At 64.1% G+C, this 57,671-nt stretch carries 48 protein-coding genes (1 of these 48 cut by a window edge); 19 read left to right on the top strand and 29 right to left on the bottom strand.

The features are described 5' to 3' along the window. The 5 genes from AB0O52_RS01595 to AB0O52_RS01575 all read left to right on the top strand — a co-directional run. Positions 1-437: the 3' portion of a cysteine desulfurase gene (locus AB0O52_RS01595; protein WP_364532374.1), read on the top strand. 895 nt of this gene lie to the left of the window's left edge; the window shows 437 of its 1,332 coding nt (coding positions 896-1,332); its start codon lies off the left edge, out of view; its stop codon occupies positions 435-437. After that, positions 434-961, top strand: coding sequence for a Fe-S cluster assembly sulfur transfer protein SufU (sufU, locus tag AB0O52_RS01590; RefSeq protein ID WP_364532371.1), 528 nt, complete (start codon positions 434-436; stop codon positions 959-961). The genes AB0O52_RS01595 and sufU overlap by 4 nt, the downstream gene beginning before the upstream one ends. Positions 962-1,029: 68 nt before the next feature. After that, entirely contained in the window at positions 1,030-1,167 is a 138-nt protein-coding gene (locus tag AB0O52_RS01585; RefSeq protein ID WP_364532368.1) for a hypothetical protein, read from the top strand. A 534-nt stretch (positions 1,168-1,701) separates the two neighbouring features. After that, positions 1,702-3,213 (top strand): polysaccharide pyruvyl transferase family protein, encoded by a 1,512-nt coding sequence (locus AB0O52_RS01580; RefSeq protein WP_364532366.1) that lies wholly within the window; start codon positions 1,702-1,704, stop codon positions 3,211-3,213. Next, positions 3,210-4,199, top strand: a complete 990-nt coding sequence (locus tag AB0O52_RS01575) for a glycosyltransferase family 2 protein (protein ID WP_364532363.1) — start codon at positions 3,210-3,212, stop codon at positions 4,197-4,199. Before AB0O52_RS01580 ends, AB0O52_RS01575 begins: the two co-directional genes overlap by 4 nt. 51 nt (positions 4,200-4,250) lie before the next feature. Here AB0O52_RS01575 and nhaA read toward each other — a convergent pair whose 3' ends face one another. The 3 genes from nhaA to AB0O52_RS01560 all read right to left on the bottom strand — a co-directional run bounded on the left by nhaA (position 4,251) and on the right by AB0O52_RS01560 (position 6,382). Then, positions 4,251-5,558 carry a Na+/H+ antiporter NhaA gene (gene nhaA, locus AB0O52_RS01570; RefSeq protein ID WP_364532360.1) on the bottom strand — a complete coding sequence of 436 codons (1,308 nt, stop codon included), beginning with the start codon at positions 5,556-5,558 and terminating at the stop codon, positions 4,251-4,253. Between the two features lie 103 nt (positions 5,559-5,661). Further along, positions 5,662-5,883 (bottom strand): hypothetical protein, encoded by a 222-nt coding sequence (locus AB0O52_RS01565; RefSeq protein WP_364532357.1) that lies wholly within the window; start codon positions 5,881-5,883, stop codon positions 5,662-5,664. Position 5,884: 1 nt separating this feature from the next. Next, positions 5,885-6,382, bottom strand: coding sequence for a DUF2505 domain-containing protein (locus tag AB0O52_RS01560; RefSeq protein ID WP_364532354.1), 498 nt, complete (start codon positions 6,380-6,382; stop codon positions 5,885-5,887). Between the two features lie 158 nt (positions 6,383-6,540). Between AB0O52_RS01560 and mfd the strand changes: the two genes are divergently transcribed. Together mfd and AB0O52_RS01550 are read left to right on the top strand one after the other, a co-directional pair. Next, positions 6,541-10,266, top strand: a complete 3,726-nt coding sequence (mfd, locus tag AB0O52_RS01555) for a transcription-repair coupling factor (RefSeq protein WP_364532351.1) — start codon at positions 6,541-6,543, stop codon at positions 10,264-10,266. A 3-nt stretch (positions 10,267-10,269) separates the two neighbouring features. Continuing rightward, positions 10,270-11,076 (top strand): metal-dependent hydrolase, encoded by an 807-nt coding sequence (locus AB0O52_RS01550; RefSeq protein ID WP_364532348.1) that lies wholly within the window; start codon positions 10,270-10,272, stop codon positions 11,074-11,076. A 9-nt stretch (positions 11,077-11,085) separates the two neighbouring features. Here the strand turns inward: AB0O52_RS01550 and AB0O52_RS01545 are convergent, their stop codons facing one another. From AB0O52_RS01545 to AB0O52_RS01515, 7 genes are all read right to left on the bottom strand, one after another. Next, a complete protein-coding gene (locus AB0O52_RS01545) occupies positions 11,086-12,591 on the bottom strand; it encodes a hypothetical protein (protein ID WP_364532345.1) in 1,506 nt (501 codons plus the stop codon). Beyond that, entirely contained in the window at positions 12,588-13,097 is a 510-nt protein-coding gene (locus tag AB0O52_RS01540) for a hypothetical protein (RefSeq protein WP_364532342.1), read from the bottom strand. Before AB0O52_RS01540 ends, AB0O52_RS01545 begins: the two co-directional genes overlap by 4 nt. 1 nt (position 13,098) lies before the next feature. Further along, a complete protein-coding gene (locus AB0O52_RS01535; RefSeq protein ID WP_364532339.1) occupies positions 13,099-13,938 on the bottom strand; it encodes a hypothetical protein in 840 nt (279 codons plus the stop codon). 85 nt (positions 13,939-14,023) lie between these two features. Beyond that, the gene (locus tag AB0O52_RS01530; RefSeq protein WP_364532336.1) at positions 14,024-14,479 is read right to left on the bottom strand and encodes a hypothetical protein; all 456 of its coding nucleotides are present in this window, start codon (positions 14,477-14,479) and stop codon (positions 14,024-14,026) included. Positions 14,480-14,834: 355 nt separating this feature from the next. After that, entirely contained in the window at positions 14,835-15,059 is a 225-nt protein-coding gene (locus AB0O52_RS01525) for a hypothetical protein (RefSeq protein ID WP_364532333.1), read from the bottom strand. A gap of 53 nt (positions 15,060-15,112) precedes the next feature. Further along, complete coding sequence (gene deoC, locus AB0O52_RS01520) at positions 15,113-15,817, bottom strand: deoxyribose-phosphate aldolase (RefSeq protein ID WP_234750836.1); 705 nt, start codon at positions 15,815-15,817, stop codon at positions 15,113-15,115. 205 nt (positions 15,818-16,022) lie between these two features. Next, positions 16,023-16,931, bottom strand: a complete 909-nt coding sequence (locus AB0O52_RS01515; protein WP_364532330.1) for an FAD-dependent oxidoreductase — start codon at positions 16,929-16,931, stop codon at positions 16,023-16,025. Positions 16,932-17,266: 335 nt separating this feature from the next. Between AB0O52_RS01515 and AB0O52_RS01510 the strand changes: the two genes are divergently transcribed. The 3 genes from AB0O52_RS01510 (at position 17,267) to AB0O52_RS01500 (ending at position 22,190) form a co-directional block, all read left to right on the top strand. Then, the gene (locus AB0O52_RS01510; protein ID WP_364532327.1) at positions 17,267-18,736 is read left to right on the top strand and encodes a sugar porter family MFS transporter; all 1,470 of its coding nucleotides are present in this window, start codon (positions 17,267-17,269) and stop codon (positions 18,734-18,736) included. A gap of 264 nt (positions 18,737-19,000) precedes the next feature. Continuing rightward, on the top strand, positions 19,001-21,400 hold the full coding sequence (locus AB0O52_RS01505) for a GH92 family glycosyl hydrolase (RefSeq protein WP_364532324.1): 2,400 nt from the start codon (positions 19,001-19,003) through the stop codon (positions 21,398-21,400). Further along, complete coding sequence (locus tag AB0O52_RS01500) at positions 21,303-22,190, top strand: hypothetical protein (RefSeq protein WP_364532718.1); 888 nt, start codon at positions 21,303-21,305, stop codon at positions 22,188-22,190. Before AB0O52_RS01505 ends, AB0O52_RS01500 begins: the two co-directional genes overlap by 98 nt. 73 nt (positions 22,191-22,263) lie before the next feature. Here the strand turns inward: AB0O52_RS01500 and AB0O52_RS01495 are convergent, their stop codons facing one another. Genes AB0O52_RS01495 through nirB form a run of 3 tightly spaced genes read right to left on the bottom strand, consistent with a single transcriptional unit; the run spans position 22,264 to position 27,110 of the window. Beyond that, positions 22,264-23,424, bottom strand: coding sequence for a uroporphyrinogen-III synthase (locus AB0O52_RS01495; RefSeq protein WP_364532321.1), 1,161 nt, complete (start codon positions 23,422-23,424; stop codon positions 22,264-22,266). A 10-nt stretch (positions 23,425-23,434) separates the two neighbouring features. Further along, complete coding sequence (gene cobA / locus AB0O52_RS01490) at positions 23,435-24,469, bottom strand: uroporphyrinogen-III C-methyltransferase (protein WP_364532318.1); 1,035 nt, start codon at positions 24,467-24,469, stop codon at positions 23,435-23,437. 13 nt (positions 24,470-24,482) lie between these two features. After that, positions 24,483-27,110, bottom strand: a complete 2,628-nt coding sequence (gene nirB / locus AB0O52_RS01485; RefSeq protein ID WP_364532315.1) for a nitrite reductase large subunit NirB — start codon at positions 27,108-27,110, stop codon at positions 24,483-24,485. 280 nt (positions 27,111-27,390) lie between these two features. Between nirB and nirD the strand changes: the two genes are divergently transcribed. Continuing rightward, the gene (nirD, locus tag AB0O52_RS01480; RefSeq protein ID WP_364532313.1) at positions 27,391-27,762 is read left to right on the top strand and encodes a nitrite reductase small subunit NirD; all 372 of its coding nucleotides are present in this window, start codon (positions 27,391-27,393) and stop codon (positions 27,760-27,762) included. A 1-nt stretch (position 27,763) separates the two neighbouring features. Here nirD and AB0O52_RS01475 read toward each other — a convergent pair whose 3' ends face one another. From AB0O52_RS01475 to AB0O52_RS01455, 5 genes are all read right to left on the bottom strand, one after another. Further along, positions 27,764-29,512 (bottom strand): phospho-sugar mutase, encoded by a 1,749-nt coding sequence (locus AB0O52_RS01475; RefSeq protein ID WP_364532310.1) that lies wholly within the window; start codon positions 29,510-29,512, stop codon positions 27,764-27,766. A gap of 210 nt (positions 29,513-29,722) precedes the next feature. After that, entirely contained in the window at positions 29,723-31,354 is a 1,632-nt protein-coding gene (locus AB0O52_RS01470; RefSeq protein ID WP_364532307.1) for a glycoside hydrolase family 32 protein, read from the bottom strand. Positions 31,355-31,460: 106 nt separating this feature from the next. After that, positions 31,461-33,065, bottom strand: a complete 1,605-nt coding sequence (locus AB0O52_RS01465; RefSeq protein ID WP_364532305.1) for a glycoside hydrolase family 68 protein — start codon at positions 33,063-33,065, stop codon at positions 31,461-31,463. 545 nt (positions 33,066-33,610) lie between these two features. Continuing rightward, positions 33,611-34,345 (bottom strand): YcnI family protein, encoded by a 735-nt coding sequence (locus tag AB0O52_RS01460; protein ID WP_364532302.1) that lies wholly within the window; start codon positions 34,343-34,345, stop codon positions 33,611-33,613. Between the two features lie 117 nt (positions 34,346-34,462). After that, a complete protein-coding gene (locus AB0O52_RS01455; RefSeq protein WP_364532299.1) occupies positions 34,463-35,068 on the bottom strand; it encodes a hypothetical protein in 606 nt (201 codons plus the stop codon). A 176-nt stretch (positions 35,069-35,244) separates the two neighbouring features. Here AB0O52_RS01455 and AB0O52_RS01450 point away from each other — a divergent pair, with 176 nt between their 5' ends. The 3 genes from AB0O52_RS01450 to AB0O52_RS01440 are packed head-to-tail and all read left to right on the top strand — an operon-like array spanning position 35,245 to position 38,713. Continuing rightward, positions 35,245-35,772, top strand: a complete 528-nt coding sequence (locus AB0O52_RS01450; protein WP_364532297.1) for a PadR family transcriptional regulator — start codon at positions 35,245-35,247, stop codon at positions 35,770-35,772. After that, entirely contained in the window at positions 35,769-36,485 is a 717-nt protein-coding gene (locus tag AB0O52_RS01445; RefSeq protein WP_364532294.1) for an ABC transporter ATP-binding protein, read from the top strand. Before AB0O52_RS01450 ends, AB0O52_RS01445 begins: the two co-directional genes overlap by 4 nt. Positions 36,486-36,541: 56 nt before the next feature. Then, positions 36,542-38,713 carry an FtsX-like permease family protein gene (locus tag AB0O52_RS01440; RefSeq protein ID WP_364532291.1) on the top strand — a complete coding sequence of 724 codons (2,172 nt, stop codon included), beginning with the start codon at positions 36,542-36,544 and terminating at the stop codon, positions 38,711-38,713. 93 nt (positions 38,714-38,806) lie between these two features. On the opposite strand, the gene AB0O52_RS01435 is transcribed toward AB0O52_RS01440, so the two are convergent. Then, positions 38,807-39,607, bottom strand: coding sequence for a purine-nucleoside phosphorylase (locus AB0O52_RS01435; protein ID WP_364532288.1), 801 nt, complete (start codon positions 39,605-39,607; stop codon positions 38,807-38,809). 145 nt (positions 39,608-39,752) lie between these two features. On the opposite strand from AB0O52_RS01435, the gene AB0O52_RS01430 reads away from it, so the two are divergent. Next, positions 39,753-41,168: an NAD(P)H-quinone dehydrogenase gene (locus AB0O52_RS01430; protein WP_364532285.1), complete on the top strand. Its 1,416-nt coding sequence runs from the start codon at positions 39,753-39,755 to the stop codon at positions 41,166-41,168. 17 nt (positions 41,169-41,185) lie between these two features. On the opposite strand, the gene AB0O52_RS01425 is transcribed toward AB0O52_RS01430, so the two are convergent. Beyond that, positions 41,186-41,722, bottom strand: coding sequence for a hypothetical protein (locus AB0O52_RS01425; protein ID WP_364532282.1), 537 nt, complete (start codon positions 41,720-41,722; stop codon positions 41,186-41,188). A gap of 98 nt (positions 41,723-41,820) precedes the next feature. Here AB0O52_RS01425 and AB0O52_RS01420 point away from each other — a divergent pair, with 98 nt between their 5' ends. Continuing rightward, positions 41,821-41,943 carry a hypothetical protein gene (locus tag AB0O52_RS01420; RefSeq protein WP_364532279.1) on the top strand — a complete coding sequence of 41 codons (123 nt, stop codon included), beginning with the start codon at positions 41,821-41,823 and terminating at the stop codon, positions 41,941-41,943. A gap of 41 nt (positions 41,944-41,984) precedes the next feature. On the opposite strand, the gene AB0O52_RS01415 is transcribed toward AB0O52_RS01420, so the two are convergent. After that, positions 41,985-42,242, bottom strand: coding sequence for a type II toxin-antitoxin system RelE/ParE family toxin (locus AB0O52_RS01415; protein ID WP_364532276.1), 258 nt, complete (start codon positions 42,240-42,242; stop codon positions 41,985-41,987). Next, entirely contained in the window at positions 42,239-42,505 is a 267-nt protein-coding gene (locus AB0O52_RS01410; protein WP_364532273.1) for a type II toxin-antitoxin system Phd/YefM family antitoxin, read from the bottom strand. Before AB0O52_RS01410 ends, AB0O52_RS01415 begins: the two co-directional genes overlap by 4 nt. 120 nt (positions 42,506-42,625) lie before the next feature. Between AB0O52_RS01410 and AB0O52_RS01405 the strand changes: the two genes are divergently transcribed. Continuing rightward, on the top strand, positions 42,626-44,434 hold the full coding sequence (locus AB0O52_RS01405) for a DUF222 domain-containing protein (protein WP_364532270.1): 1,809 nt from the start codon (positions 42,626-42,628) through the stop codon (positions 44,432-44,434). Here the strand turns inward: AB0O52_RS01405 and AB0O52_RS01400 are convergent. Next, a complete protein-coding gene (locus AB0O52_RS01400) occupies positions 44,413-44,673 on the bottom strand; it encodes a hypothetical protein (protein WP_364532688.1) in 261 nt (86 codons plus the stop codon). The two genes, AB0O52_RS01405 and AB0O52_RS01400, sit on opposite strands and share 22 nt — an antisense overlap. A 488-nt stretch (positions 44,674-45,161) precedes the next feature. Between AB0O52_RS01400 and AB0O52_RS01395 the strand changes: the two genes are divergently transcribed. Further along, positions 45,162-45,920, top strand: a complete 759-nt coding sequence (locus AB0O52_RS01395; protein ID WP_364532267.1) for an Ltp family lipoprotein — start codon at positions 45,162-45,164, stop codon at positions 45,918-45,920. A gap of 412 nt (positions 45,921-46,332) precedes the next feature. Here AB0O52_RS01395 and AB0O52_RS01390 read toward each other — a convergent pair whose 3' ends face one another. The 4 genes from AB0O52_RS01390 to AB0O52_RS01375 form a co-directional block, all read right to left on the bottom strand. Then, positions 46,333-47,628, bottom strand: coding sequence for a hypothetical protein (locus AB0O52_RS01390; protein ID WP_364532264.1), 1,296 nt, complete (start codon positions 47,626-47,628; stop codon positions 46,333-46,335). Positions 47,629-47,712: 84 nt separating this feature from the next. Continuing rightward, the gene (locus tag AB0O52_RS01385; protein ID WP_364532261.1) at positions 47,713-49,275 is read right to left on the bottom strand and encodes an FAD-dependent oxidoreductase; all 1,563 of its coding nucleotides are present in this window, start codon (positions 49,273-49,275) and stop codon (positions 47,713-47,715) included. Further along, positions 49,272-51,536 (bottom strand): molybdopterin oxidoreductase family protein, encoded by a 2,265-nt coding sequence (locus tag AB0O52_RS01380; RefSeq protein WP_364532258.1) that lies wholly within the window; start codon positions 51,534-51,536, stop codon positions 49,272-49,274. The genes AB0O52_RS01385 and AB0O52_RS01380 overlap by 4 nt, the downstream gene beginning before the upstream one ends. Position 51,537: 1 nt before the next feature. Beyond that, positions 51,538-52,920, bottom strand: a complete 1,383-nt coding sequence (locus AB0O52_RS01375) for an MFS transporter (RefSeq protein ID WP_364532685.1) — start codon at positions 52,918-52,920, stop codon at positions 51,538-51,540. Between the two features lie 314 nt (positions 52,921-53,234). On the opposite strand from AB0O52_RS01375, the gene AB0O52_RS01370 reads away from it, so the two are divergent. Next, a complete protein-coding gene (locus AB0O52_RS01370; protein ID WP_364532255.1) occupies positions 53,235-54,644 on the top strand; it encodes an MFS transporter in 1,410 nt (469 codons plus the stop codon). Between the two features lie 90 nt (positions 54,645-54,734). On the opposite strand, the gene AB0O52_RS01365 is transcribed toward AB0O52_RS01370, so the two are convergent. Both AB0O52_RS01365 and AB0O52_RS01360 read right to left on the bottom strand, forming a co-directional pair. Then, the gene (locus AB0O52_RS01365) at positions 54,735-56,543 is read right to left on the bottom strand and encodes a biotin carboxylase N-terminal domain-containing protein (RefSeq protein ID WP_364532252.1); all 1,809 of its coding nucleotides are present in this window, start codon (positions 56,541-56,543) and stop codon (positions 54,735-54,737) included. A gap of 149 nt (positions 56,544-56,692) precedes the next feature. Continuing rightward, entirely contained in the window at positions 56,693-57,367 is a 675-nt protein-coding gene (locus AB0O52_RS01360) for a nucleoside triphosphate pyrophosphatase (RefSeq protein WP_364532249.1), read from the bottom strand. Between the last annotated feature and the right edge of the window lie 304 nt (positions 57,368-57,671).

Genomic DNA, 57,671 nt, shown 5'->3' with positions numbered 1-57,671 from the left:
AGCGCTTCGAGGCCGGAACCCAGCCTATTTCCCAGGCCGTGGCCTTCGGTGCCGCGGCAAACTACCTCAGCGAAACAGGAATGCACCGGATCGCTCTTCGTGAAGCGGAACTCGGCCAAAGGCTTGTCACGGGCCTCAGCGCCATCGAGGGCGTCCGTGTGCTGGGCCCCGGGCCGGGCGAAGAACGCACCGGGCTTGCCGCGTTCGACGTCGCCGGAGTCCACGCGCACGACGTCGGGCAGTACCTCGACGACCTGGGTATCGCCGTGCGGGTGGGCCACCATTGTGCCCAGCCCTTGCACCGCAGGCTGGGCCTGAGCGCCTCCACGCGGGCCAGTACATACCTGTACACCACGTTCGAGGAAGTCGACCTGTTGGTTGAGGCGGTTGCCCAGATCAGGCCCTACTTTGGCGTAACGGCCGGAGCCGCGTCGTGAGCGGCCTGGACTCCCTGTACCAGCAACTGATCCTGGAGCACTCCAAGGCCCGCAGCGGGGGAGACCTTGCCAAGCTTCCAGCTACCGCAACGGGCGCGCCTGCCGCAGGACAGAGCCATGCAGGAGAGAGCCATACAGGACAGAGCCACCAGCTCAATCCCATTTGCGGCGACGAAATCACCCTCCGTCTGAGTCTTGGCACCGCCGGAGACGGACAGGCCGTCACGGAGATCCATTGGGACGGTGACGGGTGTGCGATCTCGATGGCGTCGGCGTCCATACTCAGTGAAATGGCACCTGGCATGTCCCCGGTATCCCTCCGCCACACGATCGATCACTTCCGGGAATTGATGCGTTCGCGCGGCAAGCTGGAAGCGGATGAGGAACTCCTCGAGGACGCTGCCGCCTTGGCCGGGGTTGCCAAATATCCTGCCCGGGTAAAGTGCGCCATGCTCGCGTGGGTTGCCGCGGAGGACGCCCTGCGCCAGGCCGAGGCGGGCCAAGGGGTGTCCCGGCCTCTTTAGTGCTGGTAGGCAGAGGTCGAGTACCGTCCACTCTATTTCACGCAACGGTCCGGACTTAGCCTCGAAGCATGATCACCTTGGAGAGCAGGCGCGAATGGCGCCGGAGCCAACATCGAGTCCGCAGGGCGGAATTCGTGGTTGTGGGATTGTTGCTCGTCCTCGTTGCGGCGACAATTCTCGCCGCCGTCGCCGGACTGGTGCAGTAAGGGCCGAATGCTCCAACGCAGCCATGCTGCGGCATTCACGGCTGACTATTCATGGCTTGGAAAAGCGAACGGCAAAGAAAAGCTCGGACCCGTAAAAACCGGTCCGAGCTTTTTGTACCGTTGGCTTTGTCACCGCATCATTTGGGTACCGCTGCGATGAGTACCGAAATCGTCATAAGACCGAGAATTGCCCAAACAAAGAACAATGACCAGTTCTTCTCTTGGGCTCTCCTGTGGGCCCCATGCCACACTCGCTCCATACTATTCGCGTCCATAGCAGCAAGGTATTCCTGTCGATACCGCCCAAACAGCGTGCCAACCACCCTACTTGGAAGACTCATTACTCCATTTGAAATGTCGGCTACTCGTATCACTCCGATCATGGCATTCCCTGGGTGTCAGCGCTTAAAACCCGGAGAATCGTCAAGTTTCGGAGTCCCCGGCGAAGAACGATAGGCTGTTTCAGCGCATCCGGAAGTGGTTAGGCGCCTAGCCAGCTCAACCGCTGCGTGCACGTGAGGGAAGGACCGAGTGTTGAAGATTCTGGTACAAGGCGATCTGGGCCAAGTGGCTTACCACGTAGGTGACGAGGCGATGGCAATCGCGGCGGCCGATGAACTTCGGGCCCGGCTTGAGGCCAAGATCGTCCTCCTGACCCGTGACCCGGAACAAACCAAAGACCTCTATGGCATGGACGCGATGGACACCCTGGTGTTCCCTTGGCCTCCTGCGGAGCGCAGCAAGCACCTGGAACTTGTTCGCCGGGCGGCCAGCGGAGACCGCACCGCCCTACCGGCCGGGGATTCCGTGTGGCGGGTGATTGACGAGGTGAAGTCAGCGGACGGTGTGCTGATCGCCGGCGGCGGCAACATGAATTCCTTGTATGGATGGCTGCTCTACGAGCGTGCCGCGCTGGGCCTTATCGCGAAGGAACTGGGCAAGCCCTTGGTTGTCAGTGGCCAAACCTTTGGTCCTACGCTGTTGCCACAGGATCAGCAAACCCTCCACGAGCTCTTGGATTATGCGGGTTTGGTGGGTGCGCGGGAGCCATCCTCCTATGCGTTGGGCTTTCAGATGGGCCTCGGTTCCGAGAAACTGACCAGGGTTGTCGATGATGCCAGCTTCCTGCTCCCGCCCGGATCGGTAGACGCGAATCCAGCCGGGGAAGAGTTCGAGCTTCCGGAAGGCCCTTTCATAGCGGCGACCTTCGGTCCCGAATCCTGGCGGGACGGAACCCGCAGCCTTGCGAAGCTGGGAGAAGTGTTGGACCGGGCGGTGGAGCTGACAGGTCTCCCGGTCTATCTGATCCCGCACGTGGGCCCTCTCGGCCCAGAGGGCCGGGGCGGTGACCATGAGTCCCACGAAACGGTACAGGCACACTCCCGGAGCGGCCAGGTTCGCGTTTGCCCCGTTCTTCCGGCGCCCGCAGTCGCGGCATTCACCGCGGCAGCAGAACTAGTGCTGACAAACCGCTACCACCCTGTGGTCTTCGGCCTTGCGGCCGGGGTGCCGGTGGTTGCGCTTGCGAATGACTCCTACTCGGACGTGAGACTGCATGGAGCCATGGACAACTGGGGCGTGCAGGACTGGGCCTTGCCCCTCAGCAGCCTCGATATCGGTGGTTTCGACCTCGCCATCGCTGAGGCATGGGCGAGGCGCGCGGAAATCCGGGAGCACCTTGAATCGGTGCGTCCCCGGATACGCGCCGTTCATGAGAACTGGTGGGACGCCGTCGCAAGCATACTCTCAGGGAGAGATGCCGAGGCAGCAAAGGGGCTGGGGGACGTCGTGAGCCTTGAATCGGACTCAGAGTGGGCCAAGCAGGCCAGAGGGCAACGCAGCCAGTTCCGTGCCCTGAGCGGCGGAATCGCCACCCTCTGGACGGAGTGGGACGATGTCCGCTCGCAACGCGATCTACTGTTGCATGAACGAAATGAAGCGATGGAAGAAAAAGAGCGAATAGTTCGATCACGATCGTTCAAGGCCGCCACTCTGTTGCGCCGAGGCGCCAGCGTGTTGCGTCGTGTTTCCGGAGGCGGTCGATGAACGCCCAGGCCCGCGTCGCCGTCGTCGTACGCACAAAGAACCGGCCGGTCCTCCTGCGCCGGGCGCTGGCAGACATCTTCGACCAGTCCTTCGAGGATGTTGCAGTGGTCGTCGTGAACGACGGCGGGGATCCAGTTCCGGTGGACGCGCTAGCCAGGACCTGGGACCACCTTCCCGCCGGCAAGCTTACGATCCTCCACCACGAGGCCAGCAAAGGCATGGAGGCCGCGTCCAACGCAGGGATCCAAGCCACGGCCTCGGAGTTCATCTCCATTCATGACGACGACGATCGTTGGCATAAGGACTTCCTGAAGAAGACTGTGGGCTTCCTCGACGGGATGCCGCAGGCCCAGGGCGTGGCTGTCCGCACGGATATCGTCTATGAGGAGATCCGCGGAGGTGTCATCGAGCAGACCGGCTCCCAAGGGTTCGAGCAGGACCTTCGTGCGATTACCCTGTCCGATATGCTTCGCAGCAACCGGGTGGTGCCGATTTCCTTCCTCTACCGCCGTTCCATCCTTGAGCGGATCGGGAATTACAACGAAGCGCTGGACGCAGTGGGGGATTGGGAGTTCAACCTCCGTTTCCTTTCGGTGTCCCCGATCGAATTGCTGGACGGCGAGCCTCTGGCCTTTTGGTGCCATCGACCATCAGAGCGCGGCGACATGGGAAACAGCGTCATAGCCGGTGCCGATGACCACCAGAAGTTCGACCGCTATGTGCGTGATGTCTACCTTCGCGAAGAGGCCGGCAAGACGGGATACGGAACCTTGCTCTATCTGGCCCAGATGCACGGGCAGCAAGAAGGGGCTATCCATGAGTTGCGGGAGTTGGCGGAGCGGATAAGTTCAAGCGTGGACGAGCTTGGACGAAGGGTGGCGTCCTTGGAAGAAACCGTCCTGAACAGGACGAGTTTTTCCGATCTTGCCAGGCGGCCTGGCCGGCTGACCGGCAGGATCGTCCGGTTCTTGCGCGGCGATCGGTAACAACCGGATCATCGCGGGACGACTCCGCGGGAACGCACGAGACCCGGCACGTCAGGCGCGGGTAAAAACATCAGGCACGCCATCGCCGTCGTCGTCCCTTTGCTCCTCCAGCGCCACGCGGCGGTAGTGCCGGTTACGGGCTTTAAGCACGACGGCGGCAAGCACTGCTGCGGCGAGGGAACCGGCCAGAATGGCCACTTTCGCGTGGTCATCGTGCGGGGAACCGGTGCCGAAGCCCAGTTCGGCGATCAGGAGGGAGACGGTGAAACCGACGCCCGCAAGCATGGCCAGCCCAGCGACATCGATCCATGCCAATCCGTCATCCAGCCGCGCGCGGGTGGTCTTTGTGATGAGGAATGTGGTGCCGAACACCCCCGCGGTCTTGCCCACCACGAGGGCCAGCACGATGCCCACCGCTACCGGATCGCGCAGGGCGGCTCCCAGTCCCTCTGCCCCGCCCAAAGCCACCCCGGCGGAGAAGAACGCGAAAACAGGCACAGCAAAGCCTGCGGAGAAGGGACGCAAGCGGTGTTCGAAGCTTTCGGCGAGCCCGGCCGCAGGCTCGCCCTTCTTGCCCGAGGCCATGACAGGCACGGCGAAACCGAGCAGGACCCCTGCGACGGTTGCGTGGATTCCCGAGGCATGGACGAAAGCCCAGGTGGCTGCGGCGAGGGGGAGGAGCAGGTACCATGTGCGGACGCGTTTCTGGACCAGAAGGGTAAAGAGGGCCAGCGGCACGGCGGCGGCCAACAGCATGAGGGGCTCGAGGCCGCTCGAGTAGAAAAACGCGATGATGGCGATGGCAATCAAGTCGTCCACCACGGCCAGTGTCAGCAGGAACGTCCGCAACGCCGCAGGCAAATGCGTGTTGATGACCGCCAGGACGGCCAGGGCGAAGGCGATGTCAGTGGCGGTAGGGATGGCCCAGCCCTTGAGTGTTTCCGCGCCCGGGCCCAGGTTGATGACCACGTAGATGAGCGCGGGAAGGACCACGCCTCCCGCTGCCGCAGCGACCGGCACGATCGCTTTTGCGGGCTTCCGCAGTTCCCCTGCCACGAATTCACGCTTGAGTTCCAGTCCCGCGATGAAGAAGAAGACGGCTAGGAGACCGTCGGAGGCCCAGTGGCCCAGGCTCAATTCCAGATGCCAGGGAGCGTAGCCGATCTTGGCTTCGCGCAGTGCGAAGTAGCCATTGGCAAAAGGTGAGTTCGCCCAGACGAGCGCGGCAACTGTTGCCGCGAGCAAGAGTGCGCCACCAACGGTTTCAGTGCGCAGGATAGCCAGGATCCGTTGGTACTCGGGGAAGCTCGAGCGGCTGAAAACCGTGGACGGGGCAGCGGGGTGCGGGCGGTCCGCCATGTGGCTCCTTAGGGAGTTCGGGATCGACAAAACTGTTGCCGACCAGACTTCCCGGCGCACCTGTGTTCCACTTTACCCGAGGGCTCACCACCCCGCCGGAGCGTTAGGTGAGCAGCGCCGTGATCCCGATGACCGCCGTCGCGAGCCCGAGCACCATGGAAATGGTGACCAACACGACGTGGACCCTGAGGAACTTCGTGGCTTTCCCGTTGGCGTCGCGGGCGCGGGAGTCGGCCATGACGCGGCGCAGGAACTGCGGCCAGACGACCAGGGACCACGCCCCCGCGACGATCAGAACAACCGACAGCCCGGCTGCCAGCTTCACCCTAGTGGCTTTCGAGCCAGGCCTGGGCCTGCTGGGACTGGATGTTCAAGGCCTTGCCCACCATGGGTTCGGCTGCTTCGGCGATCTTGCCGCCGAGGAACGGAACCGACGACGTGACGGCACCTTCGAGCTCGACGCGGGTGTTGCCGCCGTCAGCCACGAGGCGCTGCACCGCGGTGACATCAAGCGGGGCGCCCGAGATCTTCAGGGAGATGTTGCTGGTCCGGGAGCCATCGGCCGTCGGGGCGTCCCACTTCTCGGTCTGGGTGACCGTGAGCTTCTCGCCCACGAACTTGCGGGCGATCTCCGGGAGGCGCGTGGTGGGCAGGGTGCGGACCGTGATGGTGGTGAAAGCGCCGGAAGGGTCGCCGTCGATCTGGAATGATTCCAAAGTGCCGCCGACATACTCGCTCGTGTGACGCAGGAAGTCTTCGTCGATGAAAGTAGCGGCTACGCGGTCGACGCCGTAGGGCAGGGTGGTGGATGCGTTCAGGGCCATGGGGGTCCTCCGTGAATATCTCGGTTGAAAGCTCTTGCGGCTCCCAAACATCCTACGGTGTGGTCGGGTAGGCTAGAAACGCCCCGGGATTCGAGAGAATTTCGGGTTTTCGTGCTGCCTTGCCCTATCCGACTTCCCTCTTCCGAGGAGTGCCATACATGAGCCCCAAAGGCCAACCGTCTGCGGTCAACTCCGGAATCAGCCCTGCCGGCACCGTCCCATCGCTTGATGGATTGCGGCGGGCCCTGGGCGAGGACCGGACGTTCGCGCGGGTCAGGCCCGAGGCATCGCGGGCCTTCACTGAACGCAGCAGCGACTACCAGATCAGCGCGCCCACGGGTTTGAGGGCGGCACTGCTGGCGGAGATAGCGGACGGCCTCGCGAGCCAGGATCTTGAAGACAGTGCTGTGGTGTTGGCTGTGACGGCCACGGGCCGCGAAGCCGAGGACCTCACCGCGGCCTTGGCTGCCTATCTTCCCGCGGACTCGGTGGCGGCCTTCCCCAGTTGGGAAACCCTGCCGCACGAACGGCTCTCCCCACGCTCGGATACGGTGGGGCGCAGGCTCTCAGTGCTTCGCCGCCTGGCCCACCCGGAGAGCTCGACGGCGGGTCCCCTGCGGGTGGTCGTGGCGCCGGTTCGCGCTGTGGTCCAGCCGGTCGTGGCAGGCTTGGGGGAACTGGTCCCGGTGACTTTGAAGGTGGGGCAGGAAATGCCCTTCAGCGACGTGGTACGCAGCCTTGCCGACGCCGCCTATTCGCGCGTGGACATGGTTACCCACCGCGGTGAATTCGCCGTCAGGGGCGGTATTTTGGACGTGTTTCCGCCCACCGAGGACCACCCGGTCAGGGTGGAATTCTTCGGCGACGAGGTGGACCAGATGCGCTGGTTTGCCGTGGCAGACCAGCGTTCTCTCTCCGGCCCGGCCGTGCACCACCCCGGCGAATTGCACGCCCCGCCTTGCCGGGAAATCCTCATCACGCCGTCGGTCATGTCCCGCGCCGCCAAGCTCAAGGCCGAGATGCCGGCCGCCGCGGACATGTTGGAAAAGATCGCGGGCGGCATCGCCGTCGAGGGAATGGAGTCCCTGGCCCCGGTCCTGGTAGACGCCATGGTGCCGTTCGTGGACCAGTTGCCGGCCGGTTCGATCGGTGTGGTCATCGAACCGGAGAAGGTCCGCACCCGCGCCCATGACCTCGCGGCCACCAACGAGGAGTTCCTCGAGGCGGCCTGGTCCACGGCCTCCGACGGCGGGACGGCGCCCCTGGACCTCGATTCGGTATTGGGCTCCCAAGCCGCGTCAGCTTTGCATGCGGCGAGCTTTCAATCCTTGACGGATACCCGGAGCGCGGCGCTGGCACATGGTGTCTCCTGGTGGTCCATCACGTCATTGGCGACGGACGAAGACCTGGTCCTCGACATCGACGTCCTGAACCTGCATGCCCGTGAACCGCGCGGCTACCAGGGTGACGTTGCGGAAATGCTCGAATTCATCGGCTCCCACGTGCGGGACCAATGGCGCATCGTGGTGGCGACGGATGGCCCCGGCCCTGCCCAGCGTCTCGCCGAGTTGTTCCATGATGCCGATATTCCGTGTTCCCGGGTCGACTCCCTGGCCCACGAGCCCCAGGCCGGAATCATCGAGGTGACCACTGCCGCCGTCGGACGCGGTTTTGTCCTGGACGGTCTCAAGCTGGGGCTGCTCACGGAAGCGGACCTCCTGGGCCGCACGTCGGCCGGGTCTACGAAGGACATGCGGCGAATGCCCTCCAAACGGCGCAATGCAGTGGACCCCCTCCAACTGCACGCCGGTGACTTCGTGGTCCACGAACAGCACGGGATCGGGAAGTTCGTGGAGCTGATCCAGCGCAAGGTGGCGGGCTCCTCTGCCGGTCCCTCGGGGGGAGACGCCGGTCTTCGCGAGTACCTCGTGCTCGAGTACGCGGCGTCCAAGCGCGGTGCGCCCGGCGACCGGCTGTTCGTGCCGACTGACCAGCTGGACCAGGTGACCCGCTACGTCGGGGGCGACACGCCGTCGTTGAGCAAGATGGGCGGAGCGGACTGGGCGAGCACCAAGTCCAAGGCCCGCAAGGCCGTCAAGGAAATCGCAGGCGAGCTCATCAGGCTGTACTCCGCCCGGATGGCCTCGCGCGGGCATGCCTTCGCTCCGGACACGCCGTGGCAGCGGGAGCTTGAGGAAGCCTTCCCGTATGTGGAGACGCCGGACCAGCTCACCACCATCAATGAGGTCAAGGCCGACATGGAACGCGAGATCCCGATGGACCGGCTGGTCTCCGGCGACGTCGGCTATGGGAAGACCGAAATCGCGGTGCGGGCTGCGTTCAAGGCGGTACAGGACGGCAAACAGGTTGCAGTTCTGGTTCCCACCACGCTGCTCGCCCAGCAGCATTACGAAACGTTCACCGAGCGCTTCTCCGGATTCCCTTTGCGCGTCAAGCCGCTGTCCCGGTTCCAAGGGGCGAAGGAAGCAAAGGAAACCATCGAGGGAGTCAAGAACGGCTCCGTGGATGTGGTCATAGGCACGCACCGCCTCCTGTCCAAGGACTTCGAGTTCAAGGATCTCGGCTTGGTGATCGTCGATGAGGAGCAGCGCTTCGGTGTGGAGCACAAGGAAGCGCTCAAGAAGATGCGCACCAACGTGGACGTCCTCGCCATGAGTGCCACCCCCATCCCGCGCACCTTGGAGATGTCCCTCACCGGCATCCGCGAAACCTCCACCTTGGCCACGCCGCCGGAGGAGCGGCACCCGGTGCTGACGTACGTCGGGCCGTTCACCAACAAGCAGACCTCCGCCGCGATCCGGCGTGAACTCATGCGCGAGGGCCAAGTGTTCTTCGTCCACAACCGGGTGTCCTCGATCGAGCGCATCGCCGCCCAGATCCGGGAACTTGTCCCCGAAGCCAGGGTTGAGGTGGCGCATGGACAGATGTCCGAGAGCCGTCTGGAAAAGATCATCGTGGACTTCTGGGAGAAGCGTTTTGACGTCCTGGTCTGCACCACCATCATTGAGACCGGCCTGGATATTTCCAATGCCAATACCCTGATTGTGGACGGCGCGGATAAATACGGCCTGTCCCAGCTCCACCAGCTGCGTGGCCGCGTGGGCCGTGGCCGCGAACGCGCCTACGCCTACTTCCTGTACCCCTCCGAGAAGCCACTGGGCGAAGTGGCGCTCGAACGGCTGAAAGCCGTCGCGGCCCACAATGAGCTCGGAGCGGGTATGCAGCTGGCTATGAAGGACCTCGAGATCCGCGGTGCCGGCAACCTGTTGGGCGGGGAACAGTCCGGACACATCCAAGGGGTCGGCTTCGATCTGTACATCCGGCTGGTGGGTGAAGCCGTGGCCGAATACCGTGGCGAGGCAGAAGAGAAGGCCGCCGACATGAAGATCGAGCTGCCCGTCAACGCCCACCTGCCGCACGACTATGTGCCGGGCGAACGACTGCGGCTGGAGGCCTACAGGAAACTGGCCGCGGCCGTCACCAACGAGGCCATCGACGAAGTATCGGCTGAACTCGTGGACCGTTACGGTGAGCCGCCGCTGCCCGCGAAGAACCTGATCGCCGTCGCCCGATTCAGGGTGGGTGCCCGCGAGGCCGGGCTGTCCGACGTCGCTCTCCAGGGCAACTTCATCCGTTTCTCGCCCGCCCAGCTGCCCGAATCCAAGGTCATGCGGCTCAACCGCATGTACCCGGGCTCGCAGATCAAGCCGGCCCTCGACGCCGTGCTGCTCCCCAAGCCCAAGACGGCGAGGATCGGCGGCCGCGACCTGCAGGATGCCGAGATCCTGGAGTGGGCCAACACCGTGATCGAAGCTATCTTCGCGGCTTCGCCAGCTGCGCCCGCTTCGCAGACCGCAGGCTAAGCGATGATGGGAGGACACCACGCCGCGTCCGGGGCCGCGGCGTGGATAGCTATCGCTTCAACCGGCCCGTACGCCTTGGGCTGGTACCCGCTGGATGCCACCGGGATCCTCATTGGAGCGATGACGACGGCGGGGACTGCCTTGGTGTGCGATTGGGACCACCGCTCGAGCACCATCGCCCACTCGCTGCCGCCGCTGTCCCACGTGATCGCCGTCGGGATCGAGAAGGCCAGCGGCGGGCACAGGCAGGGAACCCATTCATTGTTGGGCGCTTCGGCTTTCGTGGTGCTCGCCGCCATGGCTGCCCAATTTCAGCTGGATACTCCCGTGGGCCGTCTGTCCGTGGGTGCCGGGCTGTTGTGCATGTTCATGATCAACCTGGCCGCGAAAGCCCTCAAGTTGTTCCCGAATACCGGGTGGATCGCCAACTGGGTCTTCGCCCTTGCCATGGCCGGGCTGGTCACGTGGTTCGCCCCGCATCAGTGGAGCTGGCTGCCCTTGGCCATGCTCACCGGTGTCGTAGTACACATTGTGGGCGACATGATCACCACCGGGGGAGTGCCGCTGCTGTGGCCCATCGTCATCAAGCCGCCGAAGTTCTGGCGCAAGCTGCCCCTGGTGAGCGGGATCTGGCGGTCCAACGGTGCATTTTCCATCCCCTTGCTTGGCAAGGCCGGCTCGCGGCGGGAATGGCTCGTCCTGATCCCCGTGAGCGGCTACGCCATGGTTGGACTGGTCCTGGCGGCGTGGGCATTGGTCCGAAACCAGTGGCCAACCGTCCAGGCCCTCATGGTGGGCCTGGGCGGTTGACCGTGGAATTTAGAACTTCGATTGGCCGCCGGGCGTAATGGTTCCGACAGGGTTGCCTGCCTTGTCCGCGGCGCCCGGCGCCGGAGCGTAAACCGGTGTAGCCGGGGAGAGGCCGGTTCCCGCGGTACCACCTGAGCCGTTGGAGGTGAGGGTGATGACCAGGTTTCCGGTGGACTGGGTCCAGGCCATGGTTGCCGTGAAGGTCCGGGCTGAGGTGCCAGTGTTGTAGGCGGCGCCAAGGGAAACGCTCCCAAATGCGGGTGCCGTGCAGCTGGAGCTGACGAACGTCAGCACGTTCCCTGTACTGATGCTGGCGGTGCCGGTGGCGCTCTGGGTGGCGGACGTGGAGTCCCAGCCGCTGCACAAGGTGCGGGCGTCCATGTCCGTCGAAAAGACGATGGTGAGCGTGTCTCCGGAATCGGCTGTCTTCCCGGTGCCACCGTTGTTCATCGCGACGGAACTGACCGTGGGGGCAGTGGTGTCGATCGTGACCGTCTGGGTCTGGGGGTTGCTGGGGTTCCCTGCGACGTCCGTGGCGGAGTAGGACACCGTGTGGGTGCCGTCGCCGCCGCTGACATTCACCGCCGCTGTGGCTGCGTTCACGGTGACTTGGCTGCCGCCGTCGATGGCGTACTTGATGTTCGCGATGCCCGAGCCGCCGACGTCCGTCGCGCTGAGGTTCACTGTCACCGTGCTGGTCCTGTTGTAGCCCAGGGAGTTTGGCGTTGGCGAGATTGATGCAACTCCCACCACCGGGGCAGTGGTATCGATCTTGACCGTTTGGGTCTGGGTGGTGCTGGCGTTCCCTGCGGCGTCCGTGGCGGAGTAGGACACCGTGTGGGTGCCGTCGCCGCCGCTGACGTTGACTGCTGCCGTGGCGGCGCTGACCGTCACCGTACTGCCGCCGTCGACCGCGTATTTGATGTTCGCGACGCCGGAACCACCTGTATTGTCCACGGCGGCCAGGTTCACAGTGACCGTACCGCTGCGGTTGAAACCCGCGCCGTTCGGTGTCGGGGAAATTGAAGTGACGCTGATGGTGGGCGGAGTTGTGTCGATGGCTACGCCCGTGCTCCGGGCACTTTCCGCACCTGTCCACAAAGAGATGACCGGGGTGACTGTGTAGTACCAGGTTCCGCCGGGCAGGTTTTGTTCGATGCAGCTGAGGCCGGACACCGTACCCGCGCAGCCGCCTCCAGCGGCGATCTTGGTACCGCCAGTGGGAGCCGAGTAGCGGGCCACGGTGTAGCCGGCTACGGCGTGTCCGCCCGGTGTGGCGACGGCCGCCCAGTTGACCGTGGCGTTTGTACCGTTCAGCGAGGCCACCGGAGCGCCGCCCTGCGGCATGCTGTCTGCTTTGGCCGCGCCGAAATTGCTGCTGCTCAGTGATTGCCAGAATGCGTTGGCCGCTGGGCCGCCCCAGGAGATGAAGAGAACTGCCATGAGCGTCCACGTCACACGACGGTGGAGTGCGTGCCGGTATCCGCGGCCTGTAGAGTGCTTGGGCTTGTTCATTTGCGGACCGCCATCGTCACTGGAAGGTGGAATACGGCGCCTTGGCAGCTGGATTGCGAAGCCGTCGACATTGACGCAGCTGCGGGCAGGGTGATCAGAACGGAGGAGTTTGCCGGGATGGTCACCGTTGGAGTGAGTGGCGCGGCCGGGGCGTTGAACGTCACGCCCGTGGTAGTGCACAGCGGGTGGGATGAATCCGCGGTAGCGGCTCCGTTGGCGATGAAGCTGTACACCTGCACAGCGAAGGCATTTGGATTGCTGGCCCGCACGATGACCTCAGCGGTACCTCCCGGGACGAGGGTGGTTGCGGGACTGTCGCCGGCCACCAGGGCATCCACGGTCACCGTCTGCATGGTGCCGTTTGCGGCCGAGCCGCTGCCGATCCCGATGGTGGACCAATAGGCGTAGGCCGATCCGACTCCCAGCACCAGGCTGAGCACAGTAGCCGTCGCGACTGCTTTGGCTGCCGCCAGGGAGCCGGACTTAATCCACCTGTTCGCTTTCATGTCAGTTGCCCTGTCCCGTCCCGGAGTAGGAAAGCTGGAGGGTTGCGCCTTTGCAACCGTCTTGGTTGAGCGAGCTATTCAGCATTTTTATCTGCGGCCACTGGTTTGCCGAAAAACCGCTAGTCGAGAGCGAGGAATTCCCTGGCGGGGCAGAAATCGGATAACTGCCGCTGAATTGGGTGATGACGTAATCCGAAGGATTGCACGGCCGGTTGTTCGCCACGGCTTGTGCGGTCCGGGTGATTCCCGTGATGGATACGGTCAGGCCGGTGACGTTGATGTTGTTATTGCCCGGGTTTGCTAACTGAAGATCAACCGACACGCTGTAGCCCGGTGCGAGAACTCCCGCGGGGCCGCCTGAGATGGTGAACGGTTGGTGCTGGCCGGCGGTCACCGTCAAGGAAATGACGACGACGGCGGACTGTAGCGTCCCGCTGTTGCCCTTGAGGCTCAGGGAGTAGGTTCCCAAGGGCGTGGCGGACGTAGTGGACACGTTGAGGGTCGCTGACCCTGATCCTGGGCCGGCGGCGACGACTGCGGGCGAAAACGATGCAGTGGCACCTGGCGGCAGTCCAGTTGCCGATAACGAGACATTCCCGGAAAACCCGCCCGAAGGCTGGACCACCACGTTGTAGCTTGCCGATGTTCCCTGGGTGGCGGACCTGCTGGTGGGTGCGAGCTGCAGCGTGATGCCTTTTGGCGTGGTTTGGTTGCCATTACTATTGGCGGCGAGCACGACGCCCGATGTGAGTGTTACCAAGAGAAAGCCTGCCAGAAGCACTTTGGCTCCCGCACGGAAAATACGAAGCGGCGAGTGGAATGACTCCGGAATGTGCGGCACCTGTGCCTCCTCAAGGTTGTTCTGCGTGGATTCTGTGGGGACAGCCCAAGCTGGTGGGCCCGTGACGGGCCCACCAGCCGGATTGCTAGAGGCTGCCGACGTTGACCGTAACCGTGGCGCTCTTGCAGGCGTCCTGGTTGGCGGCGTCGTTGAGGAAGGTCAGCGTTCCGCTGCCTACGGACGTGCCGGATGAGTTGTGCGCCACCGGCGAATTCGAGGTCGACGCTGTGACCGTGAACCAGGAAGCGAGGCAATGCGTCGGGTCGCTCGTGGATACGGTTGCTGAGAGGGCTCCCACAACTGTGTCGGTGTTGCTCGCATTGTCGGCCGTGTAGGCGACAGAAGTCGAGTTGCCCGGTGCCAGGCCAGCCGCGAAGGTCGCGTGCAGGGTAACCGTGCCTCCGCCTGTCGAGTTGGCCGCTCCGCCCGAACCACTACCCGTGGTGGTCCAGTAGGCGTAGGCAGCTCCGCCGCTTGCCGCCACGAGGGTAACTGTTGCCGCAGCCGCGTAGATCTTCCCTTTTTTGCTCAATTTGCGCATGAGTGAGACTCCTTTTTGAATTGGTATTCCCCGGAACAGGCGACAGCGGCAATGAATTCGAAATTTCCGACCCTTGCTTCGATTGCCCATTCAATCGATGACCAAATGCTGGCATGGGCCGTCTTTAACTAACAACGGGTGGTGTTACCCGTTTTTCGCAGGCCAATACGAGTGGTACTACTTGGTTTCGTCGCCACTTCTGACCTGCTTTGGTGGGAGAACGACGGCGACACGCCCCTTTTTGGGGAGTGTCGCCGTCGTTCGGGTTCAAAAGAAGTCAGAAGTGGTGGAGCCACATTTAAAGTACTGTGGCCCCGGACTAAAAGTCCGGGGCCACAGCTTTTGCAGTTGGTTCTTAGCTTTCGCCGGCCGAGTTGGAGCGGCCAAGAATGGTCTGCGGGATCCAGAAGGCGAGGCCAAAGAGGAGCAGGCAGATGGCCATCGGCCACGTGTTCTCCAGCGTCAGGAAGGTCAGGGAGTAGATGGCGCCGAGGAACAGGACCATGCTGAACACAAAGAGCAGAATGCTCTGGCCCAGGGGGTTCTCTTTTTCGATGGGCTGGCTGGCGTTCTGGGACATGCTTTCCTCCTCGGCCCCGGGGGGCTCAAAAACTGTGGCGGCTGCCGGGAAAGTCAGTACGCGGATGAACCTTGTTCACCTTTGACGATGGCAATTCCGGAGCTCGCACCGATACGTGTTGCACCAGCAGCAATCATAGCCTGTGCGTCGGCCAGGGAACGTACTCCGCCGGAGGCCTTGACGCCGAGATCCGGGCCTACTGTCTTGCGCATGAGGGCCACGTCTTCCACCGTGGCGCCCCCACCGTTGAAACCGGTTGAGGTCTTGACGAAGTCCGCCCCGGCCTCCACCGATGCCTCGCAAGCCAGGACCTTCTGCTCGTCATTCAGCAGGGCAGTCTCGATGATGACCTTCAGGATGGCCCCGCCTGCGTGGACCGCCTCCGCTACGGTCGTGATGTCATCCACCAAGGCGCCTTTATCCCCGGCGCGGGCCGCGGCGATGTTGATCACCATGTCGATTTCATCCGCACCATCCAAGACGGCGCCGCGTGCTTCGAAGGCCTTGACATCGCTGGGAGTGGCGCCCAGCGGAAAGCCGACAACCGAGCAGGTGAGCACTCCGGAACCCTTGAGTGCCTTGGTGACGGTCTTGACCCAAATCGGATTGACGCACACCGACTTGAACTTGTACTCGGCCGCCTCGGCACAGACTTGGCGCACCTCGGCTTCGCTGGCTTCCGGCTTGAGAAGAGTGTGGTCGATGTATGAAGCGATGCTTGCACTGTTGTCCAATGCGCTGGAGGCTTCGTTGCTCATGGAGGTCCTTCCGTGGCGGGCCCGGTGTGCCGCAAGGGTCGCGGCTCGTCAAATGACCATCTTGCCACACTGCCCGGCCGCGGTGGAGGCTCCCTCAGAAGGGCCGGCGGGCCGGGTTTTGGGCCCTTGAGACAGGCTTCCCGGCCCGCCTCGGGCCGCCCGGCCAGCCTTAGGCCCCGTCCCGCCTCAGGCCCCGTGTCCCGCCTCAGGCCGCGACGGCGGAGCGTGAGGCACGCCGGGACCGTTTGGGACTGGAAGCGCGGAGCCTGGCGTCTTCCTCAAGCCGGGCGGCGCAGTGTGCCGCGGCGGCATTCGAGGAGAAGACGAGTCCGAGGCGCATGCCGTCCCGGGAGGCGGCGTCGCCGATCGCCCAGATGCCGGGCACGGATGTGGCGAAGTCGCGCCCCACCCTGATGCCGCCGTCGGGAGCTGTTTGCAGGCCTGCACTTTCAGCGAGCCCGTTGCGGGGGAGCCGTTCCTCCGCGAGCACCACGAGATCGCCGTTCATGCTGCTTCCGTCTTCGAAGACGATCCCGGTAGCCGGCAGGACCGAACCGGCGACGGAAGGCATGACGGCAGCTGGACGCAAGGTGGTGCGGACAGGCCGGACTCCGCGGGCACGCAGGACTGCCTCGGCCTGGCCGGCTGCCGGACCGGTGCCAACCAAGATCCCCAGCGGACGACGTCCCAGGACCTTGGTGATGTCCTGGACCGCGGTGCCGATCTGCTCGGCGTCGTCGATCGTCGAGTAGCTGAGGCTGCGTGCCGCGCCTTGGACCGGCGGGTACATGGGGGAGGAGCCGGTGGCAATCACCAGCTGATCGTAAGGGAACTCGAGGCCTTCGGTGGTCGTCACTGTGCCGGCCTGGACATCAATGAAACTCGCGGCCTGGCCGAAGCGCACGGAGACCTGGGGGAGGGCTGCTAGCTCCAGGAGCGCGTCGGGGCACTCGTCGCGGTTGCTCAGGACCGTGATGGTGCCGATGAACGCTGCCGTACCGGGCTGTCGCGAAGTAGTGCTGCTGCTTGTCAGTTGACGGACGAGGGCCTGGGCTGCGGGCCCGGCTCCTGCGATAACGAGGTGGATGGAGTCTGCGGACGGGGTGATGGACATGGTGGGTCCCTTCGCTGAACTGAGCTGTGGTGGATGTGCCTGTGCCCAGCCTAGGCGCGGGGTTTTTCGGTGGTGTTTCCCCGTTGTTGCCATTTGGCGGGGACGCGTTCCCTGATGGTTACCAGCCGGTAATGAGCTGGGTCACATGGGGGCGGGCGCCGTGGCGTTGCGGGCGAAAATGGCTATTGGACGGTCCACGGATGCCCTCGTCTTGCCATGGCGAAGAAGCCTCAATTAAGTCATTTGTTAGATTGACCTTACATTTGTGTCTTTCGCGCGTTAGTCTTGTGTTCAGAGCGGGCGTATGACCCGCACCACATGACAAAGGAGTCCTGATGTCTGCTACTCAAAGTCACGGCAGAGCCGGCAGCGTAGTCGCGCTTCCACCTTTGACCACCGGCCCGCATCGTAAGCGCCTGGGCCTGGTCGCCCTGATCGCGACGTTCGGTGGCCTGCTGTTCGGTTATGACACGGGTGTCATCAATGGTGCCCTGAGGCCAATGACGGCCGAACTCGGACTCACCCCGTTCACCGAGGGCATCGTTGCCAGTTCACTCGTCTTCGCCGCGGCGATCGGCGCGCTCTCCGGCGGCCGCGTCTCTGACGGGTGGGGGCGGCGTAAGACGATTATCCTGCTGGCCGTGCTGTTCTTCGCCGGAACCCTGGTGTGCGTGTTCACGCCGAGCTTCGGGGTGCTCGTCGTCGGCCGCATCCTGCTCGGTCTCGCCGTCGGTGGCGCCTCGGCTGTGGTCCCGGTGTTCCTGGCGGAGATGGCACCGTACGAGATCCGCGGCTCCCTGGCGGGCCGCAATGAGCTCATGATCGTCGTCGGGCAGCTGGCGGCCTTTGTCGTCAACGCCATCATCGGCGTCGTGTGGGGCGACGTCCCCGGCGTGTGGCGCATCATGCTTGCGGTATGTGCGTTGCCGGCGGTCGCGCTGTTCTTCGGCATGCTCCGAGTGCCCGAGTCCCCGCGCTGGCTCGTGGAGAGGGGCCGGCACGATGAGGCCCTCGCGGTGCTGAGGTCCGTCCGCTCCGAGGACCGGGCGCTTGCGGAGCTCGGCGAGGTCGAGAACGTCGCCAAAGAGGAGCGGGAAAGCCAACAGATCGGCTGGCGTGCGGTCTTCAGCAACAAGTACCTGTTCCGCATCCTGCTCGTGGGCATCGGCCTCGGCGTTGCCCAGCAGCTGACCGGCATCAACTCGATCATGTACTACGGACAGACGGTGCTCGTCGAGTCGGGCTTCAACGAGAGCGGCGCGCTCATCGCGAACATCGCGCCCGGCGTGATCGCCGTGGTCGGCGGCGTCATCGCCTTGTCGCTCATGGACCGGATCGACCGTCGCAAGACCTTCATCCTCGGTCTCACGCTGACCACCAGCTGCCACCTGCTCATCGGGTTCGCCTCAATGATGTTGCCCGTGGGCAATCCGATCCGCCCGTACGTGATCCTCTTCCTGGTGGTTGCCTTCGTCGGGTCCATGCAGACGTTCCTGAACGTGGCGGTCTGGGTCTACCTGTCGGAAGTCTTCCCGCTGCACATGCGCGGCTTCGGTACCGGGGTCTCGATCTTCTTCCTCTGGGTCGTGAACGGTTTCCTTTCGCTGTTCTTCCCGTCGCTTGTCGCGGGGGTCGGGATCACCGGCACCTTCTTCCTCTTCGCCGTCGTCGGGGCGCTGGCCCTGGTCTTTGTCGTCAAGCAGGTTCCCGAAACCCGCGGCCGCACCCTGGAAGCATTGGAGGAAGACGTCACCACCGGTGCCATCTACCTGGTCCACAAGAACCACGGACCGGTCGGTTCGTAGCCCAGCCGTGAGGGACCGGCGCGGCAGCTTGCGACGCCCCGGCCTCCGAGCAGGCTTCGAAGAAGCTGTTCGGAGGCCAGGACTGTCGTCAGCCGTTAATGATCGCGCCAACAACGCCTGTGTGCCGGTGCGGAGCGGATTCGACGGCGGGGGCCGTCAGACGGCCCGCGCGCGGAACATGATTGACGCTGCTTGGATACTGGGATAGGGTCTCTTGGAAACGTTTCCATGCGCTTTCTGGCTATGTCGAGGGGGACACAGCAAATGAAGATCCGTATCCTGGCGAGACGGGCCAGACGCATCAAGTCGCACGCCGCTGCATCCCTTGCGATCGCCCTCGTCGCGGGACTGATCGGCCCGGCCCTTGTGGCGCAGCCGGCCTCCGCCGCTGGGCCTATTGCGAACCCAGCGGCATCCGTCAACACCTTCATCGGCACCAAGGACGAGGGAAACACCTTCCCCGGTGCGTCGGCGCCGTTCGGCATGGCCCAGGTGAGTCCGACCGGCAAACATTTCGCGGGCTGGCAATACGATGACACGACGGTTCGGGGCTTCGGTCATTCCTACCTCTCGGGCGCCGGATGCTGGGAACAAGGCGGACTGCTTTCCGTGCTCCCCACGACCGGCGAGGTCGGCCCCGGCAAGTCGTTCGACACATCCAACGGGCGCACCTTCGATCACACCCGATATGCCGCGACCCTCACCCATGACGGGGAGATCGGTACCGCCGGCTACTACAGGACCAGGCTCACCTCCTCGGGTGGAATCGACGTCGAAGCCACCGCATCCACCCGCGTCGGGGTGCAGCGATACACCTTCCCCGCGACCGGAAACGCCAATGTGTTCCTCAACACCGGTCAGGCCAATCAAACTCTCAAGGTGAAGAACTCCTCGATCACGATCGTCGGTGACCGCACCGTCGTGAGCGAGATCCGCGTGCAGGGATTCTGCTCGGGGAAAGACTTCGAGTACACCACCTGGTTCGCTACGAGGTTCGACCGGCCCTTCGCGTCTTCGGGAACTTGGAATGAGACCGGCGGCATGCCAGGGTCGACCGCTCAGCCATCGGGCCCCGGGCAGAAGGGCGCCTGGGTGAGTTTCGACACTAGCGAGAACCGCACGGTCCAGCTCTCGACCGGACTCTCCTTCACGGGCATGGCCGGTGCGATCGCCAACCTCGTGGAGGAGGGACTCGATGACAACGGGACTATCATCCCTTTCGACGCCGTCAAGGATGCGACGGTCGCCGAGTGGAACACCGAACTTCGGAAAGCCACCACCTACGGAGGCGCCGCCAACGACAATGTCACCTTCTACACAGCGCTTTACCACGCTTTCCTCCAGCCCATCACCTCGACAGACGTGGATGGCCGTTACCGCGGCTTCGACGACAAGAACCACGTGGCGGACGGCTGGACCTACTACCAGTGGTTCTCGCTGTGGGACACCTACCGCTCACAGAACCAACTGCTCGCCATGCTGCAGCCGGAACGCGCACAGGATATGGCCAGAAGCGTTCTGACGATTCAGCAGCAAGGTGGCTGGCTGCCGCGCTGGGCGTACGCGAACTACGAGGCTAATGTCATGACGGGCGATCCGGCGTCCCCTTTCCTCGCCGACCTCTGGCGGTTCGGGGCGGTGCAGGGCGGGGTGACGCTGGGCGCTGAGGACACCCTGTCCGGCACGGCGGTCGAACTCGATGAGAAGCTCCTGCTCGCGGCGCTGCTGGAGAACATCGACACTGCGCCTCCCGCCGGGAGCCAGTTCGCCGGGCGTTCCGCCATTGCCGACTACATCGCGAAGGGGTATGTGCCCACCAACCGCTGGGCCCCGAAGAAAGGCATGGACACCGACGAACACCACGGGGGTTCGGCGACCATGGAGTACGCGGTCGGCGATTGCGCCGTTTCGCTCGTCGCGAAGGGATTAGGGGACAACGCCACGGCTGTGCGTCTTGCCTCTCGTGCGGGCAACTGGAAGAACGTGTGGAACCGGGCCGCGACCGAGACTGGATACGCAGGCTTCCCGCGCGAGAGAAACGCCGACGGCAGCTGGGGCGGCGCCACCGGGGGATTCCAGGAAGGAACCGCGTGGCAATACCAGTGGCTTGCCTGGCAGGACGCGGACGGACTCGCGGAGGCCATCGGCGGAGTCGCCCAGGCCATCAGCCGCCTCGACAAATTCTTCGACATTGGAGGAGTCTTCGCCGATCCGGCCGGTGCCGCGAGGGGATCCTGGGTCACCGGAGCGCTTGACTACAACCGGATCGAGTACAACCCGAACAACGAACCGAACCTGCACGCTGCGTGGATGTATAACTTCTACGGGGAACCCGCGAAGGCGTCAGCGGTGAACCGGGCGGCCCAAACACTCTTCACCAACAAGCCGAACGGTGTCACCGGAAACGACGATCTCGGCACCATGTCGGCCTGGTACGCATTCTCTGCGCTCGGCATGTATCCCTCGGTTCCCGGTTCGGGTGATCTGCTGTTGCACGCTCCACGCTTTCCGCGGCTGGACCTCGACATCGGTGACACGACTCTGACCATCAAGGCAGACGGCGCCGATGGATCGAAACTGCAATACATCGACGGAGTTCAACGGCACTCCACAAAGCGCGAGCTACATCAACTGGGATCGGTTGAAGAAGGGCGGAACGCTTGAGGTGACGCTCACCGCCGACGCATCCACAACCTGGGGAAAGGCTAGCGCCGACCGCCCGAAGGCTCCGTGCTCGTCGGTCGTCGACGAGGTCGCGCCAACGGTGCGGTTGAACACGGCGCCGGTGACTCCGGGATCCGGCTGGCATACCGGCGCGGTCACCGTTTCCGTCACCGCGGATGACAACGACTCCCGGACGCCGAGCATCCAGACTCGTCTCGACGGCGGCGAGTGGCAGCCGTACACCTCGGAGATCCTCATCGCGGCGGATGGCGTTCACATTCTCGAGGCGCGCGCGATCGACAAGGCCGGCAACACCTCAGAGATCGCACGCGCGCGTGTGGCAATCGATATGACCGCTCCCGTGACCACCGTTCAATCGCCCGTCGCCGACGAGAAGGTTACGACGGTCAAGCTTGTGTTCGATGCGGAGGATGCCCTCTCCGGCGTTGCATTCACCGAGTATCGAATCGGCGAGGAGAAGTGGAGTGCGGCGCCCGCGGACGGGGTGAACTTCGACAAGGCCGGAAGCCATTCGGTCTCGTACCGCTCGATAGACCGCGCAGGCAACGTGGAAGTGGCGCGATCGCTGACTGTGACCGTCCGAGACGGCGGTACCGACCCCGTGGTCGCGACGACTTTGACCGCGACGACTTTGACCGCGACGACTTTGACCAAGGACGGCTGGCTCGCCACGACAGGATTCAGCATGGCAGGGCTGGGGTTGCTCGCCACGCTGCTCGTGTTAACCGGAGCCGTGATCGCGATCGCTATCCGGCGCCGTCGAGCCTGATCCACATCCTGTCGGGCCCGCGGTGCGACATCGCGGCCCGACGGCAGGGGCGCGCTTGGCACCTGGAGGGTACCTAGACGCGGAGCCGGTAACCCCGTTTGACCACGGTTTCCACGAGTCTTCCGTCCGGCAGCGAAGACCGCAGGCGGCTCACCGTCATGTCCAGGGCATGGACCGAGCCGCGCAGTTCCAGAAGATCCGAAAGCGCTTCGCGGGACAGCACCGCGCCCCCGGCTCCCAAGAGCGCCCGCAGCAGGAGCAGCGGAGCCGGGGCCAGCTCCACGACGGAACCATCGATCTTCAAGCAGCGGCCGCGCAGCTCGATGTTCCCCGCGGGAGTGTCGAGCCGGCGCACATGGTTCAGGGCCAGGTGTTCGGTGACGAGCCGGATGAGCGCACCCATGCGGTAGCGGTCCGGGATGAGGGGGGCGAGTCCGGCGTCGATCAGCGGCTGTGCGGTAACGGGCCCGACGGCGGCGACGGTCACCTGGGTCTTGAGGGCCTCGATCAGCTGGCGGTACAGGCCCATTTCGTGGGCAGTGCTCCACATGGCGTCCACGGCAGGTGCGCTCGTAAAGGTGAGCACGTCCAAGTCTCCACTGCAGGCGGCTTCGATCAACCGCGGCAGCTTGTCTTCGCCGTCGGGCTTAACCCAGCGGTAGGGGGTGACGGTGAGGACGGTCGCACCGGACATCCGGAGCCGCTCCAGCTGGCGGACATCGGTGTAGCCGTGCAACTGCACGGCGACAGTCTTCCCCCGGACGCCCTCCTGAAGGAGCATGTCCACCAGTGTGGCGGTGGTTTCGTCACTGCTGATCCCGACGTCGGCAAGGCCTGCCGCGCGGACGGCACCACGGGCTTTTGGTCCCCGCACGAACATGCGGCAGGCGCCCAGGACGTCGAGGAGTTGCTCGCCGATGCCGAAAGAGTCCGCGGCCTCACACCAGCGCCGCATTCCGTAGGCGGTGGTGGCGATGCAGATATCCGGCTTGGCCGCGATGATCGTTTTCGTGTCCCCGATAAGCGTGATGTCTTCCTGGACCGGCGCGATCTTCAAAGCCGGGGCGTGCAGCACGGAAGCGCCGCGCCGTTCGAGCGCCTCGATCAAGTCCCGTGAACGCCTGTGGGATGTCACCCCGATGCGGAAACCGTCCAGGGGCGCATCGTCGTCTGGTGCGGGGGTGGCCAACGGCGAGCCTGCATCGATGGAATCTAGGGCATTCAACATAGTCATGTGTGTTCTTTCAGGCTTCAAGGAGGGAAGCTGCGAGTAGGTTAAGGTCTGCGGTGGCTTCGGTGTGATTGCGGTTGGCTTCAGCCACCCGGACCACTTCGCCGATGACCAGGACGGCCGGGTTGGTGCAGCCCGCGGCCGCCGTTTCGATCGTGCCGAGTTCGGCGATGGTAGTGCGTTGTCCGGGCCGGTAGCCGCGTTCGACGACGGCCATGGGCATTGCGGGGTCCATCCCGGCCCGGCGGAGCCCGGCGGCGAGTTGGGGGAGGGTTCCGATGCCCATGAGGACCACGATGGTCCCGCCGAGGCCGGCCAAGTGGGTGTGCTCCTTCTCGGTCAGCGGTGCGTGGCCCGAGACGACCGTGAACATGTGGCTGACCTCGCGGTGCGTGACCGGAATGCCTGCGGCGGCCGGGACCGAGATGGCGCTCGTGACGCCGGAGATGACGCGGACCGGGATGCCTGCCCGCACGCACGCGCTGACTTCTTCGCCGCCGCGGCCGAACACATAAGGGTCACCGCCCTTGAGCCGGACCACGTTCTTGCCGGCCAGGGCGGCGTCGACCATGAGCTTTTCGATGTCGCATTGGGCGACCTTGTGGTGCCCGGGGCGCTTGCCGACGTCCACCATGTCCGCGGTCGTCAGTTGCGCCAGTTCAGCGTAGGGGGCGAGCCGGTCGTAGAAGACGACGTCGGCGTCCCGCAGCGCGTTGACCGCGCCCATGGTCAGCAGATCGAGTGCGCCGGGGCCGCCGCCGACCAAGGTGACATGGCCCGGCTCGCCTGGAGGCGGCTCGCTGGCGACGGGGATACCTGCTTTCCGGCAGCGTTCGAGCAGGGGTTCCCAGCCGGGCTGGCCATCGTCGACGGCCGCGACCAGGAACGGGCGTTCGGGAAGAGGGCCGTCAGCGTCGGCTCCGTCGGGGGTGCTGAGCCGATGCACGACGGCGCCGGCGGCTTCGTAGCGCCGGACGGCCTGCCGTGCGGTGTGGGCCGAGCCTGTGACCAGAACGTCGCGGCCTGTGAGGTCGAGGGTGAGCTGCATGGCTTCTTGCTCCTTAGTCCCGGCCGCGAACGGGGATCGTGCTGGCGACGAGGACGCCGCCTTTTTCCTCGTTGGTGGCGGGGCGGATCTGGCCGCGTTCGGGGACGAAGGTGATGGCTTCGTCTTTCTGGTCGGGGGCGTTGACGAAGGAGCGGAAGCGCCGGAGCCGTTCCGGGTCTTTGAGGGTCTCGGCCCATTCGTCCTGGTAGGTGTCGATGTGGCGGGCCATGGCGGATTCGAGCTCGTCGGCGATGCCGAGGGAGTCGTGGATGATGACGTCTTCGATGTGTTTGAGGCCGCCGTCGAGTTCTTCCTGCCAGCGGGCCGTGCGCTGGAGCCGGTCCGCGGTGCGGATGTAGTACATGAGGTAGCGGTCGATGTATTTGATCAGGGTGTCGTCGTCCAGGTCCTGGGCGAGGAGTTGCGCGTGGGCGGGCAGGAAACCGCCGTTGCCGCCGACGTACAGATTCCAGCCTTTATCGGTGGCGATGACGCCGACGTCCTTGCCACGGGCTTCGGCGCATTCGCGGGCGCAGCCGGAGACGCCCATTTTGAGTTTGTGCGGGCTGCGCAGGCCGCGGTAGCGCATTTCGAGGTTGATGGCCATGGCGACGGAGTCCTGGACGCCGAAGCGGCACCAGGTGGATCCGACGCAGGATTTCACGGTGCGCAGGCTCTTGCCGTAGGCCTGGCCGGACTCGAAGCCGGCCTCGACCAGTTCCTTCCAGATCTCGGGGAGCTGTTCGAGGCGGGCGCCGAACATGTCGATCCGCTGCCCGCCCGTGATCTTCGTGTACAGGCCGTACTTCTCCGCGACGCGGGCGATCACGCCCAGGCCCTGCGGGGTGATTTCGCCGCCGGCAATGCGGGGGACCACGGAGTAGGTGCCGTCTTTTTGCATGTTGGCCAGGGCGCGGTCGTTGGTGTCCTGCAGGCTGCCGCGGCCGGCGCCCAGGACGTATTCGCTGTTCTGGCTGGCGAGGATGGAGGCGATGGTGGGTTTGCAGATGTCGCAGCCCGCGCCGGTGCCGTATTTGGCCAGGATGTCTTCGAAGGAGTCCAGTTCCAGGACGCGGATGGCGTCGAAGAGTTCCTGGCGGGAGAGGCTGAAGTGCTCGCACAACGCCTTGGAGACCTCGATGCCGGACTTCTTCAGCTCGCCTTCGAGGAGCTTCTTGAGCATCGGCACGCAGGAGCCGCATTGGGTGCCGGCCCGGGAGCAGGTTTTCAGTTCGCCCAGTTCCCGGACGGGTGCGTTGCCTTCGCAGGAGCCGCAGCCGTTGATCGCGTCGCGGATGTTCCCGGCGGGGACGTTGTTGCAGGAACACAAGATCGCGTCGTCGGGCAATTCAGTCTCGGGAGCGTCCCCGCCGCCGGCTGCGGTCAGGTAGGCGCCGGGCTCGGCGGGCAGTTCCCGGCCGAGCAGGGGGCGCAGGCTCATGTACGGGGTGGCGTCGCCGACGAAGATGCCGCCGAGCAGGGTCTTGGCGTCGTCGGTGGTGACGATCTTCTGGTAGACGCCCCGGGCGGGGTCGGCGTAGACGATTTCCAGGGAGTGCTCGGTCTTGGCGAAGGCGTCGCCGAAGCTGGCGACGTCCACTCCGGAGAGCTTGAGCTTGGTGGCGGTGTCGAACCCGGGGAAGGTCGCCTGCCCGCCGTGCAGCCGGTCGGCCACGATCTCGGCCATGGTGTTCGCCGGCGCCACGAGCCCCAGGCACATGCCCTCGAAGTTCGCGACCTCACCAATGGCCCAGATGCCGGGCACCGACGTGGCGCAGTGGTCGTTGATGACCACGCCACCCTTCTCTCCCAGTTCGAACAGCTGTTCTTTGCCTTCCGAAGGGTCCTGGGCGGCGCGGAACAGTTCATCGCGGGGGCGGATGCCGATGGACGCGATGACCATGTCGGCGGGGACGATGCGGCCGTCCTTCATGAGGACGCCGGTGACCTGGCCGTCGTCGTCGGACAATACTTCGGCGGGGTAGGTTCCGGTAAGGACCTCCAGCCCCTTGGCCGTAACGAGTCGGCCCAGCGCCTGGCCGGCGCCCTCATCCAGCTGGGCGTTCATGAGCCAGCGCGAACCGTTGATGACGGTTGCCTGCGCGCCCAACTCCATGGTGCCGGCCGCCGCTTCCAGGCCAAGGAGGCCGCCGCCGATGGTCACCGTCTTGACGGTCCGGCCGAGCTTCCTGGTGAGTTCGGCAATGGCTTTGTTGATGGCCCAGACGTCGTCGAGCGTGCGGTAGACATGGGCGAGCTCGCCGCCGGGGAAGGGGAGCGCTGCCGCGTCCGAGCCGGTGGCCACCACCAGGTGGTCGTATTCGTACGTGTTACCGGCCGCGGTTTCCACGGACTTGGCATCGGGGTTGATCTTGACTACCCGTTCGCCAGTGCGCAGGGAGATGGCCTCGTGCTCCCACATGGACATATCGCCCAAGGTGAGGTCATAGTCCACATCGGTCAGCGCCTTGCTCAGCGTGACCCGGTCATAGGGAACGTGCTCTTCCTCGGTCAGGACCGTGACGTGCCAGCCCTCAAGGCCGCGGGTATGCATGGCATCGGCAAAACGGTGGGCCGCAGGGCCTCCGCCGGCTACAACAATACGGCGCTGGTTTTCTGGGGTGGAAGTGTGTCCGGTCACTGGTGGCCTTTCGCATACGCCGCAGAACGTGCTCCGCAACTTGTCACTTCAGACTACGGACGGGCAGTTACTCTGCAGTTTCCCTTTTGTTTCGTGGTCTTAACTTCTGGGTCACGATTGGATGTCGGGACGTGTGAGGTCTCTTTTACGCGCCGGACACATTGACTGCGTTCCGGTGAAACACGCCCCGCCTACCTTGAAGGTATGGCCGCGTGGCGGCCAACGCCTGAAAGGAACGGACAGCATTTGTCCGGGCGAAGGCATAGCGAGAGGGGTTGACATGACCGTCATTCTGGAACGGGAAGAACAACTGACGAGCGCGCCGACGGCGTCCGGCTGGCACCGTGTATGCCCGTTGGACGAGCTTGAGCCGGCTTGGGGAGAGGCCGCATTGATAGACGGCGTGCAGGTGGCGCTCTTCCGCGTCGACGCCGAAAATGTCTATGCAGTAGCCCAGCAGGACCCTGCGACCTTGGCCAACGTCATGGCCCGCGGCATCACTGGTTCCCGGGGATCACGCCCCACCATTGCCTCGCCATTGCACAAGGAGGTCTACGACCTGCAGACCGGTGAGTGCTATTCCAACCCCGGGCTCCGGCTTCCGGCATTCAGGACCCGCATGGTTGATGGCTTCATCGAAGTCGAACTCTAGATTAGAGTCCCAGCGCTTCACGGACGTCGGCGAGGATCTGGTCCAAAGTGGTCCGCGCGGCGTGCCGGGTTTCTGCGAGTTCCGCCGCGGAACCGACCGACTTGATGACCTCCAGGTAGCACTTGAGCTTTGGCTCGGTGCCACTGGGCCGGATGATCACGCGGCTTAGGTCCTTGGTCAGGTAGAGGAGGCCGTCCGTTGGCGGCAGTTGTTCGCTTCCCTCCGCCAGATCCACAAAGGTCTCGATGGCGGAACCGCCAAAGGACTCCGGTGGATCGGCCCGGAGCCGGTTCATCATGGCGTCCAGCAAACCAAGGTCAGCCACCCGGATGCTGAGCTGGTCGCTCGCATGCAGGCCGTGCACCAGGTAAATCTCGTCCAAGGTGTCGAAGATCGTTTTTCCCTCGGCCTTGGCCGCCGCCGCCAGTTCGGCGATGAGCAAGGAGGCGGAAATGCCGTCCTTGTCCCTGACGAGCTCGGGAGCCACGCAGTAGCCCAAGGCTTCCTCGTAGCCGTACACAAGTCCCGGCACCCGGGAAATCCACTTGAATCCCGTCAACGTTTCCTCGTGGGCGAAGCCTGCAGCCGCCGCGATGCGGGAAAGCAGCCGGGACGAGACGATTGAATTGGCGAAAACGCCACGGCTCGAGTCCCCTTGCCGGGCGTCCGCGGCGTGCCGGGCTACGACATGTGCCCCGAGGAGGGCGCCTACTTCGTCACCCCGCAACATCCGCCAGGCACCAGTATCAGGGTCCTTTGCCGCTACAGCCGCGCGGTCGGCGTCGGGGTCGTTGGCCAGCACGATGTCGGCGCCCGTGCGCGCCGCTGCCGCCAAGGCCAGATCCAGTGCGCCGGGCTCTTCCGGATTGGGAAAACTGACCGTGGGAAAGTCCGGATCCGGTGCTGCTTGTTCTTCCACGAGCGAGACGTCCGTGAAGCCTGCCGCACTGAGTACGGATACCGCAGTCTCGCCGCCCACGCCATGCATGGGGGTCAGGACGATCTTCAGCTCGCGGGCCGGGAAGTTTTCGACGTCGGCCAGGCCGGCCATTGCGGCCTCATACTCGCCGGTGATGGAATCTGGCAGCTCAGTCCAGCCGGATTCAGCCAGTTCAATGGAATCCAAAGGGCCCACGGCTTCGATGCTTGCGGCGATCTGCGAATCGTAGGGTGCCACGATCTGGGATCCCCGACCGCTTTCCTCCACGGCCCGGCCGCCGAGGTAGACCTTGTATCCGTTGTCCTGCGGCGGATTGTGGCTCGCCGTGACCATGACGCCGCCGTCGCAATCGAGGGACCGGACCGCGTAAGCCAGCAGCGGGGTGGGAAGCGCCGAAGGCATCAGGAAGGTGTCGATTCCCGCGGCCGTGAAGATCGCCGCGGTTTCCAGGGCGAAGACATCCGAGTTGTGCCTCGCGTCATAGCCGACGACGGCGCGCGGCCGCGTTCCGGGGGAAGCCGACTCAACGGCGTCCTTGAGGAAGGCCGCCAAACCTGCCGCTGCCCGCCGCACCACCACGCGGTTCATCCTGTTGGGACCCGGGCCGAGGGCTGCCCGGAGTCCCGCGGTACCGAACTGCAGTGTTCCACTGAAGCTGTCTTCAAGCTGTTGACGGGCTGCAGCGACGCCGCTGGAGGCGAGTCCGATCAGTTCGGTCAGTGCTGCCGCAGTGATCGGGTCCGGGTCCTGGGCAGCCCACTCGCCGGCGTCGGATATCAGCTTTTCAAATTCGGCATCGCTCGATGTCATAGGGATAAAGCTATCGTCAAAGAGAATGAATGCCGAGGTCAAGGGCTATGTCAGCCGTCACAGTCCGGCCGCCCCACCCCAAGTGACTCGCATTTGTTGTCGTTATGAGGCGTTTTAACGACAACAAATGCGGGGGCCCACGCCGCCAGGGTTCCCTGGCCGAGCTCGCGAGGCGAGGGTGGCGGTGGGGACTAGTTGGGCTGGAGGGGGTCAGGGTCGCAACCGCGTGCTGCTGAGTACGAAGTTCGCGGTGCCTCCCGCGCTGAAGGCGGCGGCACCCGTGTTGCCCCATTGCGGGAAGAAGATGTCCGAGATGACCGTCGATCCGTCCTGTGTGAAGACCTCCACGGACGAGGAATCCAGAAGGATGCGGAGGCGGACCTTGCCGTCTTTCATGGGCACGGAAGCCTGGTGGTAGGGGCTGAATTTCGGCGAAAAGTTGGAGGTTCCTGCAGCGGAACGGTCCACTTTGAGAGTCTGGCTTGCGCGGTTGTACGAGATGCGGAGGCCTGCTTTCCCATCCGGGGAAGCCCGTAACACCAATCCGGCGTCTGCTGAGCCCGCAACGTCCATTTCGGCGTCGATCAGCTGGGTTCGGGAGCCAAAGTCGCTGCCGAGGGACTTCGTGGAGTCAGTGACGGTGAGGTTTTTGCCATGTACTTCACTGGTCTTTGCGTCCGTGAGCGCATCCGAGGCAGCCTGGGCGATGGTCGAATGGAGCTCGAAGCGGCTTCCCGTGGCTACGAGGGTGAGTTGGCGGGGAATGGCCATGGATCCGCGCCACGGGGTGCTAGGTACGGACTGTGCATAGTCCCAATTCCCCATCCAGCCAAGCAGTATTGGCTTTCCACCCGGAGCCGCGCTGATGGTGTTGGCAGCGTAGAAGTCCGCTCCATGGTCCAGCCACTGCGATTCCGTCAGCGGGTCGCCCGGCTTTGCCGCTTTTTCTGCCGTGAACCGGGTGCCGTCGAAATCGCCCACGAAATACTGCATGCCGGAGCCTCCCGCGATGCCGCCGGGGTTGATGCTCAGGATAAGGACCCACTTCTTCAGTCCGTTGCCGCCGTCGACGTCCATCTGGAGCAGCTCGGGAACTTCCCAGAGACCGCCCTGGGTGCCCGCTCCGGAGAAATCGCTGAGGAAGTTCCAGTGCAGCAGGTCCGTGGATTTGAAGAGTTTCACCACGTGGGCGTCAGCTACCACGGTGGTCATGACCCAGTATTTGCCGGGCTCGTACCAGGTGATCTTGGGGTCCCGGAAGTTGTTCGACGCCGGCCGCAGGCTGAGCACGGGATTGCCTTTGTACTTGGTCCACGACGTCCCGTGGTCCAGGCTGTAGGCCACGGACTGGGCCTGGCTGCCCTTGGGCAGGGCCCCGCCGTCGCCGTATGAGCTCGTGTAGAGGGCCACCAGCGGTGGGTTTTCAGCGCTGCCGAGGCCGGAGGCGTTGTTGGTGTCCGGAACGATGGCGCCGGAAAAGATTTCCTCGCTGGCGGAGCCTTCAATGGCTACCGGCTGTTGGGTCCAGTGCACCAGATCGGTGCTGGTCGAGTGGCCCCACGACATATCTCCCCAGAAGTTGCCGCGCGGATTGTGTTGGTAGAACGCGTGGTACGTGCCGTTTTCGTAGACAAGCCCGTTGGGATCATTCATCCAGTTTTGGGATGCCGTCAGATGCGCGGCGGGCCGCCACGGGTCCGATTCGGACGGCGGGTTCGCCGCGGACGGCGAGGAGTCCGGCGTCGGGGTGCAGGAGCTCGCGAAGATTGCCAGGACGACGGCGACGACGGCGAGTACCGCCTTGCGGGTGGTCCGGAACGGGTGTTGGGGAGAGTAGAGCATGGGACTTCCTGGGTTGTGGCGCGGGGCGCCCGGGGTGAGCCGGACGCCCCTTGTTGCCGGGCAGGCAGCAGATCCCCTGCCTGCCCGGCGGGTTTTTGGCGGTGGCCTACTTGTAGAGGCCTTCCCCTCCGACGCGAACGTTGGTGGGGAGGTAGCCGAACGGGCCGAGGCCGTTCTTGCCGAAGCTGCGGTCCACCTGCGTGATGCCTCCGGCGAAGTTGATCTTTACCGTGGGGGAGAGGGACCCTCCTCGGACTCCGTCGACGTTGTCGATGAACGACTGCACCAGGCCGCCCGGCTGCACGTAGTGCGAGTAGGCCTGGAACTGACGGCCGTTCTGCTGCGCCGACTGGTTGCCGCTAGGGTTGTTCGCCGGCAGGTTCAAGTCGGTCGGCGAGCCGAGTGCGAGGCCCGAGTTGTTCACGGGCTGGAAGTCGGAACGGACACCGTTGCCGACGAAGCCGTAGACGCCGTCGGGACCGCGCATGCCATCGGCGTAGGTGAACTGGTGGCTGATGGTGAACAGGTAGTACTTGTTCTGGCCGTTTTCGTTCTGGATGAAGATCTGCGGGCGCTCGGTCTGGTCGTTGACACAGTTGGCGGACAGGATCGGCGGCAGGAAGTGCCACTGGGTCAAGTCCTTGTTGTCTGCCACAGCCAGGCCGACGCTCGCGGTCTGGAACCACGAGCCGGTGGTGGTGTTCACCGTATTGGTGTTTTCGGCGTGCGGATCGCCGGGACGGTAACCGAGGTCAGCATCCGTGCACTTGTAGGCGCCGCGGTTTCCGGCAGTGTTGCCTTCGAAGACCATGAAGGTCTGGCCCGGGTGGGCCGGGTCTTCGAAAGTGTACGGGTCGCGGAAGGCGAAGCCGGCATTCTGGGCCTTGCTCTGGTAGAGCTTTCCGTCCGGTTCGAGCAGCTTGGTGTGCTGGAAGCCGTCGAAGGTCACGCCGTTCTTGTCGGCGTGGATGTTTCCGAGGGCCTTGGCGATGACCGCGTCCGGAGCGATCCCGCCGCCGCCCGCGTTGCGCTCGGCCCGGTCATAGAACGTAGTGGCCGTGTAGAACACGTTCACGTGGTCACCCTGCATCAGGCGCGTTGAGCCGGACCATTCGGTGTTGCCGATGGAGGTGTTGTCCAGGAACAAGTGTCCGCCGTAGTTCCACTTGTCCTTGGCGGGGTCGGCGTTGGTCTTGCGGAAAAAGTAGCCGATGCGGGCGTTCCAGTGGCGCTGGTCGAAGCCGTAGCCCGCGTGGCGATCAGCGACGAGGGAAAAGATGACGTCCCAGCCCTTGTAGCTGATTTGGTTGGCGTTCTGGTCGGTCAGGGACCACGTGTCCCAGACCCAGACGTCGTCGTTCATGGCCGGGAAGTCCTTGGGGATCTCCGGCATGGTCACGTTGGGGCTCATGGAGTTCACGCCCGGAGCCACGTTCGGGTTGCTCTGGGCCATGATCTGCTTGGCATCCGCCCGCGTCCATTTGGACGTGAAGTTTGCTGCGGGATCAAAGGCTTCCTGCGTGTGGACCGTGGGCAGCGGGAATCCCGGCGTGGGGGCCGGCATCGTGGTGGCCGGCTTGTCGGCAGGCAGGTTTGCCTGGGCAGCGGGGGACGCCATGAGCACCGTGGCGGCCACACTGGCAGCGGCCGCGAAAGCGGCTGCCGACCGCAGACGGCGGCGTGGCCTGTCGGGGTTTGAGTGAGATTTCATGCTTGCTCTTCTCGCGGAGGTTGGACTACGTGGAGTGGGCACAAGCCCTTGTCCGAACTCCGGCGTTCCCGGTAACACCGATGGCGTTGCCAGGAACGCCATCGTCTCGGGCGGAGGGGTTTCCTGGGAAGCCCCGTCCTTCGGTCCTGACACGTCGACTTGCCGGGACCGTTCAAAGCTTGACGCGCGCTGAATGCGGCTGCAACTCGTGTTTCAAGCGGCCGGGGAGGTTATCGTCCACATGTCAGACATATATGCGCAAGCGCTTACATTTTTACACCGCGCGCGTGCCATGAAAAGCGGGCGGGGTCAAATATTTCTGAATAAATCTGATTTATTCAAAAAGTTCACAAGCCATTAACACTGGGGCGAATTGACTTGACAGGAGACGGAAAATTGCCGTGACGACGCCTCTCGCGTACTGCGTGCTGCGCGGCGCGTTCTGCGGGTCGGTTCGATGAGGGCTGAGTGAACTGGTGGTGAGTGGGAGCGCGAACTGCCCGCGCCGGGCTCGGCGCGGGCAGTTCGGGTGTTCGTGGATCCGGCTATTTGGCCTTCGGGGAGCGGGTTCGCACCAGGGCGGTGACGCCCGCGACGAGGCCGATAAGGCCGGCGGCCAGGCCGAACCAGCCGGCCGTGGATCCGGCGTCACTGGAGGTGGTCGATGCCGCAGCTGACGGAGCCGGTGTCACGGACGGGGAGGATGTGGGAGCCGCGGATGCGGCGGCGTCACTGGCAGTCGTCACGAACGAGGGAGCCGGGTGCTCCGGTTCGGGCTGTCCCTCAACGGATTTCTCGTCCCACTTCACCACGGTGCCGTCCGTGTAGGTCTGGGTTGCCGGCAGGGTGATGGTGGTGCCGGCGTCGGGCAGGACGCCCACTGAGATCGAGAACGCCTGGTATTCGTTCTGTCCGATCTGGTGCGCGGCGTCGGCCGTCCACACCACGGAGGTGACAGCCTTTGTCACCGTTGCGCCCGCGACCGTGACGGGCTTGGGCAGGGTGGTGGTGACGAGCTCGGCCGTCCAGCCCTCGACCGGTTTCACCGACACCGAGTTGAAGGGCGTGTCGGCGGGGAGCGAGACTTCGAGTTTGTTGGTCTTGGCGGTCGGTGACTCGTTGGGGACGTTGAATGTCAGGTGCGTGTAGCCGCCCGCTGCGGGGTCGTCGGGATTGACGTTGACGTGTGCGGAGGCGGCTGAGGCGCCGAAGGCGAGCAGCCCGGCAGCAAGTATGGCGGCGCCGGCGGTTTTGAGGGTGCGGCGGTGGGGGGTCTTCATGGCAATGATGCCCTTTCACAAAGGAGGACGGTTGGGGGCCGGGGCGGAGGTAGGTCCGGGCCGGTGAAGGCAACGATCTGCCGCCTGTCCCTGCCCGTACGTGAAAGGGGGCGGGTATTAGGCGGCGGACACTCGTCCCGGCGGACCGCGCCGGGAGGGAAACCGAAGGCCGGGAAGGGCGCGGGGACGCACGGCCGGGGCCGCGCAGGGGGCGGGCGTGCGGAGTGGCTGGATCGCAGCTGGAGCGGGCAGTTGGACCAACGGGCGCAGCCACGCTGCCAGCGCCCATAGTGCTTGTTCGCCCCGTGCGAGCACCAATGCCGTGCCTAAGGTTGCGACCATGTGCGCCGCGAGCATTTGCCAGTCGCTTGCTGCGGCGTGGGTTGAGGCAACGGTGCTTATGGTGTCCGCGGCTGGCGCCAGGGGAACATGTCCGGCATGCCCGGGCTGCAGCGGCGCCACAGCGGAAGCCCCGGACAGCGCGCAGAACGCCCAGTGAAGGCAGAGCTGCCCGGTTCCCAGTAGGCCCGCGAGGACCGGCAATGAAAGGCGGGAGCGGGTCAGTACGGCGACCGGAAGGATTGTCAGGGCACAGAGCGCCGTCAAAATGGCTGGTGCTGGAAGGCTTCCGCCGCCGGCCAAGTGCCCACCCGCGGCGAAACCCAGAATGATTGAACCGATCAGGCCAGTTCGCAAAAACCGGAAAGGCGCGGATGTCGTCATCGGCAGGCCTTTCCGGTTGAAGCGCAGTGGTGGAGAATCACTCAAATTCTACTGGCCCGCGACGCCGGATTTCCCAAGCAGCCCAGGTAGCGATGCCAGACACATCCCTAGAGTTCGAAGGGGAGTCGCCGGGCTCGCTCTGGACCAGACTATAAACTCAGTGTATAGATGGAGTGGTGAACAACTCCCTCACCCTGTTGGGTCTGCTCAGCCGTCAGCCGAGCTATGGCTACGACCTCAAGCATTCCTATGACCGCTACTTCGGGGCCGGGAAGCCCTTGGCTTTCGGGCAGGTGTATTCGACTTTGGCCCGGATGATCCGTGACGAGCTGATCCGCGCCTTGGGCGAAGAGACCGGCGGCGGTCCGGATCGTAAGAAGTACGAGATCACGGTTGCCGGCCAAGACAAGGTGCGCGAGTGGCTGTTCACTCCCGACGTGCCATCAGAGTCCCTGCAAAGCAACCTCTTCGCGAAGACCGTGATTGCCTTGCTGATCGACGACGACGCCGACCGGCTGCTCGACGTCCAGCGCGGCGAGCACATGGCGCGTATGCGTGAGCTCACCAAGCTGAAGCAGGATGCCGAGTTGCTCCAAGTGTTGATGTGCGACCACGGCCTGTTCCACATTGAAGCCGATTTGCGGTGGATCGAGCTCACCAGTGCTCGCCTAGCCCGCCTGAAAAAGGAGCTTCAGAACGCATGAATGCTTTATCCAGCCACCCAGTGGTCCTGAGCGCACGCTCGCTTCATCAGTCCTTCGGCCAGACCCAAGCCCTTCGCGGAATCGACCTCGAGGTCCGCTCGGGTGAGGTATTGGCAGTCATGGGTCCATCCGGTTCCGGCAAGTCCACGCTGCTGCATTGCCTCGCGGGGGTCATGGTCCCGGATTCCGGATCAGTGGTTTACAGTTCACCCGGTGCGCAATTGCCCCTGGAGATTAGTGCCCTGAATGAACCGATGCGGTCGAGACTGCGGCTGACAGACTTCGGCTTCGTCTTTCAATTCGGCCAATTGCTTCCGGAGCTCACAGCGGTGGACAACGTCAGCATTCCGCTGCTTCTCGGTGGAACCAAACGCCCGGAGGCCATGCGCCGTTCGGCAGAATGGCTGGACCGCTTGGGACTGGACGGGATGGGGGAGAAACTGCCCGGTGAACTCTCAGGAGGCCAAGCCCAACGGGTTGCCGTCGCACGTGCCATGGTCACTTCCCCTGCCGTGTTATTCGCCGACGAACCTACCGGGTCTCTCGACTCGCTGGCCTCCGAGAACGTGCTGACGCTCATGCTTGAACTTGTCAGGGAGATCGGCACCACGGTGGTCATGATCACCCACGATGCGCGCACGGCCGCATATGCGGACAGAGAGGTCGTTGTGCGCGACGGCATGCTCGGCGCAGGGTACCGGGGGGCTTCGTGAATCCGGGCTTGCTAAAACTAGCTGTGGTTGGCAGTAGGTCCTCCTACGGCCGGCTGATGGGAATCATGGGTGGGGTGGCCGTCGGAGTGTGCCTGCTGCTGTTGCTCTGGGGTGGTGCCAACGGACTGAACCACCATGACGAGCGTGGTGCCTGGCTGCGTGAAACGGGCGGCTCCTCCATGGCTACCCCCGTGGCTGCGGAAGGGGGCGACGCTACAGAACCGGTAACGCCTGCACCGTTGACGTCGAATACGGCGCTCATGAGGGCAAATCCGGTAGAAGTTTTCCGAGACCAACTGATCAACCGCCGCGACTTCGCTGTCTCCCCAACGACAACCGTGAAGCTTCCCGGCGTTGAACACGCTCCGGGTCCAGGTGAGTACTATGCGTCGCCTGCACTACAGCGCCTGATCGAGGCCACCCCCAGGAATCAGTTGGGGGACAGGTTCGGGCAGTTCGTCGGTTTCATCGACGATTCTGCGCTACCGGGGCCGGATTCCCTGATTATCATCACAGGTGCCACGGAAACCGAGCTTCGACAGAGCGGAGCAGCGACTCTGGTATCCGGGTTCACGTCCAACCCGTATGGCGAGAACGCCAGCGCATACATGACCGTGCTGCTCATCGGGGCAATTGCGGTGTTCTTTCCCGTGCTGTTGTTGATCCGCATCGCTACCGCCTTGGGCGCGGCTGAGCGCCGGGAACGCTTCGCCACCCTGCGACTGATCGGAGCTTCCCCTAAGGTGGTTTCCTGGATCGCCGCCATCGAAACCGCTATCCCAAGCCTGGCGGGGGCAATGCTAGGCATCGTGCTCGCTGTCTTCCTGACGCCGGCCGCGGCCCAGGTCTCGGTCAACGGGACCAGGATGTTCGAAGGTGACCTTGCCACCAAGGGTGGCATGGCCACCGTCGTCGTTATCCTGGTGGTTGTGGCCGCAACCCTGGTGGCGGGATACAGCACTGCCCGGGCAGGAATTGGCCCCCTGGGAGCGGCCCGGATGGTGCATGAAAAGGCGCCAGGCAAACGGCGGCTCGTGCCACTGTTGGCCGGACTGCTTGCCATGATCATGGAAGTTGTCATCACCCGAACCGTGAAATTTCGCACTCCATGGCTTGAAATGCCGCTGCTCGTAGGAGGCTTCTCGCTCATCCTGATTGGCATTGTGATCGTCGGACCATGGCTGACCCTGCATGCGAGCCGGATAGGACTGCACTTCGCGCGCAGCGCGTCCGCGGTCATTGCCGCCAGCCGGATCCGCGGGACTCCCGTGGCGACGTTCCGGTCCGTCGCCGGGTTGGTCGTTGCCGTATTCGTGGTCTCAGTCTTCGCCGGCGCATCCAGCATCATCCAGACGGAAGCCGCGCCCGCCACCCGTCCAGGCCTCATTCAGCCCACAAGCCTTCATGCAACCATTGGCGCTGGACAGGCGCGTGCCGAGGTGGAACAAGTCGCCGACCGAGCCAAGGCGCTCCCCGGGATCCACAGTGCCACCATCGCCTACGCCCACTCTGCCATCGCCAAGGGAAGTGGCCCCGACCTGTACATTCAAGCTGGTGACGCTCCCGCCCTGGGATTTGAAAACATTCCTCAGGCCGACGTCCTGTCCCTGGACCTGTCATTCCTTTACCCATGGACAGCGCAACCGCTGACGCTGACTCCTGCGCCGGTCGATCGCCTTTCCGCACTCGTGCCTGCGGTGATGGTGGTAGGGACCGATGGGACGCCTGAGGCCATGGACCGAGCCAGGACTCTTCTGAACGGTTCGGGCATCACGGCGCAGCCCGCTTCCTCCGTCATGGACACCCAACTGCAGAGTCACACGCGTCTGATCCAGGGCCTCGCGGTACTCGCTTACCTCGGCATGTTTGTGGCCATCGCGGTTGCCGGGATGTCCTTGGCAGTCGCCACCGCATCAGCGGTCTTGGACAGGAAAAGGGTCCTCGGCCTCATGCGATTGATGGGGATGCCGGTGTCAGTCCTGCGCCGGATCATCGTCCGTGAGGCTGCAGTGCCGCTCGTGACCGTGTTGTTCCTCTCAATCGGGCTCGGATTTTTCGTCGCTTGGTTAATGGTCACCGGCATCAACGATAAGTACAGGGTGACCTGGCCCGCGCCCGACTACTTCGCCGCCCTGGGCCTGAGCCTGCTGCTGGCCCTCGTCGCAGTGACAGCAACGTTCAGCGTCGTCCGGGCACATACCGCGATAACCGCAACGCGCTTCGAATGAGGCAATCAACGAACGAACGCCGTCGAGCAGAATTTCTGCCTGACGGCGTTCGGCGTTAGTCCCGCTGTCCTGGCCCTACCCGCGGTTCGTACATCAAAGCTTGGCGATGATGTCCGCCAGGAGGCGCGAAATGCGTGCGGCCGCCGTCTGCCCCGCCTCGATGACTTCCTGGTGGCTCAGCGGTACCGGGCTGATGCCTGCGGCCAGGTTGGTCACGAGGGAGATGCCGAAGACCTCCATCCCGGCGTGCCGGCCAGCGATGGCTTCCAAAGCGGTGGACATGCCCACCAAATCCGCGCCGATTCGCTTGGCGTACTGGACTTCCGCCGGAGTCTCGTAGTGCGGACCGGTGAACTGGGCGTAGACGCCTTCGTCGAGCGTGGGATCCACTTCGCGGGCCAGGCCGCGGATGCGGGAGGAGTAAAGGTCCGTGAGGTCGACGAAGGTGGCGCCTTCCAGGGGTGAAGCCGCCGTGAGGTTGATGTGGTCACTGATCAGCACGGGAGTGCCGGGGGTCCAGGCTTCGTTCAGGCCGCCGCAGCCGTTGGTCACCACCAGAGTCTTGCATCCGGCGGCCGCGGCCGTGCGCACTCCGTGGACTACTGCGCGGACGCCTTTGCCTTCGTAGTAGTGGGTACGCGCGCCGAGGACAAGGGCCCGCTTGCCTTCCTTCGTCAGGACCGAGCGGATTGTGCCCACATGCCCTTCAACTGGGGGAGCGTTGAAGCCGGGAACTTCCGACGCAGTGAGCGTCGCCGTCGTTTCGCCTATGAGATCCGCCGCCGCGCCCCAGCCTGAGCCGAGCACGAGCGCGACGTCGTGGGATTCGACGCCGGTCTCCGCCGCGATGTAGTCGGCCGCAGCTTTGGCGGCCTCGAATGGGTCTGTGTTCATCAGCTCTGTGTTACTCACTGGTACAAACTACAGTGCTGCGCGCGCTGTTGAACAGGGCACTGGCGGGGACGGCAAGGGCCTCTACGGGCGTGCTCAGGTGGGGCTTAGTGGCAGGTCGGTCGGCATTAAGTGAGAATGGAACATTGTGACCATGCATCCTGACTTCAGCTCACCACGAATCGCGATCCTGGGCGGAGGTCCAGGCGGATATGAAGCGGCCATGGTCGCGGCGCACCTGGGAGCGCGGGTAACCCTCATCGAGCGCGCCGGCCTCGGCGGCTCAGCCGTCCTCACCGACGTCGTACCTTCCAAAACCCTGATCGCGACGGCGGATCTCATGACCCGCGTCGGCGAGGCGGGGGAGCTGGGAGTCAAGTTCGCCGTCGACGGCAGCGATGTCGCGCCGGGCATGCGCGCCGACCTCGGCCACATCAACGACCGGGTCATGCACCTCGCGCGGGAGCAGTCGGACGACATCCGGGTGGGCCTTGAGCACCTTGGCGTGGAGATCCTCATGGGCTCCGGAAAGCTCCTGGACAACCACACCATCGAGGTCATCACCTCGGACGGCATCAAGACGATCACGGCTGACGCCGTCCTTCTCGCCGTCGGTGCCCACCCCCGCGAACTGCCCACGGCAAAGCCCGACGGTGAGCGCATCCTGAACTGGGCACAGATCTACAACCTCGAGGAACTTCCGGAAGACCTGATCGTCGTCGGTTCCGGCGTTACCGGAGCCGAGTTCGCTTCGGCCTACAACGGCCTTGGCTCAAACGTCACCCTCATTTCGAGCCGCGACCAAGTGCTGCCCGGTTCGGACACGGACGCCGCCCAGGTCCTTGAAGGTGTCTTCAAGCGCCGCGGCGTGCGCGTTTTGTCCCGCTCACGCGCGGAGGCGGTTGAAAGGACCGAAGCCGGCGTGAAGGTGACGCTCGGCGACGGTTCGGTGGTGACCGGAAGCCACTGCCTCGTTTGCGTTGGCTCCATCCCGAACACGGCCGGAATCGGGCTGGAAGAGGCCGGCGTCGCTGTCACGGAGTCCGGCCACATCAAGGTCGACGGCGTCTCCCGCACCACCGCGCCGAACATCTACGCCGCTGGCGACTGCACCGGGATCCTGGCCCTCGCTTCGGTCGCGGCCATGCAGGGCCGCATTGCTGTTGCGCACTTCCTGGGCGATGCCGTCATGCCGATCAAGCTCCTCCAAGTGGCCTCCAACATCTTCACTTCACCGGAAATCGCCTCCGTGGGCGTCTCTGAGGCTGACCTTGAGTCGGGCAAATACCAGGGTGACGTGGTCATGCTGTCCCTGCTGAGCAACGCCCGCGCCAAGATGCGCAACACCAAGGATGGCTTCGTCAAGATCATCGCGCGCAAGGGTTCAGGCACGGTGATCGGCGGCGTCGTCATTGGCCCCAATGCCTCTGAACTCATCTACCCGATTGCCGTTGCCGTGAAACAGAAACTGCACGTCGACGACCTCGCGAGCACCTTTACGGTGTACCCGTCGCTGACCGGATCCATCTCGGAGGCCGCGCGACGCTTGCACGTTCATATGTAGGGCATGGCTCTGGTTGCCTAACGCCCTAGAACCTCGCTCAGCCTGTCGAGCGATTCCGGATGCGCGGCGATTTCCACCGCGCCTTCGTCCGTCAACACGGTAATTGCCTCGATTCCATAGACCTGGATGTACTTACGGTCCTTGCGGCTGACTTTTCGGCGCCCCGGTAGTAGATCCTGGACCTTGATCGTCGTCGCCCGTCCGGACGGCTCCAGGGTGTCGTACACCGCGGGCTGGAAATGGATAGACCCGGCGCTGGGCGTCGCGATCCCTTGGTTCCAGAGGCTGCTGAGAGAACCTGTCCGGGAGTCCGGATAGCGGATGTAGGCCATGATTTGGCCGTCTTCTTTGAGGCGGGCTCTGGCCTTACGTCTTTGCCGCATTCCGAACACTGCAAGAAGCCAGTAGCCCAATGTCCACACAATGGCGGTGATAACCGAGTCCGCTAGGCCGCGCCGTCCAACCGCCATCCAGACAGCTGTGGCGAACAAAAAGAAGAGAATATAGCCGACGGCCATGGCGAGATGGGGGTGCTGCCGGACCCATTTTTTCATGGGGCAATACTAGGTAAGCGCGCCACCATGCGACAGGGCCACGATGAGGTCCGCGGAACTGGATACCCTGCCTCAGGTGAAAACCTCCGCCTACCGGCGTGGTTCCGGGTTGCGGCTTGCCGGTTCTCGCCAATGCCGATTTTGGCCACACCTCGCCAATGCTCAGTTTCCCGATCGGCGGCGAGGCCGAGGTATATCGGTCGGTGAATCAAGCACTTTGAGGATCACGCGCCACTGACGACGGTGAAATCTGTATCTGGACTTACTCCCGGTAGATTTCCCGGCGGTGACCGGCCTGTACGACGACGATCACGAGTCGGCCGTCATCGATCCGGTAGAGCACTCGATAATCTCCCGTTCGGACCCGCCACTCGACCCGCCCTGCCAGCTTCTTGGCGCGAGGCGGCCGCGGTGTCTCAGCCAGCAACTCGATGGCGGCTTGGACCCGGCGGCGGCCCTCGGGGGGAAGCTTGCGCAGCTGCCGAAGGGCCGCTGGCAGGACCGTGATGTTGTAGCTCAAGTCAGGCCCAGATCGCGCTTGACGTCCTCCCAGGGGATCGGCGTCTGTCCAGTCTGTTCCATTTCTTCCCATGCCAGCTCGACGGCCCGGATGTCTTCTAGTTCCTCCGCGGCTTCGCGAAGGCGCTCCAGCTCGGCGGAATCGATTACTGCCGCGACCCGAATTCCGCGGCGCGTGAGGAATACCGGTTCGCGCTCGCGGTGTGCCGTGTCCACAATGGTTGCCAGATGATTCCTGGCTTCGGTGATAGCTATATCGGTCATGCACTCGATGCTACGGTAAATGCGGCAAAATGTACGGAACGTACAAGACTGCCGATAATGGGTGTGCGTTCCCGATCGGGCTCGGGCTATTTTGTCAGTGCCTCCTGGCAGAGTATTGCCATGGAAGCGATCGGACACCTCACTACCCGCCAGGGCGCCCCGCCCGGCGGCGGGTTCGCCGTCTTCCATAAGGCGCGCGAGCCGCGGATGGTGACGGCGGCCGGTCCGGCGACGGGTCAAATGCCGGGGATGCGACGGCTCGCTCTGTTGAATCCGCCCGAGGATCCCGCCGGGGATCGCGGGGTTGATCGCGCTGGTCCACAGCGGATTCTGGAGAGTGCTCTTACGGCATTGCGCTCCCTGGCGCGGACGGCGGTCGACGACATCGGGCCGCTGGGGTTGCCGGATTCCGCGGCGTTTGCCTCCGGCGTGGAGGAACTCTCCCGCACCCTGGACTACTTGCAGCTCGTCGCCGCGGGGCAGTTGCACCGGGTGCGGCAGCAGGAGCCGGCCGCCGGGATTGGCTGGACGACCGGCTGGGGAGCCGAAACGCGGGCGGACGGCTCCAGCGATGGTCCCGGCAGCCCCGAAATTGAAAGCGGAGCAGCCGAGGCGAGTGCCGACGTCGGGAACGGCAGTCTCGCCGCGACGTCGGCCGTCGCCGGGTTCCGGGAGTTCCGGAACACGGGCGAGCACCTGCGCTCTCTTTTGCGGATCAGCGCGGCCGAGGCCCGCCGCCGTTTGGCCCTAGCGGAGAATCTGCTGCCCGGCCGTTCACTTACAGGGCAAAGGATCCAGCCGCGGTACGGGGAGGTGGCCGCGGCGTTGGCTTGCGGGAGCATCGCTTCCCGGCCTGCCACCACGATTACGATGGCCCTGGAACGTGTCCGGCCTCTGTGCAGCTCCGAGACAGCTGCGGACATGGAACACGCGTTGACCATGACGGCGGCCGAAAACGACGCCGATTTCCTCGCCAGGATCGCGCGCCGCTGGACCGACGCCGTTGACCAGGACGGTGCCGAGCCCAGCGAGGAAGCCTTACGCCACCTCCAGGGCGCTTTCCTCCGGAAACCCAAACACGGGCTGCAGCATCTTGAAATCTTCGCCACCCAGGACCAATACGAGCACCTGCTCACGGTCATGAACACCGCCACCAATCCCCGGAGCTGCGCGTCCCCCGTGCCCGGTCCCGGGGACGACCAGGTGGACGCGGGCGGTGGAAGCGGGCCAGCAAACGCTCCGGTGGAGGATATGCCGGTCGGTTCGCACGGGGATGCCGCGTTCCTGGACCGCCGCACGAGGGCGCAGAAACTTCTGGACGGGTTGCTGGGCGCCTGCAAGATTGCCCTCGCCACCGGGACGCTGCCCTCAGCCGGAGGGCAGCGTCCCCAGATCATGGCCACCATCGATCACCGGGAGCTCCTGGCTTCGGTGAAGGAAGCCGGGCAGCTCACCTTCCTGGGCCAATCCGGACATGCCGGGGGCGCCGACGGGTCGCAACAGGGCACGGGGAGCTTTACGTTCACTGGTCCGGTCCCGGCGGCCACGTTGCGGAAGATCGCCTGCGATGCGGACATCATTCCCGTGGTCCTGGGCGGGCAAGGCCAGGTCCTGGACATCGGCCGGGCCTCCAGGATATTCCCCGCTCACATCCGTAAAGCCATCACCGCCCGGGACAAAGGCTGCGCGTTTCCTTCGTGCACGATGCCTGCCCCGTGGTGCGAAGCCCACCACATCACGTACTGGTCCCGGGGTGGACCAAGCAGCGCCGACAATGGTGTCCTGCTCTGCAGCCATCACCACCACCTGATCCACAAGGAAGAGTGGCACATCCAGGTCCAGGCAGGCGTGCCCTGGTTCATCCCGCCGCCCCATATCGACCCAGGGCAGAAACCACGCAAGAACCGTTACTTCCAGTCAAGCGGATAAAGTACGGTTTTATGTTCCAGCAGCCGCAGCTTGCCCCACAAGCTGCCATTCGGATTTGGGGACCGCAAATAGCTCGCGGATACTCTGCCATCACCCGGTCGCTCTGTTATGGCACCCATAGGCGTGCTGGTGTCCGTGTCGACACCACCTAAGTTCAGTGCGCGTGAGCAGGCGTCCTTCTCGCGGAGTTCGTCGGCCAGCGCCAATATGTTGACAGTGGACCTTCCCAGACGGTCCACTGTGGTGATTACCAAAGCGTCGCCGTCGTGCGAGGCCCCAAAGCCTTGTCTAGTTCCAACTGCGATGCCATGGTCACGCTGACCCCGTGATTCATGTACAGATCATCTCGCCGCGCACCAGCAGCGAGGAGGACGGTCTCTTGCTTGTTGGTGTTCTGTGCCTTGATAGAAACTCGGGCATATCAAATGAGCTTTCCCACGTGCTCTCAACGTTTCTCGAAACAGTGTTTATTAAGATCTGCTTGCGAGACATGCCAACGAGACACTCTGAAGGCGTGTTTGCGCGACGGATATGTCCCTTAACCGAAGTGTCTTAAAACTCTTGGGTTACGAGACAGCAAAAGAGCGCAGGGGCTGGCTGATCGTCGCTTTTTCATATCTGGATCCGACATTTCCCCAAGGATATACCGGCCACGTAGTGTGGTACTCGCGCCCGTCGAAACGCCGGTGAGTCATCAATGCACTGCAGAACAATGAAGTTGGGGAACATGAAACGATACCTCTCTGCCGTCCTGGCAGCCACACTCGTCGCCGGCCTTACTGCCTGCGGGGGAGGGGTGTCGCAAGCCTCATCCTCAAGTGGATCAGCCAGCTCATCCTCAAGTGGATCGGCCAGCCCGTCGGCGTCGCCGACTAAGACCTCCCGTCCGGTCCCAGATGTTGCAGGCAAGACCTTCGCGGAGGCCTACAAAGTCCTGAGCGCCGCTGGCTTCTACGGTAGCGCCTACGGCAAAGATGGAAAGAAGTGGACCCACACCACTCCGGACGCATCCATCGTCGTGGTCTCAACCAATCCGGCAGCAGGGACAGTCTCGGCCACCGAAGACATCGAGATCCACGTCGGCATCACCGAGGCTGAGCACGCCGCAGTAGCGAAGGCCGCAGCTGATGCCAAGAAGGCCGCTGCAGACGCCGCCGCGAAAGCTGCCGCGGCACCAAAGGTCCCGACCGAATACAGCTCCGCTCTGAGCAAGGCGGGGTCATATTCGAGGAACATGCACATGAGCAAGGCTGGCATCTACGATCAGCTCACCTCGCAGTACGGTGAAAAGTTCTCCCCTGAGGCAGCGCAGTATGCGGTCGATAACCTCAAGACAGACTACAACGCCAACGCCCTGGCGAAGGCCAAGAGCTACCAGTCGAGCATGTCGATGTCACCGGCAGCCATCTACGACCAGCTGGTCAGCCAGTACGGCGAGAAGTTCACGCCGGAGGAAGCCAACTACGCTGTGCAGAACCTGAACTAGAAAGCTCCAGACGGAAGGGGCTCCCCTTGGGGCCCTTTGCCGTGTGCCGATCTGAGCGTGGCACCCAAGGCGCCATGAAGTGCGCCAAGCCGCGACGTAGCGCTGTGCTAAGCGGATTGCTCCCGCAGAGTGTGCGCAATGCCTACGAAGCAGAAGCGGGAAGGGTGGGGGTGACCCCCGCCTCACGCCGACGCTTCCCCGGTGGTGATAGCGCCTCCCGTTGCGTACGGGATGGAACATTCCGCGGCGGAAAACTAGGACTGGACCCGGGCGCGATGCTGCAGGCGAGGCTCCACCGGCGGAAGTTTCAGGTGACCAACGTCCTCAAGCTGCGCCCGGTTCCCATCCCTGCCGAACGGCGTCTCTTTGCCATAGGGAAGGCCGCTTTGCATAGCCCACACACCGAGTCGGTTTACCAGTGCTGGTGAGGTTCGGCAGGCACCATGAAGTGCCTCCACGCGGGATCGGTCCCTGGACCTCCGGACGGTATTTTAGGGCCGTCGTACTCCCAGCGATCGTTTGGAGCCTCGCTGGCTCCAATGCCGAATACCCATCCGGTGATCGTCTTCCGCCACGCCCACCACTGTTGCCCGTCGTCGGCAACGTGCATAGTGATGACTGCCCCCTCGGGCAGTCCCTTCTTGGCAAAGGTGGCAGGGCCAAGCATGTCGAGTAGGTCCTCCCTGTAGCGGCCCGTTTGACGATAGTGCCGTGCGTGGCATAGGTGCAGATAGCTGAGCGAGTCTCTTATTTCGGCAAACTCCCGTTGGTCAAGCTGTTGCCCTGATTCGTCTACACCATGCAATCCGGCGTTATCCAGTAACCGCTGCTTTTTATCGATTACTTCCTGGAGGCGGGCGGCCTCTGCCGCCTGCCCATGGTCGAAGAAGGCTTTGCCTTCCGCCAGCGTGGTTGCCCTTGCCATGTTCATCCGTGTTCGCGGCGTAACCGCACTTAGCTTCCTGACGCTAAACCCTGTCCTGATTGCCAGGGCCAGCAAGGCCTTGCCCACAGAGGTTCCCGCGGGAACGGTGGCACGCATGTTCGCCGCCGCTGAATCGTATGCGGCGTACAGCGTGAGCCCGTACATGAACGGCAGAAATGCTGCCGTCATTCCTATGGGAAGCAGGAACTTCTTTGCCTCAGCCACGAAGTTGATGTTCGACCACTGGCTACTGATCTCGCTAATGCTGTGAACAACAACAATGATCACAAGGACCCCAACGAGGACATTCAGCACCCGCCGAAAGGGGATGTGCTCCGGCTTGAGGGCTGCGACTGCGGCCGGGAGCCCGAATATCACGAAGCCGCCTTGAAGGAATACCTCCTCCACAAGTGAAAACGGGTACATGTCCACTAGGAACTGGACGACCACGGGGGCCGCCACGGCTTCCGCAGCCAGCTTGCGGAAGTAACCCCGCTCCTTCATTGCCCGTGGCACACGAAGGAAATTAACAACTGCTGTGGTCAAGAACCACACAATGGTTGGAGTGACCAGCGTTGCGTCCCAGACGCCGAGGTGCATAAGTACGGTAATCACACCAGCGGTGTACGCGACCATTAGCATGAAGGGCACAAAGATGCGGTGCCCGAAGAAGATCTTCAGGAGGCCTGGGACCGACCTTCGCGAAGCTGGGATCAGCAGCACTACGACTACGAAGATCGCCAGCCAAATGACAATAGCCCACTCACGATTGTTGACTTCCACGGACCAACATTAGCGGCGGCGTCCGACAGAACGATTTTGAATAGCGCCTGAATAAGTCTCGGGCCTTCCCGAGTTCAACGCACCCTACGCCGCAACCCCCTGAAAGTGCTTTTCAATAAGCCCCTTGATGTCCCCGTGGCACCCGCCGCACCCTGTCCCCGCGCGGGTCGCTTTGGAAACCTCCGGCACGGAGGAGCAGCCATCCAGCACGGCTTCCTCGATGCTCGCACCGCTGACACCCGCGCAGCGGCAAACTGTGCGCTGCGGATCATCATTCGATGCAGAAGAATCGAGCTGGTCCGGACCGTCCAGCCGCAGCAGAAGTGAACGGTCTGCCGGAAGTTCGGAGCCGCGCTCGAAGAGCATCACGAGTTCCGCGGCCGTGCGCGGCATGCCTACAGCCACGAGTCCCTCGAGTGCGCCGCCGCGCGTCGTCATCTTGACGTAGCGGCCGTGTTCCGGATCGGCCCATTGGGCAACCTGCCGCCGCGGCCTGCCATCGGCAACCCCCACGCTGAGAAGCTCGTCATCCCAGGGTTCGGCGCTGTTGTCGCCGGCGACCGCGAGGTTGATGCCGCGTGCCTTCAGGACTACGACGCCGGGCTTCTCCTGCGGCAGCGGGGCCAAGGTATCGGCCGCGTCCTGGCCGCCCTCGGCCAGGAGGATCAGGTATTCAGCAAGCCACTCCGCCTGGCGCCAGCCCGGACCCACCAGGCCGGAAGGACCCTGCGCGGTGCGGCATTCGGCGCACTCGGCATCGGCGCAGCGGACTTCGGCGCAGTCGCCGATCGCGAACATGTGCGGCTCGTGATAGGTCCGCAGGTGGTGATCCACCAGGATGCCGGTTGCCGCGGGGAGCCCACAGCCTTCGGCCAGCTCGATCCGCGGACGAACGCCGCAGGAAAGGACAAGAAGGTCGCCCTCAATCCTTGATCCATCGCTGAGCACCAGGGCGGAAAACATGCCGTGGGGACCATTGTGCTCAACCGCCGTGGAGCGGGCATTTCCCACCATGGTGATCCCGCTGTTTCGCAGGCTCGCCGCGAGGACGGCCCCACCTCCGCGGTCGATATTGCGGCCCAGGGGGAAGGAACCGTTGTGCACCACCGTGGTCAAGGCGCCTTCCTCTGCAGCGGCAAGGGCCGTTTCAAGACCGAGCACACCGCCGCCGAGGACGATCACGCGCTTGCCGGCAGTGACGGCGTCGCGCAATTGCGCGGCATCGCTGAGGTCGCGGAGGGCTGTCACCCCCGGTGGAAGCACCGGGTGTGAAGGATCGGGGTTGATGCCAGTGAGGTTCGGAATAACGGGCCTCGAACCGGTGGCGAACACCAAGCGATCGTAGCCGGGCGTGGTCCCGTCCGAAAGGACCACCTGCTGGCGCGCGCGGTCGATGCGTTTGACGGTGACGCCCAGCCGCACCTCGACACCGGCGGCGGCCAGATCGCCAGCGTCCGCCATCGCGAGTGTTTCCGCGGTGGTCCGCCCCACGCCGAGTTCCGCCACCATGACGCGGTTGTAAGCGGCGTCGGCTTCCTGCCCGACGACGAGCAACTGGAGAAGGCCACTGCGCACGACCGGCAACAACTCCTCCACCAGCCGGGCCGCGACCGGTCCGAATCCGACCACCACAATGCGCTCGCTCACGATGCCTCCTTGACCTGCATTGACAAGCCGGCCGCCGCTGGCACAGCTGCAGAGAGCACAGCCGTCTGGGCAGCCAACGCCGATTCGAGATTTGGTAATGCGACCTTCCGGACCCAGACCGTGCTGGTCTTGAACTCCGGCATTCCGGAAATAGGATCCGTGACCGCCTCAGTGAGACGGTTGGCGCTTCCCGGCCCAGGGAAATGGAAAGGCAGGAAGACCGTGTCCGTCCGGATGCTGTTGCTGAGCTCCACCTTGCACAGGACCTCTCCGCGTTCGTTGGAGACCCGGACAAAGTCGCCGCTGGAGATGTCCCTCACGGCGGCCGTCGCGGGGTGGATCTGCAGGAGCGCCTCCGGCTGCGCTGCCGCGAGTTCGGCCACGCGGCGGGTCTGGGCGCCCGATTGGTAATGTTCCAGCAATCGTCCGGTGACGAGGGTCAGCGGATCCGGATCGGAGCCGACGACGGCGGATCGCCGGGACCGCTTCTGCGGTGCCACCGGGACCATCACCGCGCGTCCACCGGCGTGAGCGAAGCTATCGAGGAAGAGCCGCGGCGTTCCCGAACTGCCGGTGGGATAGGGCCAATAGGCGGCTTCTCCGCTATCAAGCATGGCGTAGTTGATTCCGGAGTAGTCGGCCAGGCCGCCCGCCGAGGCGAGCCGGAGCTCCTCGAAGACGGTCTCAGGATCATCGCTGAATGTGGACGGTGCGTCGAGGGATTCGGCGAGCCGGGCCATGAGCCACAATTCGCTGCGGACGCCCGGCGGAGGAGTGAGCGCCTTCCGGCGCCGGAGCACGCGGCCCTCGAGGTTGGTCAGGGTGCCTTCTTCCTCGGCCCATTGGGTAACAGGGAGGACGAGGTCGGCTTCCAGTGCGGTCTCGGACATGAAGAAATCGGAGACAACCAGGAAATCCAGGCTGCGAAGGCCCTCTATCACCGCACCGGCGTCGGGGGCTGACACCGCCACGTTGGCGCCGTGCACGAAAAGGCAACGGACGCCGTCGGGCTGTCCCAAAGACTTCAACAGCTCCACTGCCGGCAGTCCGGGGCCGGGAATGAGGCTTTCGTCCACGCCCCACACCTTGGCGACGTGGGCGCGGGCGGCGGGATCGGTGATCTTGCGGTAACCGGGAAGCTGGTCGGCCTTCTGCCCGTGCTCGCGGCCACCTTGGCCGTTGCCTTGGCCTGTCAGCGTGCCATAGCCGCTGTGGGATGAGCCCGGCAGGCCGAGAAGGAGGCTGAGGTTGATCGCGGCCGTGGCGGTGTCGGTGCCATCGACGTGCTGCTCGACTCCGCGCCCGGTCAGGATGTAGCTGCCGCCGCGCCGGGCGCCGTCGGCGAGGCGGCGGGCGGTGTCCCGGATAAGCGTCGCGGGCACGCCGGTGATCGACTGGACCCGCTCCGGCCAGAAGCCGGCGAGGCTACGAACGATCGCCGGGTACCCGGTGGTGCGGTCCTGGAGGTATCCGGTGTCGGCAAGGCCTTCGTGGACCACTACGTGGGAGATACCCAACAGCAGGGCGAGGTCGGTTCCCGGGGTCGGCTGCAAGTGGATGCCGCCGCCGTCGCGGGTGAATGCGGCCGTCGCGGAACGGCGGGGATCGGCCACGATCAACCCGCCGGAATCGCGCGCGCCCTGGAGGTGCTGGACGAACGGGGGCATAGTCTCGGCGACATTGGAGCCGAGAAGGAAAATAACGCTCGCCGAATCAAGGTCCTCTACGGGGAACGGGAGGCCGCGGTCCACGCCGAATGCGCGGTTTCCGGCTGCCGCGGCGGAGGACATGCAGAAACGTCCGTTGTAGTCGATGCGCGAGGTTCCCAGCGCGAGGCGGGCAAACTTGCCTAACTGGTAGGCCTTCTCATTGGTGAGTCCGCCGCCGCCGAACACGCCGACGGCGTCGGGGCCGTATTGCTCGCGGGTCTGCTTGACGGCTCCGGTGACCAGCATGAGTGCCTGGTCCCACGTGACCGGCCGGTGGACGCCGTCGGACCCTTTGAGCATGGGTTCGGTGACGCGCCCGGTGTGGTTCAACAACGACGCCGATGTCCAGCCCTTGCGGCACAGCCCGCCCCGGTTGGTGGGGAAGTCGCGGCCGGATACTTCCAGCGGGGGAAGTGCTTTTGCTGCGGGAGCGGGGTCTGACCCCGGCTGTGCAACCCCCAACCCCGGCTGCGCTGTGGGCGCTGCCGGGGTCAGGGTCATGGCGCACTGCAGCGCACAATACGGGCAGTGGGTGTTGGCGCCATTGGGCATATTAGATGTGTCCCATCGCGTTGCGGTTGGCCTTCCGGAGGTAGCAGACCCAGCAGACGATGAGCATCAGCACGTACGCGCCGACGAAGCCATAGAACGCGGGGGTGTAGGAGCCCGAAGCGCTGGATGCGTTGAGCACCTGGGGGATGACGAATCCGCCGTAGGCTCCGATCGCCGAGATCAGGCCGAGGGAGGAAGACGCGAGGCGTGCCGTGCTGGCGGCGCTGGCCCCGGAGCGTGCGGCCCGGCTGGACGTGGCGAAGATGACCGGAATCATGCGGTAGGTGGCGCCGTTTCCAAAGCCGCTTGCCGTGAACAGGAAGAGGAACAGGACCAGGAAGAGCCAGAAGTTCTTGAGCGGAAGAGTCCAGATCATGGTCAAGGTGATGATGGCCATCGCCGCGAACGCCGTGACGGTCATCCGGGCTCCGCCCATGCGGTCGGCCATGCGTCCACCGTAAGGCCGGGCAAGGGATCCGACCAGCGGGCCGAGGAAGGCGAGCGAGAGGGCAACTGCGCCGAGGTGCATGGAGGAGAAGGCCGGGAAGTAGTCCTTGATGAGCTTGGGGAAGACTCCGGAGAAGCCGATGAACGAGCCGAAGGTGCCGATGTACAGGAAAGCCATGATCCACAGATGCGGTTCCTTCAGCGCGGCGATCGAGCCTGCAACGTCACCCTTGGCGCTCGTGAGGTTGTTCATGTACTTCCATGCGCCGAACGCGGCGACAAGGATGAGGGGAATCCAGATGAGGCCGGCCATGGGCAGGTTGACGGTGCCGGCGGCCAGCAGGGTAACGGCGATCGGGACGACGAGCTGAGCGACGGCGGCACCGAGGTTGCCGCCCGCGGCGTTCAGGCCCAGCGCCCAGCCCTTTTCACGGGCAGGGTAGAAGAAGGTGATGTTTGCCATCGAGCTGGCGAAGTTGCCTCCACCGAAGCCTGCAAGGCCTGCTACCAGCAACATGACGCCGAACGGCGTGCCGGGGGTTGAGACACAGAGGGCGAGGCCCGCCGTCGGGATCAGCAGCAGGAGGGCCGAGACGATGGTCCAGTTGCGGCCGCCGAACTTCGGGACCATGAACGTATAGGGGATGCGCAGTGTGGCACCGACCAGGCTGGGGATCGAGATGAGCCAGAAGATTTGGTTGGTGTCGAACTTGAAGCCTGCGGCCGGGAGCTGGACGACGACGATCGACCAGAGCTGCCAGACGACGAAGCCGAGGAACTCGGCGAAGATGGACCAGTACAGGTTGCGCTTGGCGATGGAACGGCCGGCAGCTTCCCATTGTTCCTTGTTCTCTGCATCCCAGTTGGCTATCCAGCGGCCAGGGCGGTGTTCAAGCTCGGGGACGAGGGCGGTGGGCGCCTGTTCGTTGGTGAGGATTTCGGTGCTTCGGTCAACTGTCACGGAGTGCCTCCTTTGTGGGGACGTTGTCCTTTCACGTTAGGGACGGCGCGTTTCGCGGACCGTCGCGGTTTGTAAACGTGCTGTGACATTCACCTATCGGAGGGGGTCACCGGTGCGTGAGGCGACGGTGAGGTTGTGTGGCGCAGACCACAGAGTGAGACTTTCCGGAGCGTCCGCATATTGGACTTGATTGTCCATTTGTTGGATAGCGGGAACTATTATTGAACTCTCAATAATCTTTGCCGGCAGGCCAGGAACGCCGGGCCGGCGTGAACGAAAGCAACCATTACATGTCTTCCATCGCTGAATCCAAGGAAAGCGAGTCAGTCAAGCCGGTCAACCCGCGGGGACGCGTGATCTTCGCCAGCCTCATCGGCACGTCCATCGAGTTCTACGATTTCTACGTCTATGCCACCGCAGCAGTGCTCGTCTTTCCCAAGCTGTTCTTCCCCACGGCGGACGAGACCACCCAGCTGCTGAGCTCCTTTGCGGTGTTCGGTGTCGCCTTCGTCGCCCGTCCGCTCGGCTCCATCATTTTCGGCCACTTCGGTGACAAGTTCGGTCGCAAGGGAACCCTGGTTGCGTCCCTCCTGACCATGGGTATCGCTACGTTCCTGATCGGTTGCCTGCCCACGGCGCAGGTCCCCGGCTGGACCTTCCTGGCCCCCACGTTGCTGGTCGTCCTCCGTTTCGCCCAAGGCCTGGCCCTTGGTGGCGAGTGGAGCGGTGCCGCGCTGCTCGCAACGGAAAACGCGCCGGCCAACAAGCGCGCCATCTATGGAACATTTCCGCAGATGGGTGCACCGATCGGCTTCATCCTGGCCAACATCATCTTCCTGGTCTTCAGCTACACCTTGACGCCCGAGGCCTTCACCGCCTGGGGCTGGCGCGTGCCGTTCCTGCTCAGCGCCGTCATGGTGATCCTTGGCCTCTATGTGCGCCTCAAGCTCATTGAAACTCCCGCCTTCACCAAGGTGCTGGAGTCGAACGAAGTAGCCAAGCTGCCCATCGGCCGCGTGTTCAAGACAAGCTGGCGCCCGCTGATCCTCGGCACCTTCATCATGCTTGCTACGTATGTGCTGTTCTACCTGATGACCACGTTCACGCTGACCTACGGCACCAAGCCCACCCTGGCAGGCGCTCAAGCTGCAGCGGTGAAGGCCGGAAAGCCCATGACCGACGCGGCCGCAGCTGCGTTCGTCCCTGGCCTGGGCTTCAGCCGGAACGACTTCCTCTGGATGCTGATTGCCGGCGTCGTCTTCTTCGGCATTTTCACGCTGGTGGCCGGTCCGCTGGCCGAAAAGTATGGTCGCCGCAAGATGCTTCTGGCGGTCACCGCGGGAATCCTGGTGTTCGGCTTGCTGTTCGTGCCGCTGTTCAGCGGCGGCTTCGTAGGCACCATGGCGTTGCTGATCCTCGGATTCTCGCTGATGGGCCTCACCTTCGGCCCCATGGGTGCACTGCTTCCGGAACTGTTCCCCACCAACGTCCGCTACACGGGATCCGCCGTCAGCTACAACATGTCCAGCATCCTCGGCGCGGCCGTGGCTCCGTTCATCGCGGTCTGGCTCTGGGAATCGGCCAAGGGAAGCACGGTCCTGGTGGGTATCTACCTGAGCGCCATGGCGGTCCTGACGCTCGTGGCCCTGTTCCTGTCCAAGGAAACCAAGGACACGGACTACGAGAACAACGTCGCTTGATCCTGTATTTACAGACTCGCGCAAATGGCTCCGGCCCCGCACCAATGGTGCGGGGCCGGAGCCATTTGCGCTGCTTGGTCTTCGATCGTCTCAGTCTTCGATCGTCGCGATGACCGCACCTGCGGAGACGGTTTCGCCTGCCTTGGCCACCAGGCCGTGGATGGTGCCGGCCTTGTGGGCGGTAAGGGGCTGTTCCATCTTCATGGCTTCGAGGACCACGATCAGATCGCCTTCGGCAACCAGATCGCCGGCGGCTACTGCCACTTTGACGATGGTGCCCTGCATCGGCGAAGTGAGGGCGTTGCCGCCCGCTACAGCAGCTGTGGCGCCCGCCGAGCGGGAACGCTTCTTGACCTTCGCGCCCTTGGTGCCCGTGCTGGCAACCGAGGAAACCGAGCCGAGAGTCGCGGGAAGGACGACTTCCAGCCGCTTGCCGCCAACCTCGACGACGACGCGCTGGCGCTCACCGGCGTCGGCGGCTTCTGTTCCGGTTCCGGTAGGCGTCCACGCGGGGATGTTGTTGACGAACTCGGTCTCGATCCAGCGCGTGTGCACCTTGAACGGGCCTTCGGCCGGAGCGAATGCGGGATCGGTCACCACTGCGAGGTCGAAGGGAATGACGGTGGGGATGCCTTCAACCACCATTTCCTCAAGGGCGCGGCGGGAACGCTGGAGGGCCTGTTCGCGGCTGGCGCCGGTGACGATCAGCTTGGACAGCATGGAATCGAAGTTCCCGCTGATGACGTCGCCCTGCTCGATGCCGGAATCGATGCGGACGCCCGGGCCCGTCGGGTTCTTCAGGGTGCTGACGGTCCCCGGTGCAGGCATGAAGTTGCGGCCCGGGTCTTCGCCGGTGATGCGGAATTCAAAGGAGTGGCCGCGGACCTCAGGATCGCCATAGCCGAGCTTTTCGCCGCGGGCGATGCGGAACTGCTCGCGGACCAGGTCCAGGCCCGTGACTTCCTCTGATACACAGTGCTCCACTTGAAGTCGTGTATTGACCTCAAGGAAGGAGATGATGCCGTCCTGGCCCACGAGGAATTCGCACGTTCCTGCGCCCAGGTAGCCGGCTTCTTTCAGGATGGCCTTGGAAGACTCGTACAGCCGCTCGTTCTGCTCGGAGCTCAGGAACGGCGCCGGGGCTTCTTCAACGAGTTTCTGGTTGCGGCGCTGGAGGGAGCAGTCGCGGGTGGAGACAACAACGACGTTTCCATAGGCGTCGGCGAGGCACTGGGTCTCGACGTGGCGCGGGGAATCAAGGAAGCGCTCGATGAAGCACTCGCCGCGGCCGAAGGCGGCAATGGCTTCGCGCACTGCGGACTCGAAAAGCTCCGGGATTTCCTCGATGGTGCGGGCCACCTTGATACCGCGGCCGCCGCCACCGTAGGCAGCCTTGATGGCGACCGGGAGCCCGAACTCCTGCGCGAAGGCCAGGATCTCGTCAGCGGATTCCACGGGATCGGCCGTGCCGGGAACCAGGGGAGCGCCGACCTTTTCGGCGATGTGGCGGGCCTGCACCTTGTCGCCCAGCGCGGAGATGGCCTCCGGGGACGGGCCGATCCAGGTGATGCCGGCGTCGATGACCTTGGCGGCAAACTCGGCGTTCTCGGCGAGGAAGCCATAACCGGGGTGGATGGCGTCCGCACCGGACTGCTTGGCCACCTCGATCAACTTGTCCATCAGGAGGTACGACTCAGCAGCAGTGTTGCCGCCCAGCGCGTATGCCTCATCTGCCAGCCGGACGTGCAGGGCGTCGCGATCGGGGTCTGCATAGACGGCCACGGAAGCGATGCCTTCGTCCCGGGCTGCGCGGATAATGCGGACCGCGATTTCGCCTCGGTTGGCGATCAAGACCTTGGTGAGAGGGCTGGAAATGGGCTGCGCCGGATTAGCTGACAAGTTGACTCCTTCTGTCCTTCAGGGAGCCTAGCGTGATTTTGAGGGTTCCGCCCATATTGATGGGGGAATCCGTGTGTGAGACGGCCTGTATTTGTAGGGTTGCTACAAAGGCGGGAAACCGGCAGGTGGGCCGGCGCCCCGGACGGTCCTTATTCGATGCTCGCTTCGGAGCCGTTTTGGGTCCAGAGTTCGGTGATTCCCACGTTCGCTTGCCCGAGCAGATCGCGGAGGGTGGAGATGGAGAGTCCGACGACGGCGTGCGGGTCGCCGTCGACCTTGCGGATGAAGGCCCCGCCCAAGCCGTCGATCGTAAACGAACCGGCGCAGTGCAGGGGCTCGCCGGTTGCAATATAGGCGTCGATGTCTTTCTCGCTCATCTCGGCAAAGTGGACTTCTGCGCTGGACACGGCGCCGACTGTTGCTCCGGTGCCGACGGCCGTCTCGCCGTCGTTAACGTCCGCTGCGGTTTCGCGGCAGTCCACGAGCCAGTGCCCGGTGTGAAGTACGCCTTTGGAGCCGCTCATGCGAAGCATCCGTTCCTTGGCCACGTCCACCGTGTATGGCTTCCCGTGCGATTCGCCGTCGAACTCGAACACGGAATCGCAGCCGATCACCAAGGCCCCCTCGGCCTCAGGAAGGGACGCGACGGCCTCGGCCTTGGCACGGGCCAGGAGGAGCGCGGTGTCATGCGCGTCGGTCACCCCGTACCTGGCTTGCACGGCGTCCTCGTCCACGTCCGAGACGAGCACCTCGTGGTGGATGCCGGCCTCCGTGAGGAGCTTGGTGCGGGCGGGGGACTGGGAAGCCAGGATCAATCGGGTCACGGCTCAAGCGTAGTACGCCCGACTTCCCCCCGACGCTCGCTCACGTATGTGGGTGTTTGGCCGGACGCTCGCTCACGTATGCCGCCCAGGTGGACATGCTCCTTGAACATAGGTGAGCGGGCGTTTGGGGAAAGGGCGCTATAGGTGAGCGGGCGTTTGGGGAAAGGGCGCTATAGGTGAGCGGGCGTTTGGGGAAAGGGCGCTATAGGTGAGCGGGCGTCGGGGGAAAGGGCGCTATAGGTGAGCGGGCGTCGGTTCTGGGCCCAGAACCGAGCCCACCGCAGCACGGAAATGGGGCGCAGCA

The sequence above is a fragment of the Arthrobacter sp. NPDC080073 genome, from assembly GCF_040686575.1.
GTDB lineage: Bacteria > Actinomycetota > Actinomycetes > Actinomycetales > Micrococcaceae > Arthrobacter.
The sequence above is the reverse complement of the archived record's forward strand: the minus strand, read 5'-3'. Positions and strand labels throughout refer to the sequence as shown.

What these genes read in the sequence shown, in the direction of transcription:
- AB0O52_RS01500 (WP_364532718.1), top strand. Translation starts at nt 21,303, where the DNA reads ATGGATCGAAACTGCAATACATCGACGGAGTTCAACGGCACTCCACAA.
- AB0O52_RS01435 (WP_364532288.1), bottom strand. Translation starts at nt 39,607, where the DNA reads ATGAACACAGACCCATTCGAGGCCGCCAAAGCTGCGGCCGACTACATC.
- AB0O52_RS01545 (WP_364532345.1), bottom strand. Translation starts at nt 12,591, where the DNA reads ATGAACAAGCCCAAGCACTCTACAGGCCGCGGATACCGGCACGCACTC.
- AB0O52_RS01510 (WP_364532327.1), top strand. Translation starts at nt 17,267, where the DNA reads ATGTCTGCTACTCAAAGTCACGGCAGAGCCGGCAGCGTAGTCGCGCTT.
- AB0O52_RS01540 (WP_364532342.1), bottom strand. Translation starts at nt 13,097, where the DNA reads ATGAAAGCGAACAGGTGGATTAAGTCCGGCTCCCTGGCGGCAGCCAAA.
- AB0O52_RS01530 (WP_364532336.1), bottom strand. Translation starts at nt 14,479, where the DNA reads ATGCGCAAATTGAGCAAAAAAGGGAAGATCTACGCGGCTGCGGCAACA.
- AB0O52_RS01440 (WP_364532291.1), top strand. Translation starts at nt 36,542, where the DNA reads ATGGGAATCATGGGTGGGGTGGCCGTCGGAGTGTGCCTGCTGCTGTTG.
- AB0O52_RS01405 (WP_364532270.1), top strand. Translation starts at nt 42,626, where the DNA reads ATGGAAGCGATCGGACACCTCACTACCCGCCAGGGCGCCCCGCCCGGC.
- AB0O52_RS01380 (WP_364532258.1), bottom strand. Translation starts at nt 51,536, where the DNA reads ATGCCCAATGGCGCCAACACCCACTGCCCGTATTGTGCGCTGCAGTGC.
- cobA (WP_364532318.1), bottom strand. Translation starts at nt 24,469, where the DNA reads ATGCAGCTCACCCTCGACCTCACAGGCCGCGACGTTCTGGTCACAGGC.
- AB0O52_RS01425 (WP_364532282.1), bottom strand. Translation starts at nt 41,722, where the DNA reads ATGAAAAAATGGGTCCGGCAGCACCCCCATCTCGCCATGGCCGTCGGC.
- nhaA (WP_364532360.1), bottom strand. Translation starts at nt 5,558, where the DNA reads ATGGCGGACCGCCCGCACCCCGCTGCCCCGTCCACGGTTTTCAGCCGC.
- AB0O52_RS01455 (WP_364532299.1), bottom strand. Translation starts at nt 35,068, where the DNA reads ATGACGACATCCGCGCCTTTCCGGTTTTTGCGAACTGGCCTGATCGGT.
- AB0O52_RS01465 (WP_364532305.1), bottom strand. Translation starts at nt 33,065, where the DNA reads ATGAAATCTCACTCAAACCCCGACAGGCCACGCCGCCGTCTGCGGTCG.
- AB0O52_RS01575 (WP_364532363.1), top strand. Translation starts at nt 3,210, where the DNA reads ATGAACGCCCAGGCCCGCGTCGCCGTCGTCGTACGCACAAAGAACCGG.
- AB0O52_RS01585 (WP_364532368.1), top strand. Translation starts at nt 1,030, where the DNA reads ATGATCACCTTGGAGAGCAGGCGCGAATGGCGCCGGAGCCAACATCGA.
- AB0O52_RS01445 (WP_364532294.1), top strand. Translation starts at nt 35,769, where the DNA reads ATGAATGCTTTATCCAGCCACCCAGTGGTCCTGAGCGCACGCTCGCTT.
- AB0O52_RS01460 (WP_364532302.1), bottom strand. Translation starts at nt 34,345, where the DNA reads ATGAAGACCCCCCACCGCCGCACCCTCAAAACCGCCGGCGCCGCCATA.
- AB0O52_RS01525 (WP_364532333.1), bottom strand. Translation starts at nt 15,059, where the DNA reads ATGTCCCAGAACGCCAGCCAGCCCATCGAAAAAGAGAACCCCCTGGGC.
- mfd (WP_364532351.1), top strand. Translation starts at nt 6,541, where the DNA reads ATGAGCCCCAAAGGCCAACCGTCTGCGGTCAACTCCGGAATCAGCCCT.
- AB0O52_RS01410 (WP_364532273.1), bottom strand. Translation starts at nt 42,505, where the DNA reads ATGACCGATATAGCTATCACCGAAGCCAGGAATCATCTGGCAACCATT.
- AB0O52_RS01475 (WP_364532310.1), bottom strand. Translation starts at nt 29,512, where the DNA reads ATGACATCGAGCGATGCCGAATTTGAAAAGCTGATATCCGACGCCGGC.
- nirD (WP_364532313.1), top strand. Translation starts at nt 27,391, where the DNA reads ATGACCGTCATTCTGGAACGGGAAGAACAACTGACGAGCGCGCCGACG.
- AB0O52_RS01470 (WP_364532307.1), bottom strand. Translation starts at nt 31,354, where the DNA reads ATGCTCTACTCTCCCCAACACCCGTTCCGGACCACCCGCAAGGCGGTA.
- AB0O52_RS01560 (WP_364532354.1), bottom strand. Translation starts at nt 6,382, where the DNA reads ATGGCCCTGAACGCATCCACCACCCTGCCCTACGGCGTCGACCGCGTA.
- AB0O52_RS01515 (WP_364532330.1), bottom strand. Translation starts at nt 16,931, where the DNA reads ATGTCCATCACCCCGTCCGCAGACTCCATCCACCTCGTTATCGCAGGA.
- AB0O52_RS01550 (WP_364532348.1), top strand. Translation starts at nt 10,270, where the DNA reads ATGATGGGAGGACACCACGCCGCGTCCGGGGCCGCGGCGTGGATAGCT.
- AB0O52_RS01395 (WP_364532267.1), top strand. Translation starts at nt 45,162, where the DNA reads ATGAAACGATACCTCTCTGCCGTCCTGGCAGCCACACTCGTCGCCGGC.
- AB0O52_RS01370 (WP_364532255.1), top strand. Translation starts at nt 53,235, where the DNA reads ATGTCTTCCATCGCTGAATCCAAGGAAAGCGAGTCAGTCAAGCCGGTC.
- AB0O52_RS01505 (WP_364532324.1), top strand. Translation starts at nt 19,001, where the DNA reads ATGAAGATCCGTATCCTGGCGAGACGGGCCAGACGCATCAAGTCGCAC.
- deoC (WP_234750836.1), bottom strand. Translation starts at nt 15,817, where the DNA reads ATGAGCAACGAAGCCTCCAGCGCATTGGACAACAGTGCAAGCATCGCT.
- AB0O52_RS01495 (WP_364532321.1), bottom strand. Translation starts at nt 23,424, where the DNA reads ATGACTATGTTGAATGCCCTAGATTCCATCGATGCAGGCTCGCCGTTG.